At 32.2% G+C, this 57,671-nt stretch carries 54 protein-coding genes (2 of these 54 cut by a window edge); 22 read left to right on the top strand and 32 right to left on the bottom strand.

Annotation, left to right across the window (positions count from 1 at the left end; translation table 11 throughout):
- The 7 genes from R6X41_RS12685 to R6X41_RS12655 all read right to left on the bottom strand — a co-directional run.
- Positions 1 to 1,103: the 5' portion of a tetratricopeptide repeat-containing sensor histidine kinase gene (locus R6X41_RS12685; protein ID WP_318500713.1), read on the bottom strand. Its footprint begins 868 nt before the window's first position; only the first 1,103 of its 1,971 coding nucleotides appear in the window; the start codon lies at positions 1,101 to 1,103; its stop codon lies off the left edge, out of view.
- 180 nt (positions 1,104 to 1,283) lie between these two features.
- Entirely contained in the window at positions 1,284 to 2,345 is a 1,062-nt protein-coding gene (locus R6X41_RS12680) for an SMI1/KNR4 family protein (protein ID WP_318500712.1), read from the bottom strand.
- Positions 2,346 to 2,435: 90 nt separating this feature from the next.
- Entirely contained in the window at positions 2,436 to 2,846 is a 411-nt protein-coding gene (locus R6X41_RS12675) for a hypothetical protein (RefSeq protein WP_318500711.1), read from the bottom strand.
- Positions 2,839 to 3,129, bottom strand: a complete 291-nt coding sequence (locus R6X41_RS12670; RefSeq protein ID WP_318500710.1) for a hypothetical protein — start codon at positions 3,127 to 3,129, stop codon at positions 2,839 to 2,841. The genes R6X41_RS12675 and R6X41_RS12670 overlap by 8 nt, the downstream gene beginning before the upstream one ends.
- Before the next feature lie 54 nt (positions 3,130 to 3,183).
- Positions 3,184 to 4,317 (bottom strand): adenylosuccinate synthetase, encoded by a 1,134-nt coding sequence (locus R6X41_RS12665; RefSeq protein ID WP_318500709.1) that lies wholly within the window; start codon positions 4,315 to 4,317, stop codon positions 3,184 to 3,186.
- Positions 4,318 to 5,181 carry a hypothetical protein gene (locus tag R6X41_RS12660; RefSeq protein WP_318500708.1) on the bottom strand — a complete coding sequence of 288 codons (864 nt, stop codon included), beginning with the start codon at positions 5,179 to 5,181 and terminating at the stop codon, positions 4,318 to 4,320. It abuts the gene before it with no gap.
- 2 nt (positions 5,182 to 5,183) lie between these two features.
- A complete protein-coding gene (locus R6X41_RS12655; RefSeq protein ID WP_318500707.1) occupies positions 5,184 to 5,534 on the bottom strand; it encodes a hypothetical protein in 351 nt (116 codons plus the stop codon).
- A gap of 188 nt (positions 5,535 to 5,722) precedes the next feature.
- On the opposite strand from R6X41_RS12655, the gene R6X41_RS12650 reads away from it, so the two are divergent.
- The 7 genes from R6X41_RS12650 to R6X41_RS12620 all read left to right on the top strand — a co-directional run bounded on the left by R6X41_RS12650 (position 5,723) and on the right by R6X41_RS12620 (position 11,240).
- Positions 5,723 to 6,628 carry a DUF6892 domain-containing protein gene (locus R6X41_RS12650; RefSeq protein ID WP_318500706.1) on the top strand — a complete coding sequence of 302 codons (906 nt, stop codon included), beginning with the start codon at positions 5,723 to 5,725 and terminating at the stop codon, positions 6,626 to 6,628.
- 12 nt (positions 6,629 to 6,640) lie between these two features.
- Entirely contained in the window at positions 6,641 to 7,177 is a 537-nt protein-coding gene (locus tag R6X41_RS12645) for an HD domain-containing protein (RefSeq protein WP_318500705.1), read from the top strand.
- Positions 7,178 to 7,313: 136 nt separating this feature from the next.
- Positions 7,314 to 8,477: a hypothetical protein gene (locus tag R6X41_RS12640; protein WP_318500704.1), complete on the top strand. Its 1,164-nt coding sequence runs from the start codon at positions 7,314 to 7,316 to the stop codon at positions 8,475 to 8,477.
- A 114-nt stretch (positions 8,478 to 8,591) separates the two neighbouring features.
- Complete coding sequence (locus tag R6X41_RS12635) at positions 8,592 to 8,903, top strand: DUF2262 domain-containing protein (RefSeq protein WP_318500703.1); 312 nt, start codon at positions 8,592 to 8,594, stop codon at positions 8,901 to 8,903.
- A gap of 125 nt (positions 8,904 to 9,028) precedes the next feature.
- Positions 9,029 to 9,736, top strand: a complete 708-nt coding sequence (locus tag R6X41_RS12630) for a DUF1963 domain-containing protein (protein ID WP_318500702.1) — start codon at positions 9,029 to 9,031, stop codon at positions 9,734 to 9,736.
- A 574-nt stretch (positions 9,737 to 10,310) separates the two neighbouring features.
- Positions 10,311 to 10,526: a hypothetical protein gene (locus R6X41_RS12625; protein ID WP_318500701.1), complete on the top strand. Its 216-nt coding sequence runs from the start codon at positions 10,311 to 10,313 to the stop codon at positions 10,524 to 10,526.
- Between the two features lie 249 nt (positions 10,527 to 10,775).
- The gene (locus R6X41_RS12620) at positions 10,776 to 11,240 is read left to right on the top strand and encodes a hypothetical protein (protein ID WP_318500700.1); all 465 of its coding nucleotides are present in this window, start codon (positions 10,776 to 10,778) and stop codon (positions 11,238 to 11,240) included.
- A gap of 465 nt (positions 11,241 to 11,705) precedes the next feature.
- Here the strand turns inward: R6X41_RS12620 and R6X41_RS12615 are convergent, their stop codons facing one another.
- The 9 genes from R6X41_RS12615 to R6X41_RS12575 form a co-directional block, all read right to left on the bottom strand.
- A complete protein-coding gene (locus tag R6X41_RS12615; RefSeq protein WP_318500699.1) occupies positions 11,706 to 12,080 on the bottom strand; it encodes a hypothetical protein in 375 nt (124 codons plus the stop codon).
- Positions 12,081 to 12,172: 92 nt separating this feature from the next.
- Entirely contained in the window at positions 12,173 to 12,796 is a 624-nt protein-coding gene (locus R6X41_RS12610) for a hypothetical protein (RefSeq protein ID WP_318500698.1), read from the bottom strand.
- 732 nt (positions 12,797 to 13,528) lie between these two features.
- Positions 13,529 to 14,164, bottom strand: coding sequence for a DUF1444 family protein (locus tag R6X41_RS12605; protein ID WP_318500697.1), 636 nt, complete (start codon positions 14,162 to 14,164; stop codon positions 13,529 to 13,531).
- Positions 14,165 to 14,378: 214 nt separating this feature from the next.
- The gene (locus tag R6X41_RS12600) at positions 14,379 to 14,993 is read right to left on the bottom strand and encodes a DUF1444 family protein (protein WP_318500696.1); all 615 of its coding nucleotides are present in this window, start codon (positions 14,991 to 14,993) and stop codon (positions 14,379 to 14,381) included.
- A gap of 163 nt (positions 14,994 to 15,156) precedes the next feature.
- Complete coding sequence (locus R6X41_RS12595; RefSeq protein ID WP_318500695.1) at positions 15,157 to 15,672, bottom strand: GNAT family N-acetyltransferase; 516 nt, start codon at positions 15,670 to 15,672, stop codon at positions 15,157 to 15,159.
- Between the two features lie 120 nt (positions 15,673 to 15,792).
- Positions 15,793 to 16,524 (bottom strand): SIMPL domain-containing protein, encoded by a 732-nt coding sequence (locus R6X41_RS12590; protein WP_318500694.1) that lies wholly within the window; start codon positions 16,522 to 16,524, stop codon positions 15,793 to 15,795.
- Between the two features lie 391 nt (positions 16,525 to 16,915).
- Positions 16,916 to 17,329 carry a hypothetical protein gene (locus R6X41_RS12585; RefSeq protein WP_318500693.1) on the bottom strand — a complete coding sequence of 138 codons (414 nt, stop codon included), beginning with the start codon at positions 17,327 to 17,329 and terminating at the stop codon, positions 16,916 to 16,918.
- A 118-nt stretch (positions 17,330 to 17,447) separates the two neighbouring features.
- Positions 17,448 to 22,454 carry a DUF4132 domain-containing protein gene (locus R6X41_RS12580; RefSeq protein WP_318500692.1) on the bottom strand — a complete coding sequence of 1,669 codons (5,007 nt, stop codon included), beginning with the start codon at positions 22,452 to 22,454 and terminating at the stop codon, positions 17,448 to 17,450.
- Between the two features lie 445 nt (positions 22,455 to 22,899).
- Complete coding sequence (locus R6X41_RS12575; RefSeq protein ID WP_318500691.1) at positions 22,900 to 23,382, bottom strand: YciE/YciF ferroxidase family protein; 483 nt, start codon at positions 23,380 to 23,382, stop codon at positions 22,900 to 22,902.
- 598 nt (positions 23,383 to 23,980) lie between these two features.
- On the opposite strand from R6X41_RS12575, the gene R6X41_RS12570 reads away from it, so the two are divergent.
- Positions 23,981 to 24,415, top strand: coding sequence for a DUF421 domain-containing protein (locus R6X41_RS12570; protein ID WP_318500690.1), 435 nt, complete (start codon positions 23,981 to 23,983; stop codon positions 24,413 to 24,415).
- A 170-nt stretch (positions 24,416 to 24,585) separates the two neighbouring features.
- Here R6X41_RS12570 and R6X41_RS12565 read toward each other — a convergent pair whose 3' ends face one another.
- The 4 genes from R6X41_RS12565 to R6X41_RS12550 all read right to left on the bottom strand — a co-directional run bounded on the left by R6X41_RS12565 (position 24,586) and on the right by R6X41_RS12550 (position 29,767).
- The gene (locus R6X41_RS12565) at positions 24,586 to 26,937 is read right to left on the bottom strand and encodes a PEP/pyruvate-binding domain-containing protein (protein WP_318500689.1); all 2,352 of its coding nucleotides are present in this window, start codon (positions 26,935 to 26,937) and stop codon (positions 24,586 to 24,588) included.
- A complete protein-coding gene (locus R6X41_RS12560; RefSeq protein ID WP_318500688.1) occupies positions 26,927 to 27,913 on the bottom strand; it encodes a DUF7064 domain-containing protein in 987 nt (328 codons plus the stop codon). The genes R6X41_RS12565 and R6X41_RS12560 overlap by 11 nt, the downstream gene beginning before the upstream one ends.
- A gap of 25 nt (positions 27,914 to 27,938) precedes the next feature.
- Entirely contained in the window at positions 27,939 to 28,709 is a 771-nt protein-coding gene (locus R6X41_RS12555) for a tyrosine-protein phosphatase (RefSeq protein ID WP_318500687.1), read from the bottom strand.
- A gap of 161 nt (positions 28,710 to 28,870) precedes the next feature.
- The gene (locus R6X41_RS12550; protein ID WP_318500686.1) at positions 28,871 to 29,767 is read right to left on the bottom strand and encodes a 3-hydroxyacyl-CoA dehydrogenase; all 897 of its coding nucleotides are present in this window, start codon (positions 29,765 to 29,767) and stop codon (positions 28,871 to 28,873) included.
- 283 nt (positions 29,768 to 30,050) lie between these two features.
- Between R6X41_RS12550 and R6X41_RS12545 the strand changes: the two genes are divergently transcribed.
- From R6X41_RS12545 to R6X41_RS12530, 4 genes are all read left to right on the top strand, one after another.
- Positions 30,051 to 30,977 carry a DUF1295 domain-containing protein gene (locus tag R6X41_RS12545; RefSeq protein ID WP_318500685.1) on the top strand — a complete coding sequence of 309 codons (927 nt, stop codon included), beginning with the start codon at positions 30,051 to 30,053 and terminating at the stop codon, positions 30,975 to 30,977.
- A 165-nt stretch (positions 30,978 to 31,142) separates the two neighbouring features.
- Entirely contained in the window at positions 31,143 to 31,985 is an 843-nt protein-coding gene (locus R6X41_RS12540; protein WP_318500684.1) for a porin family protein, read from the top strand.
- A 93-nt stretch (positions 31,986 to 32,078) separates the two neighbouring features.
- Positions 32,079 to 33,227, top strand: a complete 1,149-nt coding sequence (locus tag R6X41_RS12535; RefSeq protein ID WP_318500683.1) for a sulfotransferase family protein — start codon at positions 32,079 to 32,081, stop codon at positions 33,225 to 33,227.
- On the top strand, positions 33,220 to 33,864 hold the full coding sequence (locus R6X41_RS12530) for an START domain-containing protein (protein WP_318500682.1): 645 nt from the start codon (positions 33,220 to 33,222) through the stop codon (positions 33,862 to 33,864). The genes R6X41_RS12535 and R6X41_RS12530 overlap by 8 nt, the downstream gene beginning before the upstream one ends.
- Before the next feature lie 233 nt (positions 33,865 to 34,097).
- On the opposite strand, the gene R6X41_RS12525 is transcribed toward R6X41_RS12530, so the two are convergent.
- The 4 genes from R6X41_RS12525 to R6X41_RS12510 form a co-directional block, all read right to left on the bottom strand.
- The gene (locus R6X41_RS12525) at positions 34,098 to 34,835 is read right to left on the bottom strand and encodes an outer membrane lipoprotein-sorting protein (protein WP_318500681.1); all 738 of its coding nucleotides are present in this window, start codon (positions 34,833 to 34,835) and stop codon (positions 34,098 to 34,100) included.
- Positions 34,836 to 34,847: 12 nt separating this feature from the next.
- Positions 34,848 to 37,097 (bottom strand): efflux RND transporter permease subunit, encoded by a 2,250-nt coding sequence (locus tag R6X41_RS12520; protein ID WP_318500680.1) that lies wholly within the window; start codon positions 37,095 to 37,097, stop codon positions 34,848 to 34,850.
- A gap of 74 nt (positions 37,098 to 37,171) precedes the next feature.
- The gene (locus R6X41_RS12515; protein ID WP_318500679.1) at positions 37,172 to 37,921 is read right to left on the bottom strand and encodes a DUF1295 domain-containing protein; all 750 of its coding nucleotides are present in this window, start codon (positions 37,919 to 37,921) and stop codon (positions 37,172 to 37,174) included.
- 3 nt (positions 37,922 to 37,924) lie between these two features.
- Positions 37,925 to 38,890, bottom strand: a complete 966-nt coding sequence (locus R6X41_RS12510; RefSeq protein WP_318500678.1) for an NAD-dependent epimerase/dehydratase family protein — start codon at positions 38,888 to 38,890, stop codon at positions 37,925 to 37,927.
- A 450-nt stretch (positions 38,891 to 39,340) separates the two neighbouring features.
- Here R6X41_RS12510 and R6X41_RS12505 point away from each other — a divergent pair, with 450 nt between their 5' ends.
- The 7 genes from R6X41_RS12505 (at position 39,341) to R6X41_RS12475 (ending at position 48,437) form a co-directional block, all read left to right on the top strand.
- Positions 39,341 to 39,787: a DUF134 domain-containing protein gene (locus R6X41_RS12505; RefSeq protein WP_318500677.1), complete on the top strand. Its 447-nt coding sequence runs from the start codon at positions 39,341 to 39,343 to the stop codon at positions 39,785 to 39,787.
- Between the two features lie 151 nt (positions 39,788 to 39,938).
- Positions 39,939 to 42,011 carry a hypothetical protein gene (locus R6X41_RS12500; protein ID WP_318500676.1) on the top strand — a complete coding sequence of 691 codons (2,073 nt, stop codon included), beginning with the start codon at positions 39,939 to 39,941 and terminating at the stop codon, positions 42,009 to 42,011.
- A 53-nt stretch (positions 42,012 to 42,064) separates the two neighbouring features.
- Positions 42,065 to 42,955 (top strand): polysaccharide lyase family 7 protein, encoded by an 891-nt coding sequence (locus R6X41_RS12495; RefSeq protein ID WP_318500675.1) that lies wholly within the window; start codon positions 42,065 to 42,067, stop codon positions 42,953 to 42,955.
- Positions 42,956 to 43,146: 191 nt separating this feature from the next.
- On the top strand, positions 43,147 to 43,830 hold the full coding sequence (locus tag R6X41_RS12490) for a LipL32 family surface lipoprotein (protein WP_318500674.1): 684 nt from the start codon (positions 43,147 to 43,149) through the stop codon (positions 43,828 to 43,830).
- A gap of 266 nt (positions 43,831 to 44,096) precedes the next feature.
- Positions 44,097 to 45,548 (top strand): FAD-dependent oxidoreductase, encoded by a 1,452-nt coding sequence (locus tag R6X41_RS12485; protein ID WP_318500673.1) that lies wholly within the window; start codon positions 44,097 to 44,099, stop codon positions 45,546 to 45,548.
- Between the two features lie 405 nt (positions 45,549 to 45,953).
- Positions 45,954 to 47,690, top strand: coding sequence for a thiamine pyrophosphate-dependent enzyme (locus R6X41_RS12480; protein ID WP_318500672.1), 1,737 nt, complete (start codon positions 45,954 to 45,956; stop codon positions 47,688 to 47,690).
- A gap of 207 nt (positions 47,691 to 47,897) precedes the next feature.
- A complete protein-coding gene (locus tag R6X41_RS12475; RefSeq protein WP_318500671.1) occupies positions 47,898 to 48,437 on the top strand; it encodes a GNAT family N-acetyltransferase in 540 nt (179 codons plus the stop codon).
- A gap of 69 nt (positions 48,438 to 48,506) precedes the next feature.
- Here the strand turns inward: R6X41_RS12475 and R6X41_RS12470 are convergent, their stop codons facing one another.
- The 7 genes from R6X41_RS12470 to R6X41_RS12440 all read right to left on the bottom strand — a co-directional run bounded on the left by R6X41_RS12470 (position 48,507) and on the right by R6X41_RS12440 (position 53,944).
- Entirely contained in the window at positions 48,507 to 49,757 is a 1,251-nt protein-coding gene (locus R6X41_RS12470) for an alginate lyase family protein (RefSeq protein WP_318500670.1), read from the bottom strand.
- A gap of 79 nt (positions 49,758 to 49,836) precedes the next feature.
- Entirely contained in the window at positions 49,837 to 51,072 is a 1,236-nt protein-coding gene (locus R6X41_RS12465; RefSeq protein ID WP_318500669.1) for an RNA polymerase sigma factor, read from the bottom strand.
- A gap of 4 nt (positions 51,073 to 51,076) precedes the next feature.
- The gene (locus R6X41_RS12460; RefSeq protein WP_318500668.1) at positions 51,077 to 51,535 is read right to left on the bottom strand and encodes a DUF1569 domain-containing protein; all 459 of its coding nucleotides are present in this window, start codon (positions 51,533 to 51,535) and stop codon (positions 51,077 to 51,079) included.
- 9 nt (positions 51,536 to 51,544) lie between these two features.
- The gene (locus R6X41_RS12455) at positions 51,545 to 51,886 is read right to left on the bottom strand and encodes a YciI family protein (protein WP_318500667.1); all 342 of its coding nucleotides are present in this window, start codon (positions 51,884 to 51,886) and stop codon (positions 51,545 to 51,547) included.
- A 73-nt stretch (positions 51,887 to 51,959) separates the two neighbouring features.
- Positions 51,960 to 52,364, bottom strand: a complete 405-nt coding sequence (locus R6X41_RS12450) for a hypothetical protein (protein WP_318500666.1) — start codon at positions 52,362 to 52,364, stop codon at positions 51,960 to 51,962.
- A 271-nt stretch (positions 52,365 to 52,635) separates the two neighbouring features.
- Positions 52,636 to 53,175, bottom strand: a complete 540-nt coding sequence (locus R6X41_RS12445) for a GNAT family N-acetyltransferase (RefSeq protein WP_318500665.1) — start codon at positions 53,173 to 53,175, stop codon at positions 52,636 to 52,638.
- 97 nt (positions 53,176 to 53,272) lie between these two features.
- Positions 53,273 to 53,944, bottom strand: a complete 672-nt coding sequence (locus tag R6X41_RS12440) for an HAD family hydrolase (protein ID WP_318500664.1) — start codon at positions 53,942 to 53,944, stop codon at positions 53,273 to 53,275.
- A gap of 210 nt (positions 53,945 to 54,154) precedes the next feature.
- Here R6X41_RS12440 and R6X41_RS12435 point away from each other — a divergent pair, with 210 nt between their 5' ends.
- From R6X41_RS12435 to R6X41_RS12425, 3 genes are all read left to right on the top strand, one after another.
- Positions 54,155 to 55,504 (top strand): dihydrolipoyl dehydrogenase family protein, encoded by a 1,350-nt coding sequence (locus R6X41_RS12435; protein WP_318500663.1) that lies wholly within the window; start codon positions 54,155 to 54,157, stop codon positions 55,502 to 55,504.
- A gap of 198 nt (positions 55,505 to 55,702) precedes the next feature.
- A complete protein-coding gene (locus R6X41_RS12430; RefSeq protein WP_318500662.1) occupies positions 55,703 to 56,203 on the top strand; it encodes a DUF4920 domain-containing protein in 501 nt (166 codons plus the stop codon).
- 443 nt (positions 56,204 to 56,646) lie between these two features.
- The gene (locus tag R6X41_RS12425) at positions 56,647 to 57,447 is read left to right on the top strand and encodes an aspartate dehydrogenase domain-containing protein (RefSeq protein ID WP_318500661.1); all 801 of its coding nucleotides are present in this window, start codon (positions 56,647 to 56,649) and stop codon (positions 57,445 to 57,447) included.
- Here R6X41_RS12425 and R6X41_RS12420 read toward each other — a convergent pair.
- On the bottom strand, positions 57,434 to 57,671 hold the end of the coding sequence (locus R6X41_RS12420) for an NAD(P)-dependent oxidoreductase (protein ID WP_318500660.1). It continues 677 nt past the right edge of the window; the window shows 238 of its 915 coding nt (coding positions 678-915); its start codon lies beyond the right edge, outside the window; the stop codon is at positions 57,434 to 57,436. The genes R6X41_RS12425 and R6X41_RS12420 overlap by 14 nt on opposite strands.

Genomic DNA, 57,671 nt, shown 5'->3' with positions numbered 1-57,671 from the left:
GCTTCTTTCAGTTGAGTTTCATAACGTTCCTGAATATTAGCGACGTATTTTTCTTTATCTAAGGAATTTTGATCTGCTACGGTGGTTACTCCTTTTTTATAAAATTCTAGTGCTTTTTTATAATTTCCATCGTCTTGATAAAGCTGTGCAAGATTTTTATAAACATCAGAATTGTATCTAATTAAAGATTGCTCTTCTCCTATGGATAAGGCTTGCTGAAAATAACGTATTGCCGATTTTGTATGTCCTAATTTGGATTCGCAAAGTCCTAAATCATTCAAGACAATAGTAATATCAGAATTAAAATGTAGTGCTTCTAAAAGGACTAAGGTTTTCTTTAATGCGGTTACAGCCTCTTCGCAACGTCCTTCTTCCACAAGCATTTGAGAAAGGTTAATATTTACATAAGCGACAACTGCTTTATTGCCTTCTTTCTCTCTATAGCCTAAAACCGTATTGTAATGTGTTCGTGCCTGATCAAATTTACCTTCCTCTTTTAAAATGTTAGCAAAATTAAATAAGGTGGTAAGTACGCCATCGTCGTCTCCTATTTCACGATACAAATTTGCAGCTCGATCTAGGTTTTCTGCCGCTTTTTTATATTCTTTCTGAAGCAGATATAATGTTGCTATATTTTGATATGCATTAGCTTCCTGTACTTGGTTATGCGTCTTTTTTGAATAACTTAAACATTGCATAAAATTATCAATGGCTTTAGGATACTCACCTAAGTTTTTATAAGCTAATGCCATTATATTGTAACACGCCGCTAAACCCTTTTCAATTTCAAGTTTATGAAGTAAAGCGATAGTCTGAGTCGTGTATTTAATCGTGTTTTTATAATCTCCTGTAGTATTACTCAAATTCCCCAAGGCGTAAAGGGCTCTAACTTCTTGAAGTTCTATATTCAATTTCCGACTCTCTTCGAGCCACATAATTGCAGCTTTTTTTGCAATCTGTGGATTTGAATATATGTTTTTTTGATATGCTGCAGACAGTGAATCTAAACGCGGTGTATTGTTCGCTGTCTGCGAAACAGCTGCATTTATTACTCCTAAGAATAATAATACTATTAAAATATGATGTCTTGTTATTAGCTTCATTTAATAAATAGGTAAACTTAATACCTTTAAGAGAAATAAGTGTTTCTTATACTAGATTTGATTTCTTTAAACGTTCCCAGTTCATTATTTTCAAATGGGTTCTAGTAAATTCTGTCGTAAAAATAAGTCGTCATTACAAGTTGAAATATTGTAATCTATTTTATTCTTTTTGAGATGATTCTATTCGATGTAAAACCATTCATTTTCTTCAATTTCTCCTTCGGTTCCCATTAAACTTTTCAAGAACGTATTTAAATCTTCATCTTCAATATATCCCGTTTCTAGATCGGCACCATAACGAATAATCTGACCAGCAGTTCCTTTTGTATTTGGTGCGAAATCGAAAGCTAAAAAATTACCATTTTGTAAATCGAAAAACGGAACCCAATAGGGTGTCGTGTACATTAATAACGCTTTTCCCTCGTTGATATAAAAAGTATTAAATAAGTCTTCTTGCGTCCAATCGTCATAACAGGTTTTCCAATCTTTCCATTCATTATAAATAGTTTCTGCATCCATTATGGCACATCTATCAATCCCATTATGTAGTGTTAAATAGTCTTTAATAATCTGTGGAAATGGAAAACCAGCTTCTTTTGCAAATGCATCATAAATGGCATCGTTGTTCTTTGGTGGATGTATTGTTAAATCTTTTTCAGCTATTAAAGCATTAAAAGATTGTTTTACTTCTTCTAAATTAATTTCAGCTTCTAAGTGAATAAAAGGGCTTAGGAAATCGGCTTTTTCTTTCGCTAATTTTTCTGCTATAAATTGATTAGGAATAAATTCATCAATAAAAGCACCTGTGTTTTCTTGAAAAGTGATGTTCTTTAAATTAGAAGCAGGTTGAGAGCTATAGCAACTCTTGCTAAAGTTATAAACAGATTTTATGAATTTTTCATCGTTGTCTTTACTTCTAAAGTAATTAATATTTATAAACCATTCTTCAAATAGTGGCGTATTTTCTATTTCAACCGTAAAAACAGTTTTATCTTCTAAATATCCAATTCCGTAGAATTTGGTACTAGACTTATAATCTGGTGTAATAAGTAAGAGTTTGAATACATTCTTTCCAGAGCGTGTTTCAATAGCTTCTAAAAGCGCATCTCTAAACGTAAAAGAATTCTTGTAATGTTCAGGATCTTCAAGAATTGGAAGTGTCTTTATTTGAATAGGTTCAAAATTGAAATCATCCCATTTTAATAATTTAAAGTCTTCTGAATAGGTTATACTATTATTCATGTTTTCTTCTGTTTTAATACTGCTAAGGTACTTTGGAAGACTAAAATTTTTATCACTGAAATTAGTGATTTTGAAAATGGAGACACGAGTTTAAACACTAATCTTACTTTTTAAAGTGTCTTCTAATAATGGAAATTGCGTAGGTTCAATTTGACTGACAGGAAGTCTGATCTTTTTTTCTTTTTCATTCGGATTCTGATATGTGATAACAATATTTTTTTTCACAACAGCATAAGATTTTAAAGTACTATAAGGGATGTTCTTTTTTCCTAAAATTCCGGTTTGAAACACAAAATGTTTCTCTAAAAATGTAAAAACTTTGAGGTTTTTATTAAGGAAATAAGTGCTAAAAAATAATATTGCCAGTCCCATGGGCATACCTGGTAGTGTTGAAGTAGCTGATAAAGCTATCATACTTATTGCCCCCATAAACAACCCAAAATACAAGGGTTTGTTTTTTGCTATAGAACTTAATTCAATTTCTGTTTCGATTTTATTCATAATGTGCTTTATAAAATTTTTCGTCTTCTATGTTTTGTACTGTTTTTCTAACACCTATAATGCCAACAAGACCAATAGGGACAAAGACCACACTACCAATACAAAATATGATACTACCAATTTTTGCTTGGTTAAATTGCATTACGATGAAGCCGATGTAGCAAATGACTAAAGCTATAATCATAATAGTATCTAAGCCTTTATAATCTTCTGTGAAATAAATAAATGCAGTAATTAGAGTATTAATTAGGATGCCAATACTAGTTAAACTATTTATTTTCATTTTTTTTGAATTCTATTTTTTGTGCCATTTGTATTGCCGTTTGATTTGAAAAAATCATTCTGAAATGGTCTCAATACATTCTCGTTTTGGTCCGTAGCTTCCATATACAGTGTGGAATGTTGTATCTAATTTTTTAAGTAAACTGTCGTGAGAAAAACGAGGCAATTGGTCAAGGCAAGTCAGCATTAAATGTTTCTCAATTTTTAAACCTTGATGATGAATCGCATCGCAACTTAAGGCGTAATTTAATAATTCCGGATCTAAAGCTTGTGTTCTAAATTCCCCTTGAAACTCGTTAGTGACGTTGGCTTCATTTTCATTATTCTGAAGTATTACAGGTTCTGTTTTAGACATGGGCCCGTTTCCATGTCGTGTTTGATAACAACGCGTCACATAATAAATATCTATTTCTGCTTCAGCTTTTAAATGATTTTTAATAAGCTGAACCGCATTTTTAGAAGTCGTATAACTCCACGTGGTATGTGGATGAAAGCCGTGTTGGGTATCGAGTAAAATCCCTTGACTACCTTCAAAAATAAAATGTTCGAAAGTTGTCGATAGATCTGAAAGTGAAGTGACATTATAAAACTTTTGAATCGCTAAACAACTGTCTATAAAATAGTCGTCGTTGTAATCTTTCAGTTCATTTTTGTAATAGTCTTGTACCGATTTTGGTTGACGTTCTAACTTTGTTTCATAGTAGGTTTTTATACTTTCTAAACGTTGTTTTAAAACCCATTGAAACTGTAAATCATTTGCATACAGATAAACTTCTTCTTTATTTCTTGCGATAGTTGTTCCAAAACCCAAGCCACAAGAACCGTGATTTTGTTGTTTTTCTAGCGCTCTATTATAAGCAATATCGTAAAATGTAGTAATCATTGCGAGCGGATGAAAATACAATTTAGGCTGATAGGTTTTTAAAAACTCACCTTCGTCTAAAATGGCAGGCGGAAATAGGGTAGTGTATTCCGAATAATAGGTGGGTAAGCCCAATAATGTTCCCGAACCAAAATTACTAAACGTATGCGTTAGCTTTTCCGTACTTACGGTATGTCCAATTTGGTGTCCACCAGAAAATCGTACCACAAGACTTTGTTCAGGATGTTGCGATGCCAGAAAATCGGTCGTTAACCCTTTTCCAGCATCACCAAATCCTAAATCTATAACAAGACTACACTTTGTCATTTATAGCATGTTCTCTACTTCTGTAGTATCAGAAGATGTTTTAGTTTTTGTTGTAGCATTATATGGTTTATGATTTTGAATCACCACATCTGCAATACGTTTTGCTACGGTTTTAAAATCAGGAATTTCTATAAAGTTTTCTCCCAAAAGTGCTTTCCAATTACCTTTACGGCTTTCTTGTTTTGCCCAATCGTTATGCTCTAAATGCATATGGAATACATTATATTTTTCTTGTGCTTCTTTAATGATGGATTCGGTAGTAACCGTTTCTGCTTCATCTGTACAGGTGTATCTTTTAATGATTTCAGCAGGAATAGTAGGAAAAACAGGTTCGTCACCAATAGTGAATAAATAGCCTTTTTGTTGTCTTTTTTCCCAACAATCAATAGCGGTATGACGAGCAGCAAATAAATGCGCCAAGTTATAACCTTCTTGATTGTTTCCGCCACCGCCGCCTTCTAAATATACGCGTGTTAACCAACGGTCTAACAATTCTGCAGACGATTCAAACTGTCCAACCTGTAAAGGAGCTCTGTCGTAAACAAAATCTCCTATCCCTAAAAATAAGACTTGCGGATCTTCAATTCCAGCTTCCATTAAAGAACCAATAAGGTCTGGTAAGGCTTCTTTTACAATATGTTCTGGTACAAAACCCATACTTCCAGTCACATCTAATGCTACAATAATAGACACTGTCTCAGGGTGTTCTTCAGAATCTCTCGACTCTCTCACTAGTGCTTTTGTAGGATCCATTTCTGGATCTATGTCTCGAGATGTAAATATTTCTTCTCTAGACTTGTTACTATAGTCTTTCGTTTTTCTTAGGCGTTTATAAGCGTCATTGCTAAATCTTCCTCCTCCCATAATTATAGTTCGTTTATGATTCCACCAAATAAATGCGTGTAACGCTTTTTGGCTAATTCTAATTTAATTTCTAAGTTTCTAATCTTTACAGACATGTCTAAGTCTTTTGCGACATAATCCTTCGCATCAAAATCTGAGGCCAAAACCAAACTATTGGCATCTGTAGGGCTCATATCTAGCATATTTTCTTGTTCGCGTTTTAAACGTTTTAAAGACAAGGCTAAATCTTCAGTTTCGCGTTTGTACATGAGTTGTGCGTCTTCTGCAATGGCACTAGCACGATCGTCTCTTATTTTTTCGTTGTTACGTTTTAATGATTCTAAAAACGCAGCACTTTTAACTTGATCTTCCATAAAAAAAATGTTTTTTACAAAGTTAGCATTAGTTTATAGGATTTGCATCCCTGAAAAGGGTGGATTTTAGTTTTGTGAAGAAATTAATTATATGTTCAGTATATCTGAAGTAGATTTAAAATATCACTGAAATCAGTCAGCAGGTATATTTACTTAGTTACTATCTTTGATATTCTTAAAACGTACCTATGACAACATTACATTTATCTTCAACAGGATTTAAAATCAACAACATTTCAATAGCGTTTCCAGTTGATGTAGACACTTTAAAAAATCATCTAAACACTAATTATAGAACATATAAAGCGAAAAATAACACCATTTTTACGTGGGACGAATTAGGGATTTTAGGATACTCGAGTAACGGTAAATCGATAGATTCTTTAACTTTAGAATTAGAACCTGATGCTTTCGATTTTAGTCCGAAAACCAAATTTTCTGGAACGTTTTATTTTAATGATGAAGAGATTACCAAGTATTATAAAACTCATAAAGCAGAACGCGTAGAACTTTTTGAAGGTGACGATTGTGGTGCTTTGGTACAGCATAATATTAGTGCTTGGTTCGATATTAATAATGACAACATTAGTGCTATTGAAATAAGTGCTTACGAATCTTATGAGCGTTGGCAAGGCATTCCCGAAGATAAATATATTATAAAACCAATTGATGAAGACCAAATTACGTTTGTCGATTTTGGATTTAAACTGTCTATTATAGAAGAATTGATGTATGTGAAAGGACTTTTAGAGCCTAAATTTGATCTCTATGAATTTGCAAGATGGTACAGAGGACGTGACATAAATATTGATGAAGAAGGTTACAAACCGATTGCAGAAGTGGTACAATATTTAAAAGATTTTCCAATTCCTAAACGTTTGGCCACAGAAATTACAGAAATTTATCAAGATGGAGGAAACGATATTTATATGAATCTTTCACCTTTTTGTGGAGGTGATGAAGAGAGTTGGGATATTAAATGTGGTGATGATGTAAAACAGTTTCCAAATTTAAAAAAGGCAACCTTATGTTATGCAAAATTACATGTGCGTGATGAGTTTATCGCACTAGGAATTGATGCTAAATGGTTATAAAAATTAAAACCCATGATTCAAGAACATTATCAAAAAGCAATACAATTTGCGGGAGAAAAACATCACAATCAGAAGGTGCCAGGAAGTCAAGCGAATTATGTTTTGCATCTTTCTAATGTCGCTATGGAGGTTTTAATGGCGCACAAAGCGTCTTCTGATTTCGACTTGACTTTTGCCATTCAATTAGCGCTTTTACATGATACGATTGAAGATACTGATACTACTTTTGAAGATTTAGAAATTACATTTGGAACGCGTATAGCCCGAGGTGTACAAGCATTAACTAAAGATAATAGCATACCTACTAAAAGCGAACGTATGCTTGATAGTTTAAATCGGATTTCTGTTTTAGAAAAGGAGGTCGGTTTGGTGAAATTAGCCGATCGGATTACCAATTTACAAGAACCGCCAAATACTTGGAATAAAGTTAAAATTATAGCGTATCGGGAGGAAGCGATTTTGCTTAATACCAAGCTTCAGAATAAAAATAAGTATCTTAATAATCGTTTGAATAATCAGATTGAAAACTATAAAAAGTACACGCTCTAAAGCGTGTTTTTTCATACTGTTTTTTACCGTTATAATAAAACTACCTGTATTCAGTATGTATCAATTTCACTATTTTCAGGGATAAAATCCAAAGGCATTACTTCTAATTTTGAATTGTAAAACAAATACATTCAACATGAAAAATACGCTACTTTATTTCGCACTTATATTAGTTTCATTTTCTTCTTGCAGCAAAAAAAGCTATACGGCATTGTATCGTGAAGATGCACTTTTGGGACAAAATGAAATCAAGTATAATTTATCTAAGAACCTATTGAAATTAGAGATTATATATACTTTAAATGAACCAAGAGTTTTTAAAAATGGAATAGATCAGGCGTTAACGTCACGTACAACTAAAATTACGATCGAAGATCCTTTAAAAATTTCGAAGTTATTAGTCGCAGATCAATCTAAAACTTTTGTCCTTAAAGGAAATCAGGTATCGGAAGATTATTTTTTAAATCCAGATGAATTTGTAAATACGGCAAATACAGAAACGGTTTCCGATGTTTTTGGAGAAAATATCAGTAAGACCACCTCGGTTTCAAAATCATCATATACAGATTCTCGTGAGCAGGCCGAAGCTTATGGCTCAGTAATAGAAATATTAGATAATTTATCTAGGATAAAGACTAAGGTTGATGCAGATTACACCTTGGATCTCGTATCATTTTACAAAAGTCAGATTACAATGTTAAATGAAGATTTTAAACCGTATATAAAAAAATCTAAAATTAAATACACAGTAATTATAGACCCATCTGTTATGGATTCGACGGAAGGAAAATGGTCTACAATACAAAACGAAAACATACTGCATACCATTTTTCCAAGTCACATTTTTAAAGATAACACCACATTAGTGGATACTGTTACGATGGTTACTCCAAATTTGGAAAACTATAAACTTTCATTTTTAGAACAAAAAGAAGCTGTAGAAGGACTTGTGTATCGCAGTCCGTCGTCTGAAACATTCGATGTTAAAGTGAATAATCATTTACTTCAAGGTGATGCTTTAGAATTGTCACAATTTGGAACGATGAAAGTCATTTCTGTAGACGAGTTAAAAGGAGATATTGGATATGATGTCATATTATTTAAATCTAAAGAAACCGAGCATGCCCTTGTTCAAAATGTAAATGTTTCTAGTCTTAATGACACGGTAGAGCTTTTAGATTTCGATTCTAATGAATCTATAGAATCCTCGCAAATAGCAATTAGAAATGAATACAAAGTTAAATTGGAAAAAATAGATCTATTAATAAATAAACTTAAAGCACGTAAAAATGAGCTTTAAAAGAGGGGTTTAGAGTTCAATATTACTGAAATCCGTTACTTAAAACCATAAGCAAAGGATCATCTTTGTGTATTGAGAAAAAAATATAATTAGATAACATACAAGAATCATCAAATGAACATCATAAAAGATATACTTAAAAAAGATCCAAATAGTGAAAGTGGTTATAAATTAACCCTTGCATTCGATGGATACAAAATTAAGATACATCTAGATTTAGGCGATGTTTGTTTAGACGATATGATTGTTTTAGCGAATATGGTTTTAGAAGATTTTGATACGTTCGAAAACAAAGCGAAAACAGCTATTGTAAGCAATTTTTTAGATAACTATAATGAGAATTGGGCAGATGAAGAAGAAGGTTATCCGCTATTAACCAAAGACGCCTTTAGAAATAAATTAGAGGTAACAGCCATTCATTTGTAATCAAAAGATTTAATTGATGTGTTTTATACAGAAGCTGGCATGTTCGGAAATCATTATTTAGTAGCGCATTCTCATGATGGCAAAAATTTTGATGATACCACAATGTTTGGATAAAAACGATTAAGATGACAGTAGAAGACCTAAAACATGAAATTGCTAAATCTGTTACTAAATTTAACACAGGCGGATTTAGACCTAAAAACACTATACACGAAAGTTGGATAGGAAAAGTGTTTGCTTATAATGAAGATGAAGAGATTCCGATAGATAAAAACGGAGACCAAATGTTTCCTTTGGCGCAATTTTATCTTCCTAATTTGCCATATGTTCATCCAAGTCTCAAAAACACAAAACTCATCACTGTTTTTGTTTCAGCAGAATTACCAGAATGTTTTGAAGACATGGGAGACCATTGGGTGCTAAGAGAATATGATAACCTAGAGAGTATTCAAATTAAGAATACTGAAAATTCAAACTCCTTTATAAATGCATTTCCTTTAGTTCCGGAACTAGATGAAAATGATTTCCCGTTATGGGATGGTGGCGGTTTGTCTATGGCAATGGAAACCGAAATTTTGAAATTAGAAAACGAAGGTGTAATTGAAGATTACTTTGATATCGCAGAACATGTTTACAATCATAAAATTGGTGGTTATCCTTCTTTTTGTCAATCTGGAATTGGCGATGCTGAAGGATTTGGAGAAGGGTTTCAATTTGTGTTTCAGATTTCATCAGATGAAAAGGCAAATTTCAACGTGATAGATAGCGGTAGCTTAATGTTTGCTAAAAATACGGATACTAACCAATGGAGCGTTTATTACGATTTTTATTAATCCATTTTAATCAGGATTACCTTGAAGTTTTGAAAACACCTAAATCTAATTCAGAAGCAAAACGATTGCTCTTGATTAGAGCAGTTAATAGACTAAAATTGTCACAAAGCCCAATTCCACATTAAATAATAAAGACAAAAACAGAACGTAAAAACACCCTATAGTTATGTCAGGTTCTGGTAGTTTTTTCTAAAAAATTAAAGATGAAGACATTGTTTTTATTGTAAACACATTTAGATGAAAAATTTATCACAATTTCAGAAGTTAATGATAACACTATTTACGATTTGATAAATTAAAATCAGAGAAATGATTATAGAGAATGGTAAACTTTTAAGTAGATGTTTAATACATACTAGATATGAATAAAAAAGTAATTCTTCTTATAGTAATTTTTGTTTCTTTAGTGATGTATAATCTATTTAATTACTTAAATCGAGAACAGTTTACAGAGGAAGAAAGTCATATTTCTCAGTCTTTATATGGCAGTTTAATCATATATATGGAGTAAGGAGCAAGGCATAACGATGCCTATTGTAAAATTTACCTTTTCGATACAACGGTTTATCCTAATTTGAAAGAAGAAGGTACGTTTCCTTCAAAATCACAGAAGAATAACCCGAAAGCATTATTCTTTATTCCTATAAGATTATATGCTCGAACTACAGATTTTGAATGGAATGAGAAAAGCAACAAAGTAAGGCTTATACAACGCGCTATTAATGAAGAAAGCGCTTTGAATTATGAAATTGATTTGAAGAATTTTAGCATTTATAAAATGCAGGAATAGACATTTTTATATTAGTAGTTTAAGTTTGCTTTTATATGGGTTTCCTATGAATAAAAAAGGAATAACTCTAACGTTATTATGACAAAAATAACCTGATAGTTAAGATCGCTAGGAGTAAAAAGATGTTTTTTTTCTTAAAGAAAATATAATTTTAGGAGATAGATTATAAAGTAAAGTTAAGACCCTGAATTTAATTGGTCACAAAAAATTTAACTTTTAAGTTTGATTTAAATCTTTAAAAAAACCATTATGTTGAAATCATTAAAAAATAGTAACTTAATCGTGTACATGTTTGTTTTGGGATCGATGACTTTACAAGCCCAAGAACAAAGTGTATCTGACAAAGAATTGGGTATGTTTGCTGATGCCTATATAGAGGCTCAAGTGCAAAATCAAAAATCTCAAGAAAAAATGATAGCCATCATAAAGGATGAAGGTTTGGAAATAGAGCGTTTTAATCAAATCCAGCAAGCTAAGATGGATCCTAGTCAAGAATCGAATGCGACTGAAACGGAGATAAAAAAGCATGAAAATGTGACTAATAAATTAAAGGAAATGCAACCTGAGCTAGAGAAAAGCACCATTGCTAGTATAGAATCTACAGGGATTTCTTTAGAAGAATATGAGTCTTTAATTGGGAAAATTCAGGCAGACCAAAGTCTTCAGGAACGGTTGCAGGCTATTTTAGTAAAGCGTCAAGGTAATCAGTCTTAATCATTTTAAAAGTCGCAGAAATTATTTGTAATTTTTGCTTAAATAAATGCCAGGTTTCTTTAAAAGATAAGAAACCTGGCATTTATATTTTCATGTAAGTCAGTACTAAATTAAATACATTTTGAGTTCGTGTTTTAATTCATTTTTACAGAACTAGAACATACTTGTTATTAAGTATTTGAATTTTTTAGTTTTCATATTAAAGCCTCTAAAACCGGAATGGTCGTATTTTAGTGCTTTCAGTTTCAGTTTTGTGAAGTTTTCTGATACTGGATATTAAAATTAAAGGGCGTTTTGAAAACCTGTATTTAAGGCACTTAATTATAATTGATTAAATCCGGTTTGATTTTCAAAAAGACTTAGGGGAGCAGTTGACTAAGGTGAAATATTCTATTTTAAATGCTGAAACGATGAATAAAATTTCTCTTTTTAGAAGTAAAAAAGATAGGTTCTTATAATACTGTTTTAGACAGCAATACGCCCAATGGCTTCCATACGATTTAAAATAATAGGTACAAATAATGCAAATTTCGCATTAAATTCTTCTTGTGTTTTTGCTGTATTTAAATTTTCACCCATATTTATCCAAGCAGTATATAAAGCATCTTCAAAGTTCGCTTCATCAGTATCTAGGTTTAAAGATTTAATTAGATTGAAATTTTCATCTTGACTGTAAAAACCGGTTGCTTTAACGATTTCAAAAACGAGCTCAAAGATACTTCTGGTTTCTAAAAGTTCGATAATTTTCACCTCTGGTTTATTAGAAGCACTTATCGATTCAAAGACATCTACCATTAAATTTTGTACTCTTCCGTTGATACTAAAGTCTAGATTTTTCAATTTTCGTGATTTTAAGTTTCTAAAAATCTTTATCGTTAGCTATTTATAACTAACGATAAAGACATGTATAAATGTTAATTCTGTTTATTAGATTATAAAGGGATATGTCCTACAATGTCACAGTTTTTTACTGAATACACTAGATCTGCAATACGTTCGTTAGGGGTCTCGGCATCATTCCAATTGTACTTATGTAGGTAAGCAAATTGATCTTTAGTGGCTTTATCTGCGTGTTGTGAAATAATCATAAGTTCACCATATTTGGATGTAGACACAAATAAATCTGCTGAGTCTAGCATGGCATGAGCTTTATTCATTTCGACCTTGCTAAAAACGCGTTCACTAGCAAAATATGTGTCAATAGAAATAAGTGCTTTATTGTCTAGTGCTTCAGCATATTCTAAAGTAGATTCTAAATTGTCTAAGTTTTGATACGCATCATCAAGCAGTTTAGTTCCGTCGTAAATATCTAAATCCGACATCGTTAAATACACAAAACCATCAGGTGTTTCTATTCCATAAATAGCAACTATTTTAGAGGGATCATTTTCAGTATCGCCTTTTATTGCAGTGGTTTGTAGAATTTCACCATCTAAACCTTCCCAAGTTCCTGCTTTTACAATAGGATAAACTTTGTATTCGCCTTGACTTGCTTTTTCTACAATGGCTTTAATTTCCTCTAAATTGTCTGTTCTATTAAGTGGATTGACCTTCATGTTATTTGTTTTATTATTTATGACAAATTTATGGTCTCAAGCACGGATTTTTATCACGGTATTCAGCCATTTGAGGATTTAGTGGTTTATGTATTTAAGCTAATCTCATTCAGTTTAATGTATAAAAAAAGGTGTTCACTATTTTGTAAACACCTTTTTTTATTGAAGATTGTTGGCCATTTGGTAAATGACTTTATTATGCTTTCGTAATAAATATTTCAACATTGAATTTTATTGTAGTCCAATCGTGTCCTAAAATAATATTATATGTTCATTTTTTTCATTGATAAAAAAACGAACCAAAAAAATCTAGGCTTACGAACTTTTATCTAAATTTTTTGTTCACTATCTAAATTTAAAGAACTCGCTACTAAAAATTAATAATATAGATACATTCGTTTAGCTCAAACAGCTTTAAATTTTACGATAGTTTCTCTTCAAATTTTACGATAAATTTTCGATAGGCCAACTTAAATAACAAAATTCAACTTATATAGAAAAAGCACCTACCTCAGTACAATTAATTCGATAAAGTCAACGCCGGTATATCTTTTTTGAAAAAGTGACTAATCGTTTAGGACGTTATTGATTGAAGTTCACTAGGGTTAATCCTTAAAATTTCCCATTCGAATGCATCGATATGATTAAATAACATAAAAAGAAAAACTATGGAGACGTATAGTAAAATAGAATACATAATTCTTCTTTTCATCTGTAGTACGGTATTCTGTTTTATTGGTCTTCAGACAAATTATCTAAGGCGATATGTCCAGTAATACGGCCTTCTTTCATTGTGAAAAGAATATTGGCTATAGGTGCATTACCATAACTTTCGTCTTCCCAAGCATCCTTGTGTAAGTTTAAAAACGCACCTAGAATTTCTTCGTCTGAGTCTCTCGAGACAACCATCATACAAGAACGTCTTGGAACAGAAACTAATAATTCGTCTGATTCTAACATGGCGTGTGCTTTTAACATATGTGCTTCAGAAAGAATACGTTCACTAGAGAAATCCTTCCCACTAGAGGTCAGAACTTTGTTTTGTAACACTTCAGAATATGTGAATTCCGTTTCGTAATGTTTTAAATTATTGAAAGCTTCGTTAGTAATTTGCTTACTATCCATGGTTTCTAAATGCTGTTGTGTAAGAAACACAAAATTGTCTGGCGTATCCATACCATAAGCAATAACGACCTTTGGACCAGCTTCTGTTTGTATTAAATTAGAATTTATTGCTCCAGCTCTTAAGCCTATCCAATTTCCTGGTTTTAAAATAGGATAAATTTTTTGGTCACTGTTTTTAGTCTGCTCAATTATTTTTTCTATTTCTTCTTGAGATTTTTCTTTTCCGTAAAGTGTACTGCTCATAATGTTGTGTGTTTATTGGTTATTACAAAATTAGAGTAACATATAACGATTTATATCACGGTATTCAGCGATTTCCAGATTTAGTAAATTATCTATAACGCTTAATTAAATAGAGTTAGAGCCAAAAAAAAAAGGCATTCTTAAAAATAAGAATGCCTTGAGTGATTTTAAATGGTTTAAAAACACCATTAATTATGTGGTTCTTTTAATTGAATTATAGTGGAATATGTCCTACAATATCACCACCTTTTACAATGAAAAGAGAATTAGTAATCGGTGCATTTCCAAAGCTATCATCCTCCCAAGTATAGTTGTGTAAGTAAGCAAATGTATTCATTGTTTCTTTATCTACATCTCTTGAAATAATGGTCATACAGGTTCTTCTAGGGATAGAAACCAATAATTCTTCAGCATCTAACATGGCATGTGCTTTTAGCATATGTGTTCTAGAAAGAATGGTTTCACTAGAAAAGTCGTTCCCGTTAGCACCAAGGGCTTTATTATCTAAGGACGCTACAAATTCTAATCCCGTATCGCAGTTTTCTAAATTTTGAAAAGCTTCTTGTGTAATTTGTTTAGGATCCATAGTTTCTAAGTGTTTTTTAGTTAAAAACACAAAGTTGTCTGGTGTATCCATACCATATGCAATTACCACTTCAGCGCCATTTTCTGCAGGTATTAAAGTAGCACTTAAAGCTCCTGCTTTTAATCCAACCCAATTACCTGGTTTTAAAATAGGATATATTTTTTGATCACTATTTTCTGTTTGTTCAATGATTTTTTCGATTTCTTCTTGAGATTTTTCTTTTCCTGAAACTGTACCGCTCATAATGTTTTTTGTTTTATTATTTATGTCAAAATTAGAGAAGCATCTCAGGTTCTTTATCACGGGATTCAGCTATTTCAGGATTTAATGGTTTATCTATACTTGATGTTTTTTTAATATAATTTATTAAAAAAATAGAGTGGTGTATGTTTAAAAAACAACAGTTTTAGTATTCTAAATACATAATATGATTTGGGTTGGTATGCGTTTCAGATATTTTAAAATCAAAAGCTCCTGCAATTTTAAAGCCCATTTTTTGATAAAAATTTATGGCCTTTTGGTTCTCTGTCCAAACAGCAAGCCAAATGCCTTTTTGTTTCTGTTTCTTTGACATTTCAACAATAAAATGGAATAATTGTATCCCTAGTTTCTTTCCATGGAAGGCTTGTAAAAGATATATTCTGTCTAATTTAGTAAGAGGTAAATTGCTTATATTTTTGTTACTGGTATTTAATTCGATTTTTGAAAAACCAGCAATAATTCCATCACTGTAGATAAGATGATAATGCACATTATTATTGTCAAACTCTTTAAATATCGTTTCTTTATTATAGGTTTTAGAAATATACTGATCTATATCTTTTTTAGAAGCACTATGTCCGTGCGATTCCAAAAATGCTTGTTTTCCTATCTCTACAATGATTTTAGAATGTGTTGCGTTTGCTTTTATAATTTCAACCATTTTAAATTGTTTTACTTTTCTTATCTATTTTGGATGTCCTTTTTGTTAAGTTATAATATATAAAGAAAGGCATTCTTATTGATTAGAATGCCTTTCTTTATATATAAATAGAGTAGAAGGTTAGTCAACCTTATAAACCAATTTCATAGTAATTGAAGCCGTTTTTTCTCTGTTTGCTGTATTAAACGTTCCTCCCCAAGAGTAATCTTCTCCTGAGTTTTGACCTGTAATTTGAAAAATTCCCATTTTAGCAGATTCTAAATCACTTAATTCTCCCCCAGAAAACTTAGCAATGTTTTCTGCACGTAATCTAGCATCTTCAGTAGCTTTAGAAATCATTTCAATTTTAAGATCAGCAAGTTTTGTATAATAATATCTTGGTGCTTGTGAATAAAACTGAACCCCTTGATTTAATAATTCGGTGATTTCTCTAGATACTTTTTCTATTTTATCAACGTCTTTAGATTCTATTTCTAGGGACTGTGTAAGTTCGTAACCCACAAATTCTTCACCAGTATAATCACCATTCACAGAATATAATTGTTTTGTTTTCTGATGTGTTGAAACTGCACTATAAACAATTTCTTCAGGTTTAATTCCTTTTTTCGTTAAGTAATCGTTTATGGTAGCTTTCTTTTGTTCTAAATAGTAGTAAGCATCTTTTAGATTGGTATTTACAGAGCCAAAGCTTCCTTCCCAAACAATTAAATCTGATGAGAAATCGGTTTTTCCTAAGCCTGTAACTTCAATTTCGCCGTCTACTTTATTTCTATCTGTATATGCTTTTCCCAAGAAAATTGAAGATGCAACGATTGCAATTCCGAAAATGATGGCACTAATGTAATTTTTCATAAGTAAGTTGTTTAATGTTTGTTTTTATTGAGTGTAAAGTTCTAAATTTTCATTTAGAGTTAAGGTTTTGATTTGAATTGATTTTTTGTTATGAGTAATTTGAAATGTCCCTGATCCAGAAATGTGTTTGGTAAAAAGACTATGATCGTCTTCATAAGAAACACCAGAATTGACATCAAATATAAACTTTGCATTTTTGAAAGCGAACGTATTTTTGATGCTATCTACAGAAATATCGGTTGGTTTTAAAGTAACATCCCAATAATTAGAAGCTTCATTACCAAAGTCTAGATTGGCTAGTAAATTTCCCCACGTTTTATTATGGTTAGCTATTTGTTCAGCTAACTGATTTTGTATGGTTTCGGTTGTCTTAAATTGATTAATTATAGATCTACCAATAAGTACCGACTAAAAACGTCATTCTTATAAATGCAATTACACTTTCGGAAGTCAGTTCTAAAGGTGCTTTTAAATCTGTTATTTCATCATCGTCTACAAAAACCACAAATAATCCGTCTTTAAAAGCGAGTAATACATTTTCGATTGCTTTTTCTAAATTCGCTAAACCGGTATTTGCTAACTCACCAAATTCTACTTTACCGCTTTGGGCCTTTTCTTGAATTTCTGCTGGACTTAAAAAACCAATGACATTAACTTCTGTTCGTTTTTTATTAAAGGCTTCGACTTGGTTCTTCACACAACCAATTAGTAAATCTTCCAAATTTTTAGGGGTTTCTTCTAAAGTAAAAGGCACTTTTTTAACCTTCTTCTTGCCTAGTCTTTTTAGTTGTAATGTAAGTTCCATTTGACTACGGATTTTTTTGCGTTAGGGATTGTCGTGGAAAGCCCACAGTGCGATAGCACGCGGACTTGCAACAGAAAGCCAGACCTCGCCTAAGCGAGGTAACGCCCTAATGATTGTATTAACTATTTATCTGTGCTAAAATTGTTGGATCTTGAATTTTATTGTCTTCTGAAAGTAATTTCATTTTAGAAATAATTTCAGCCGATTTTGGATCGTCGTCTACGAATGGCAAGAACATACGCCCTCTGTGCTGACTATGCACCGGAATGATGGATAATGCTAGTCCATTTTTGCTGACTTGACCACTTCCTAAATGGATACTGTACTCGCCAAAAGTTCCTTTTATAAACACAAAACGCTCTTTAACGGTAATGTTTTTAAGTTTGAATAACCGTGCAGATTCTTCGGCCAAGGCAGCACGCATTTGCATGGTACTATGACTTGCTTCTGGATCGACGCCACCAACGTGAGCAACACTTACCACAAGATCTACGTCTCGCATAATTTCGCTAAAAACTACGGATGAAATCTCTGTAAGCGGAATTTTTTGATACGTATCTATAGAATGAAAACAAACATCTTCTAGTGTTGGCGCTTCGGCTTCAGACGGCGAATACCAATCTGCCATGGCGTACATTGTTGCTATAAAACCGCGTTTGTGATATACTTTTTGCAAGCCTTCTTCCATGCTTACCGTCCAACCGCGACCTCTTAAAAGTGCTACGGTTTTTTTAGGCTGAATTTGGTGTCCTTGGTAACGTTCGGAACGTGTGCTGTGTTCGCGTTCATCATCGGTAATTAAGTACAACTCTCTAAAGACTTGTTTAAACGGCTGTACTAAACGTTCTGCGAATAAGTATTTCTGATACATATCCCATTCTACAGCTTTGTATAAATGTGAAGCATGGGCGATAAGCAACACATCTTCTTCTGCTAATTGATGTGTTTTTCCTGCTGCATCTGTTAAAATCCCTTCGTTATAAAACCCTGAAATCTCTTTTTCGGGTACGTACATCACTAACTTGCTTAACATCACTTTAACGATAGGATGTTGCATCATATTATGAATTTCTTGTGCTGTAAATTCATCTTCGTTTACCATCGCGTTTTCTAACGATAAACGTGTTCTGCTGTATTGTCTAGACAAGTAGGTTTTGTTTTCCTTTAAGGCAATAACTTGTTTGTCTTTATTTAATTTAGCAGGAATATTTTTCAATGATTTGCCTGCTTTAGTAACTTTAAATTCTGTTTTACCAAGGTCGTTAATCACTAATTCTATAACCGTTTCTTCTATATTAATTACGGCATTTTTCATAATGGTTTGCGTGGCTTTTGCTTCCATAGCCCAACTAAAACGCACACGGTCTTGGTAACCTGCATTTCTTGATAAGTTGTCTAAACCTATTTCTACAGCGGTGGCTTCACTTTCTTGACGTTGCGCCCCAAATTGTTTGCTTTCTTTTAAGAAATCTTGCAAGAGGTTGTAACGTTTTAATAAATCTTTTTCAGGTATGGTTTTACTTAACGGAATTAAACCTAAAGCACGCACGTAATCTTTATCGCGTTTGTCTTTAATTTTCTTCAACGTTTCGGTGATTTTTACTTCACCGAGCATCACACTAGAATAGAGTTTGACTTGTCGGTGTCCGTTTCCGTCTGTAATATATTTGGCGGCATCGTGTAGTAATTTCCAATTGGTTTTTCCGATGGTTTGATAAACTCTATTAAACCAATCGACGTCTATCGCACCAAGTGCAAAATCACTTTTTGGAATGTTAGAATAACGCGAAATAATGGTTTCTTTTTCGGAATTCATATAATCTGAAGCGTGTGCTTGAAACCACCAAACGGCATCCTCAAGTTTTTCTAAACCTAAATATTCACCAATTACACCTGTCCATTGTGTGGCATAACACGCTAATTCTATTAATCTTTTTTTAGTCACTTTAGACCCATCTGCACGTGCTGCAAAATCGGGATAACTTTCGGTGTCTTTTAAAAGCGATTTTTTTAGAAGGGCACTAAAAATTGTTTTTTTACTATCGCCATAATAACTATAACCACGTTCAAAATTATCTTTTCCTAAGCGTTCTAAAATTCGAAATACATAATCTACACCTTCTACGCTGTGAATACCATTCATGTATCCTGTGGCAGTGGTTTCTAAATCGCCACGTTCTAATTCTGTTTCTAATAAATTGGCTTTTAAGGCTAAAAAAACATGTTTAGGTACGCTGTCTTTTTCTATCCATTTATAATTTATTCTAGAATTATAACCACCGTCCATAATCACCATTAACTCTCGAGAATTTAAGGCTTGAAAAAGGATGTCATCATCATTAATTAAGCCTTTTTTGTAAAGTCTTAATGTAACAGCAATACTAGGATATGGCACAATACCTGGTCTACTGAATTGTTTAGTAATTACTTTTACATCTGTAGTTGTATTAGGATATTCAATATCTTGTGCAACTAAATACATATAAAGTCCCCAATATTTTTGAAGTTGTGCTTCTGTTAGAAGCTCTAAATTATTAATACTTAAACTGGGAACGAGTGGTAATATAACATTTGCCCAGTTAAACGTTTTTTTATTATAACGATAATTAGAGGTTTGATACTGTATTGCCTTGAGGTTTTTAGGAAAATTAGCAATCATATCTTCCATAACATCTAGCTTAAAATTAGCTAGAATTCTTTCTTCTGCATAGACTTTAAATAGACGTATTAAAATTTTATTATAGTCATCAGCTTTTGAATTGTAACGGTCTTCCTTATCCAATTTTAAACCACTTAAATCTGGATAATACTGTCTTGCGAAAGGCTCAAAATCTTTATAGGCTCCAAATGGATTGTTATGATGCTTAATGTAACGAATTGCAGCATACATTTCAAAATCATTAAGCTTACTTTGCTCGTGCCAAGCGATCCAAACGTTTGCTAAAGGAATGTTATGTAAAAGTTCTTCAGGTGTTGCATCATCTCCTAATTTTTTAATATCACGAATGCCTTTGTCTATATAAGTCGTTGCTATTTCTCCTTGATATATTTCTGTTTGATATTCGTGATTTCTGTTTTTAGTAACACTGTCAATTAACGTATTAACTTCCTTTACAATTTTATTCGCATCTATAAACGCTTTGAATTTAAATCCCGAAGATTCTGAAGTGGTGATTCCTAACTTATCAAAGAAACTCGTCTTTTTTTCGAAACGCGTTTGTGGTATATATAACGGTGTTAAGTTGTTATAATCAATAGCTCCGAAACCATTACTAAAATCGAATTCTTCGGCATTATCTGTAAACTTATCTAAATAAACTTGTTCGTTTTTGGTGATTTTAGGACGTTCGTTATAGAGGCGAATTTGGTCTTCTACAAAATTAGACTGTTTATTTTCGTCGTGTAAAAGTGTCAACATCTCTAAACCTGCTATACGCTGATCTAAACTTTTTGCTGTTACTAAATTTGTAGCACTCGTTCTTAAACGGTCGGCTGGTAATTCGACTAATAATTTAATTAGTGAGGTACGTAAGTTTTTATGTTTTCGTCTTAATAAATCTTCAGCAATTTCTAAATCTGTGTCATACAGGTGCATTCTACTAAATAAGTTGAGTCCAGTGGCCATTAATAACTCATTTCTGTTATAAATGGCTTTTCTAGCTAAACCTCTTTTCCAAGAATTTTCATCGTAATCTAAACGTTCCTTTTTCTTTGCATCCTGTTCGTAATTGTAAAAAGAATAGCTGTAATCTTTAGGAAACACTTTACGGATGTAACTTTCTCTAAATTCTGTTGGAAGGATGTCTAAATCATTCGCGATTAATTCTAATTGTTCTTCATTCGCGCCACTGATTAAAAACTGATAGAAATAATAAGATGAAGGCGTGAAACTCCACCAAGAAAATATTTTACTCTCAAAGGTTTTTCCTTTGTCTTCTGCTGTTTTTGCGACTTCAAATAATTTTTCAAAAGATTCATTATTTAATGACATATTTGATGGTAAGTTTACCGCCATCCAATGGTCTAGTGCATAATCTTTTCCTAAGTTGTTTTTGAAATATTCAACTAAAGCATCATTCGTTCTATCTGTCTTACTGATAAAGTATAACGCTAGAATTTTTTTGTTCCGATCTTCAGATTCAAAAACAATATCTAAGGCTTTTCTATTCGCAGTGTCTACATCTAAAATACCAATAGACCACAAACCAACTAATACTTCTAAATTATCTTTACTTTTTAAGTACGTATCTACTTCTTTTACATTTAAAATTAAAGATTGTGCCAATTCTAGCACACGATTAATAACCGATTTTTTAGGTGTTTCCCAATTTAAACCAAACCAGGTGCTTACGGCTCTGGTAACACTAGAAAACCGCGTAAGGTCATTTTCTAAAACAACATGAATGATATATTTTAAAGCACCAAGACCAGACTCGTCTAAAGATTCTAAAATGGTTTGTCTTAAACCTTCTTGACGTTGGGCAGCGAGTAATAACTTGGCTACCATTTCCCAATGTTTCTCTTCTTCGGAAAGTAATAAGGCTTTAATAATATCTGCACTTACGCCTCCAATTTCATCTTCAGCTTGAAGAATATCGTCTAACAATTCATCAAACATTCCATTTCCATTATGGAGTAAAGTAGCTAAAAAGTAGCTGTTTCCATGAGGGAAATAGGTGCTATATTGAAAATGTTCATGTAGTGTTAATCCGCCAAATCCTTTTCTGCTTAAACTTAAAAAATGTGTAAAAACTTGTAATTTATTATGTAATGTATCTTCAGTTTTTACAGATCTAAATGCCTTTCTATCATAACCTCTTTGGTAAGGAAGTGTATCCATAAAGTCCCACATATCGGCTAAATATGGCACTTGGATAATACCAAATAACTGCATTCCTAGACGCATACCTTCTTGGGTTCGCCAAGGATTGGTATGAATAGCATCTTCAGAAACTGCAATGTAATCGGTGACACTATAATAGCTTCTTCTATTTTCTTTATCAATACGTCCTAAAATTTTAGCTAACACGCGATAAGGCTCAGAAAATGCACGAAATTCAAACCGATCTATATCTTGCTTTTTATTTTTCTCAATATATTTAGTTGCTTCTTCAATTGGAATCATATCTTGTAATGCTTAATATCTTGTTATAAATATAAAATATTCACCTTTAAAAGGAGGTGATAATTGGTTGCAAGATAAAAGTAAGATATCGTTTTTTACTCACGGTATTTGGGGATATTTTTATTGAAGTTTTAATGTTTCATCGTTATTATATAAAAACATCTGTTTTGAATATAAGTGCATAAAAATGGAAGTAGGAGTGGGGAAGCGGGGTTGTATTAGATTTGAAATTTAAATAGTGTCTTTAGCAATATTGAATGTGTTTGGATTAACGTTTTTATTGATTAGGTGAATAGCTTATAAAAAAAATAAGATCTCTGATTATATATTAATCAGAGATCTTACAAAAATGCAGTTTATGCATTGTTAATATTTTCATATTGTCTAAAATGATCTATTTTTCGAGACCATTTTTCATGAAATATATTCTTAAATCTGTTTTAAATTATTTAGCTTTTTTATTTAATCTCCCTTCAGCTAACTTGTCCAGTTTATTGTCTGCGTTATATTCTTCATCTAAAGTCTTTTGTAATTCTGATGCAATATCATCATGACCTAATTCTTTGGCGAAACGAACGGCTGTCCCATAACCAGAAATTTCATAATGCTCTACACGTTGTGCTTCGGCAATTAAGCCAGCATCCATCACCTCATTACCTTCAGCTTCTTTCATAAAACCTTCGGCTTCTTTAATAAGACCTTCCATCGCCTTACACTTTTCTCCGCTTGGCTTAATTTCAAGAGTTTTGCAGATATCTTCTAATCTTGATTTCTGATTTTTTGTTTCATCTAAATGATCTTCAAAAGCTTTCTTTAATTTTGAATCTGTTGCTTTCTTTGCCATTTTTGGAAGCGCATCAACTAACTGACTTTCTGCGCTATATAAATCCTTTAATTGGTGTTCGAATAATTCCTTTAAGTTTTTCATGATTTTAAGTTTTTTATTACTGCAATAAAATTAGATAATAAGTTCCTGATCGATTACTCTAAAAAAAACGAATATTAACTCTATTCATTTAGGTAATTGTGGTCTTAAAAATGATAGTTACTTATAAGTTTTTAGATTCTACGATATATTGAAAAGTCTTAATGAATTCACTATTTCTGCTTTCTGCAGAACATGATGTTTTACACACTAACATATTCATTTGTACCTCAAATTGAATATAGTCTCCAGTCTTCGACGTTGTTGACAGAACAGGGGTTTTTACATTTTCGTTAAATAGGACCTTCATAAAAACATTAAATCCCGTTGGAATGTTTTCAATTAAAACTCAGTCTGCTTTGCTCCATCAGTTCTAAGTTTGTATCATATAATATTGTGAATATTTGAGTTAAAAACGATATAAGCACGTTTTTTATTCGAAAGGATTAAACATGTTTTTATTTTTTAAATAAATTTAAGTACTCTATTATTTTAACTTATGACTTTACATGAATCTATTTGGTTAGTATTATCCGTATTAGGCGTTTTTTCGATAATAATTATAATCACGAGAATATTTGGACTCAGGACATTTGCTAAAATGTCGAGTATTGATTTTGCTTCAACGATAGCAGTTGGTTCGGTACTAGCATCTATTATTTTGAACAAAGATTATTCTCTATTAAAAGGAGGAATCGTGCTCGTGAGTATTATTGGTTTACAAACGGTATTTTCGCTGCTGGTACGTAAGAATGATTTTTTCAAAAAAATATTCACCAACAAACCTCAAATAATAATGTGGAATGGAAAAATACTGCACGAAAGACTGAAACGTTGTAATGTTGGCGAAGACGATCTTATTGCGAAGTTAAGAGAAGCCAACGTTCATGAATTTTCTGAAGTTAAAGCTGTGATTTTTGAAAGCACAGGAGATATATCAGTAATTCATAATGATCAAGAAAAAGGTGTAGAACCACGAATGTTTAAAGATGTGAATATGCAAAGTCTAGAAATCGAACATTCTAAAAAACAATAAAAACGCTATTTTAATTGAATTGTTGGAGGCGATATTTTCTTTACCATAAAGCACATACCGAATCAGATTTAATTAGGATAGATGATTTTAATAGAAGAAACTGTAGTAATTATTCCCCTTTTAAAATCATCCTATTTTTTTGATACTATACATTAATGTCTAATCAGAACTTAAATCTTCTTAATAAATTCCTCTAAATCTGTATTGATTTCTACGGTTTCATTATCTGCAAATTTATCCATAGCGCCATGCATATTTACAATGGCAGGAATACCATATTCTCTTGCTACTACGGCGCCATGACTTAAAGGCGAACCTATTTCTGTAATAATTCCACCTATAATCGCAAAATAGGGAGACCATCCAATATCTGTGTATTGGCAGACCATAATATCTCCTTTTTCAAGCTTGTCGGCTTCTGCTAAACTGCGAACGACCTTTATATTACCTGTAACTTGGCCTTGACTTACAACAGTTCCATTACTAGTACTGCCTTCTGAAGATTGATTATTAGTCGGGTAGGGATGTCCGTAATACACTTCGTTAAAACTCATTTTAGAGAATACCGCAGTTAGTTTTTTACGATCTTTTATTAATTGATGCGTATTTAGGAGCTTTCCATGTATTGCAGATCCGATTTCTTTATGGGTTAAATAAAACAAATCCGATTCGTCTTCAATACTATGTTGTTCTTTTAATTTTTGAGCTAACTCGATATATGCAAATTTTAGTTTCTGTTGAAATTTGATTGCTGCAGATTTACTCATTTCCCGCATGGCAACAGCTTCTCTAGTTGTATTTGCTAATTTTTTAATGATCAATTTGTTGACGCTACTCATCTTTGGAAGTTTTGATAACGCATCTTGCATATCAAATGCTTTTGTAAAGGCATCAAACTGACCTGTTTTTACAATGTTTCGTAACACAGGAATAAGCTTCATCGGATCTTGAGACCAGTCTTTTTCTGCCATTTCAGCCTCGCGAACACAACGATGTCCATGCTCCGCGATGAATCTATTATATGTTTCTCCAAGAAGACCTTGATCTGTTTGGATACGTTTTAATAAGCTAGCGTCGTCTAAGTCATTGCTGTTTGGAATAGTTTTAGAAATTTCTTTGGCAAGGTTTTTAAGTTGTTGAATAGAATCTGCCCCCACAATACCATCAATATTGCTTAAAAAATGAGAGGCGTACGTATTACTTTCTGGGCTTGGTTTTGGGCCGCCGCTAATAACACTTATTAGTGCAGAATATTGACTTCCAGATTTACCAGACGTACAATAATGATAGCTATAAGCAAGATTTAAATTATGTAATTGGCCGTCAATCCATTGGTGTAAATCTTCGGTGTTTAGATGTTCTGGTTGATGTATGGTGTCACACATCAGCTGTAACTTTTTTAATCGCTTTTTAGCCTTTCCAAAATATCTAAACTGCTTGACTTGATTTTTAATTTGAGTAAAGGTGTCTTTCGGAATTCCAGGAGATTTTTTATCTAATTCACGACCAAGAATACTATATTCTATATATTCATTTTTTGGTAAAAGGATATAGTCAGAAATAGCATAAAGTCCGCTGAGACTAATAAATCCGTGATTGTAAAAATATTTGATGTTTAAATGTTTATCGACAATTTCCTTTTGTACACCACATTGCATATAAAAGTCCTGAATACCGTATTCAATGGCTTTCCCAAACGTAGATAGAGAAAGTGGTGTTAAATGACCTGGCATCATTTCGCCAATATTAGCTCGTGTTAGAATTTCTTCGTCATGTGCTAATTTTGAATCTAATGCGTTAGGATGCACATCCGATAGTGTCGTGATTGGTCTAACTTGTAACCAATATAGAATGTCGTTTTGATCGACTGCCCATTCCACATCCACTTCATGACCTAATGCTGTTTTAAGCTTTATTAATCCTTCATTTAGTTCACGAAGAATAGCAACTGAAGCTAATTTCGATTCAGTTGTAATGTCATTTTTTTCGTGCTTATTAATTTCAATCTGCTCAGGTTCTGCTTTTCCGTCAACCAATTTATCTCCTAATCCTTCAACGATATTGATAACCGAAATATCCCGTCTTCCAGTAACAGGATCTGCAGAAAAGGCAACTCCGGCGTATTTAGCATCAACCATGTCTTGGATAATAACGGCGACATTATTTTCGCTTTGGGCATCAGTATCATATGTCTTTACCCGATCGGTTTCTCCAGAAGCAATACAGTCTTTTACCGCCTGAACAATAGCTTCTAAATTATTCAGATTCAGATAAGATTCAAATTGACCTGCAAAAGATTGCTGCTCGCCATCTTCTCGCATCCCACTAGATCTTACTGCTTTATTAGCATCGGACATCCATGAATAATGCCCTTCAGGATTATCGAAAAAAGTATCGTGACCTTCTGGTGTAATGACTAAAAATTCTGGAATTTTAAATCCGTTTTGATGTAATATACTTAAGCCTTTGGCCTTTCCTCCAACGGGAAGATCGCCTAATGTTTCATTATATTTATATATCATAATGAGACGGATTAAATCCAAATTCTGTGACTAATCTTATAGGTATACCATTAACGGTTCCAAAAGAAACACCTTCATTTATCTGGTATTCATTATCCATATTATAAGGGACGAATGATTTGCGTTCGCAAATAAGATGATAGGATTTACCATCGGAATATTTTAATTTAAGGTCTAATTTGTCAGGAAAAATAGGGTCTTTAGCAAAATCTTCTATTGTTGGAAATTCTCGTAAGTAATGAATTTGTTCTCCTTCTGTGACGAATCCTGCAGATAATTGTCCCATATAATCGTACTGAACCATGGAGAAATTAAAACATTGTTTGTTTTCCATCATCCCACAAATCCAAACGTGGCGTTTCCAACCGCCCCATTTACGAATGCCCCAACTGTGATCGCGCATAGAATAAAAATCTACAGGCCTTTTATCTCCATCAATTTCTATAGTTCCTGTAAGTCGACCACCTTGTTCGAAATGTTGTTTTTTAGAATCTTTTAATTTTTCAAAAAACGATCTGGACCATTTTGCTTTGGCAATGGCATTAGCTGTAGCATCTACAATCATTGCATTTTGAAAATCTATGATAGGCGTTTCTGCTTCGAATTTTAAATCTATATTGACTTTTTTTGAAGTGCCTTTTAAATCCATGTCACCTTGAAAAGTAACGTTCCATTCTTTTCCTAATTCAACGGCATCGAAACGTAAATTTCCTTGTAGAAAGCCTTCACCTTCTTCGCCAGGATGTTGTTTTAAGCGTAATAAACCTAAATCTGGGAAGAAGACTTCTAACCAATATTCATTACCTCTTGTGGTTCTAAAACTTTGTCTTACAAAAAAGAAAGAACCATCGTCTGAAATCCCATTAAAATAAGAAGAGTCGTTAAATAAGTTTTGAGAAGGGTCTTTATGTTTTTGTTCAATTTCTTCTAAAGGCGTAAGTTCAATGTCTCGCTTTAAAAGTTGCTTTTTTATCATTTTATATTTTAAACGCTCTAACATCTTACTCTAAATATTTTGATTTTAATAATTCAAGTTCCACTTCACTTAAGTTTAATTCGGTTTTAAAGTAGGTGTTTACAGAACCATAAGTGGTGTCTAAATACTCGAAAACACCTTTTAAAATGTCTTCATGCACATAGAAAAGGGATTGTACTGGCGCAAATTCTTCATCGGAAACTTCTCTATGGAATTGTTTGCTAAAATTTTCCTTAATCATTTGGAGGTGGTATGTATTCTGCTTTTTTAGAAATTCGTTAGATAGTAAATAATCTTTATAAATATAAGCTCTATCGACGTCAAAGAAATCTAAAAGGAGGGCGCTAATTATTCCAGTTCTATCTTTACCGTGACTACAATGGTATATAATGCCTTGGTCTGCATCTATAATTTCACGAAATATAGCAGCCAGTTCTGTTTTGAAAGTTGTGATTAATTCAAAGTAAATTTTATTCAATAGATTAGGTTCTATTAAACTAAATTCCCCTTTTTCGAATATCGGAATCAAAGACTTTGAAATGTTTCCTGCATTTAAAGGAATATTCTTGTAGACTATACTTTTAGGATATTCTCCTTTTCCAATGAGGTTAATCTCTTCGGTTGTTCGTAAATCTAAAATCTCCCCTATGTGTAATTCGGTTAAAATAGATAAATCATTTTCATCCATTTCTCCTAAAAAACCCGATCGAAAAATGCTATTAGGCTTCACCTTTTTGCCGGATTTTGTTAGTATACCACCTAAATCACGAAAATTAGGTTGGCTTTTTAATGTCATTTTCATTTAATATTTAATAAGTTTAAATATAAAAAAATTGTAATACATCGCTGCATTACAATTTTTTTTAATTTTTGAGTTCATGAAAATAGACACTGAATAAAAATCTAAAGTGTTTAATTCAGTCTCAATATTTCATGCTTAATTTACAATATGTTGTATTAACTTAAAAAATCTGAATCCATAAATTTGGGATTAGGATACGTATAAAAACCTTGACCTGATTTTACACCTAAGTGCCCTTTATCGACATATTGGGTTTTTATAAAATCTGCTAACAGGCTTAAGTCTTTATGTTTAGGTTGTTCCCCTAAACCTTTTAGAATATTATATAGGGTTTCTAAACCTACCATATCCATAATAGCAAAAGGTCCTAATTTTACACCTGTGCTAATCATCCATGTTTTATCAATGCTATAAGGATCAGAAACATCATTGGCTAATAAGGCAGTTGCAGCCGTGAGCAAAGGAATTAATAAAGAGTTTAAGACATATCCAGGTTGTTCTTTCTTAAGAATAATAGGAACCATATCTATAGCTTTTGCAAATGCTACAACTTGATTAAATATCACTTCATCGGTTTCTGGAGTTCCCATAATTTCGGCAACATTTGCATCCCAAATACCATTTGCAAAATGCATCGCTAAAAATTGTTTAGGTCTACCGGTTGCTTTTACAAACATGCTCGGTACCATAGAAGATGAATTGGTAGTGAAGATTGTTTTTTTAGGAGCCACTTTATTTAGTTCCTTGTAAAAACTGTTTTTTATTTCAATGTTTTCAGGAACAGATTCACTTATCAAATCAGCATCTTTTACAGCTTCTGCTAAATTTGTTGTGTAGGATATTCTATTTAAAGCTTGCTCAATTTCTTGAATGGTTGCACCTCTTTCTGCTATAAATAATTCTGAAAATTGTTTGTGAAAGGATTGACTTGCTGCGATACCTTTATCAAAAGCATCATAAATGATAACGTTAAATCCTTTAAATGCCGACTGCCAAGCGATTTGAGAACCTAATGTTCCTCCGCCAGCAACTGTAATGTTTTTTATAGTCATAATTATAAGTTTTATATTTCGTGCTACTCTAAAATAATTCTGTTTAGGTTAAAAATGTTTTATAAATACCAGTTTAGTTTTATTTGTTTTACTAGGGGCTTAGTCTTAAAGGTGTTAAAGATAAAGATAGTAGTATTCTTAATTTTTATAGAAATAATTTACATTTTTTATAATATTTTTCGTTTTCATTAAGTTTCTAATGATTCTAACCAGTTATACGCTGTAATTTAAGATTTGAGTTCCACATTTTTATTACTTTTGGCTAAACTAAATAACCGTTTTTATGAATATTATTAAAACAGCCTCACTTTTAATAGCTACCTTACTTGTGGTTCCTATTATTAGTTATTTTTTTGGAACGCCATTAAGTGATAGTGATTTTATGGCTCTTAAAACCGTAATGTATATTAATTTAGGAGTTATTATATATTGTTTCGCAATAGGGGAGTTAACCGATAATAAAAGTCAGGTTGATAAACTTTGGAGTTTAATACCTATTGTTTATGCCTGGGTTATAGCAGATTTCGGGAATTATTCACCCCGTTTATTACTCATGTTAATTTTAGTTGCCATTTGGGGAATCCGACTTACCTATAACTTTTCTAGACACGGTGCATTTACAATTAAATTTTGGGAAGGCACAGAAGATTATAGATGGCAAGTTTTAAGAAGTAAACCAGAATTTCAGGCGCGATGGAAATGGACACTTCTAAATTTATTTTTTATTTCTGGCTATCAAAATATTTTAATTTTACTATTTACACTTCCAACTTTGGTCGCTTTACAATTTAATGAAACGCCTTTAGGAGTTTTAGATTATATAGCGGCAGCTTTAATGTTGTTTTTTGTGGGTTATGAAACCGTTGCAGATGAACAACAATGGCGTTTTCAGAGTAAAAAGCATGCCTTAATTAAGACTAATAAGTCTCTTATAGCACCTTATAATAAAGGGTTTTTAGATTCTGGTTTATGGGCATTTTCAAGACATCCCAACTATTTTGCAGAACAAAGTGTTTGGGTTTCTTTTTATTTGTTTAGTGTTTCTGCCTCTGGACAGTGGATTAATTGGAGTATTGCAGGCTGCTTGCTATTAATTGTATTATTCCAGGGGAGTTCCGATTTTTCAGAAGAAATTAGTAATAGTAAATATCCTGAGTATAAAGAGTATCAAAAAAGAGTGTCTCGTTTTTTTCCATTTAAACAGAAATAACGATAAGGTTTTCGTTTTTATTTCTATTGGTTTAACATCGTGTATTTCAATTAATATTTGATTAATTTAACCTTTTCATGTAACCGTTAAATGTAAAATATCTTAAAATCTGTTAAAAAATTATTATTACATTTGCCGCTTGTTAACCACAAATTATAATAATAAATGAAACATTTTTACAAACTTTTTGCAGTAGCTTTTATCTTCATTTCTTCTGGTGTTTTTGCACAAGAAACAAAAGTAGGAGTTAGACTAGGAGTAGGATTGCCAAATCTTCAAAATAAAGACAACAATGTTTATAGTAAAGACTATTCTACAGTTGCTGGTTTTGATGGCGGTATATTTATGGACTTTGGCCTAACTGAAAATTTCTCTATTAAAACAGAATTATACTATGCAAGTAAAGGGGGAGAGCGTAATGGAATGCAGCCAATACCTCCAACACAATTACCTCCAGAATTCGGAGCACTTGTTGGTGATAATCCTATTTTTGCTGATTTTGATAACAGAGCTGTTTTTAATTATATCGGGATTCCTGTTTTAGCGAAATACGAATGGAATTTAGGTAAAAATTGGGGCGTGTATGCAAATGCTGGTCTTTATGTTGAATTTATTGTAGATCCTAAGCAAGAAACTTCTGGGACAAGCCAAATGTTTTTTGATGAAGCTGGGACCATGCCAATTCAAGTGCCTCATAATGTAGGTACAGACACAGATCCAGTTTATATTTTAGTAGATCTTCCTCCAATGGATTTAACAGCAACTACCGATGTTAACAGTGAAGTCGCTAATATGGATTTTGGTGCCATGTTAGGTGGTGGAGTTAGTTACCAAGTTGGTGAAGCTGGCGAAATTATTTTTGATGTTCGTGGATCTTATGGTTTTATTCCTTTACAAAATGATACAGATACTTATGGTACTGTACACATGGGAAGCCTTACGTTTTCTCTAGGATATGCATATGCTTTTAAAACAAAAAAGAAACAAAATATAATTCCTGTTAACTAAACGATTATAAGGAGTTAAATGTATTAAAATCTTGAAGGAATATTTTTCTTCAAGATTTTTTTTTAGATGATCAGTTTATAATAATTCAATTGTATGTCTCAAGTTGAAAAAAAGAGTAAAAAGGGTGTTTTATTGCCTCCCGCAGTAGGGTACTCGTTCCAAATAGTTTTAGGGTTAATATGGAATAATAAAATTGATTTTCGGTATTACTTCAGATTATTTATTATCATCGTAGTGAATCTAATAAACTACCCGTTTCGGACTTACGAACGTCTTTTTATTAATCCGAAATATAAAAAGCAAGACATTAAAAATCAACCTATTTTTATACTAGGCCATTGGAGAAGTGGGACCACGCATTTACATAATTTACTTTGTCAGGACGAGCAAATGGGATATACTACGACTTACCAAAGTGTCTTTCCAGATACCACTTTTAATATTTTAGGAAATGCATTATTTCAAGGCTTTGCTAAGGCCTTAATGCCAGGGAAAAGAGCAGGAGATAATGTGGCTTTAGGTACAGCATTACCACAAGAAGAAGAGTTTGCTTTAGGTGATAAAACACCAATAAGTTTTTATTATTTCTGGATGTTCCCTTTTAGAATTAAAGACTATTATAAACGTTTTATATTGTTTAAAGGTATTGATTCTGATCAAGCAGAGGAATGGAAATCGAATTATAAATTGCTAATTAAAAAGGCTTTAAAAAACACGAATAAAGAGGTGTATCTTTCTAAAAATCCACCGAATACGGCACGAATTAAAGTTTTGTTGGAAATGTTTCCGGATGCAAAATTTATTCATATTCATAGAAATCCTGTAGAAGTGTTTTTATCGACGCATAATTTCTTTTTAAAGATGTTACCTCATTTGCAATTGCAAAATATGCCACAAGACACCATGGATATGGTGGTCATGGATTTGTATAAAAATTTAATGGCTGATTATTTTGAGCAACGTGAATTAATACCAAAAGGAAATTTGATCGAAGTGTCTTTCGATGCGCTTCAAAAAGAACCATTACATGTTATTAGTAGTATATATAAGGAACTAAGTTTAACAGGATTTCAAGTTTCTGAAACGCGATTTAAATCGTATATAGAGAGTAAAAAAAGCTATAAAAAGAATACACATAAAATTACGAAATCCCATTTAGCCGCATTAAAAGAGACGTGTGGATTTATCTTTGAAGAATATAATTATAACATGCCAGAAAATATAGAGATTTTAAATGATTAAAGATAGTATTAAATACGGCTGCCTGCTTCTTATTTTGATGTTTCAAAATGGATTAGCGCAAGAAAATTGGAAAATGGAGAAAGAAGAAGACGGGATTAAAGTCTATACGAAACCAGTAAGCACTTCAGATTTTAAAGCCTTTAAAGCCACAATGACAATTGACCAAAGTGTACAATCCTTTCTTGCTGTAATTTACGATATTGATGGACTGGCAACTTGGGGATATAAATTAAAAGATGCGTCGTTACTTGAAAAATCAGGAGACTCACTTCAAATTTATTATGCCGAGGCTAAAGTGCCATTCCCGTATAAAAACAGAGATGGTGTATATTCAAATAGTATTAAATGGGATACTAATACAAAAACGCTATTTGTAGATATTAAACTCCTGGAAAATTATATGGCTGCAAAAGAAGATCTTGTTAGACTAACAGGAAAAGGATTTTGGAAAGCTAAAGTATTGGATTCTGGAAAGCTCGAAATTATCTTCGAAATGCAAGTAGATCCAGGCGGAGGTATACCTGCGTGGATGTCTAATATGTTTGCAGACGACACTCCATATTATACGATGTTAGCCCTTAAAAACGTGATTAAGAAAAGTAAATATCAGAACAAGACCTTTAATATTATTAATTAAAGGTTAGTTATAAATAGTAGAATTTAAAATCTCAAATTGTTTGATTTGAGATTTTTTTATGGATAAATTTTAACCACTTATAAATTTAGTAGATTAATAAGTTATTTGATTTGTAGTGATCTAAATACGTTTCGGCACCAATTTGATTTATAGTGATATAAAAAACCACAGGATTAAATTATTTATAATTTAATCCTGTGGTTTTGAACTTATACGTTATAGGATAGTGTTTTTTAATCTATCTTAAGTTTATCAACATCAAACTCTTCATCAGTAAGACCTTGATCAAATTTTATGTCTTTCATGATAATTTGTGTGGAATGATTTTTTTGTAAATCAGTCATTTCAACTTCTTTTGCATACCAATAATTATCTTTTTTAGCATACGTATAAGTAGCTAGTTTTTCATAGATATTATCTTTATCAAAAAAGGCCATTTTTATAGGGTAATAATTTTTTTTGTCTATAGAAATTATAATCTTTGAATAGGTGGTTTTGTCTTCTCTAGGTGTTAACTGTAACATATAGTACTCTTCGGAATCAGACTTAACAAGCGTTGGTATATATCTGTCGTTATACGGAATTCCACTCATGTCTTCATAAGAAAAATCAGTTCCAGTAAACGCCTGACTTTTACTTAAAAGTGAGATTTTTATAGGTTTCCCGAAAGAAGGCATATAAACCCACATGATACCTCCAGGAAGACTTAATGTTGCTATTCCTGCCTTTTTTTCTGGTTTTGTATAGCGGTACATTTTTCTATCAGTCCCTTTTTGTTTATAAGCGGCTTCACGTACTTTTTCGTCTTCACGTTTATTAGTTGTGGTCATTACTATAGTCGCGACCCTATCTTTAGGAGCAGACATTAAGTTGTCCATGTTTTGTAAAATGGTTTCAGCATTTTGTGCTTCTGAAGTAGAAGAGAAGGCTAAAAAAATAAAAGTAAATAGATATAAAATGTTAAGCTTCATTGGTATTAGTTTTTAATGTTTTTTGTTATTGACAAGAATTAAAATAGCAGGAAGTAACGTGATTGCTCCAAGCCCAGAGCTTACCATGCTTATTGCAATTAGTAAGCCGAAATATTGTAAAGGCACCATATCTGAGAAAACCAACATTAAAAAACCAGCAGAAACGGCAACGACATTAATTATAATGGCATTTCCACTTATGATAATAGATTGTTGAATGGCAGTTTTAAAGTTCTGTGTGTCTTTTAAGACATGATTAAAATGCGAAATAATATGAATGGAATAATCTATACCTATTCCTAAAGCGACACTCGCTACTAAAACGGTTGCAATGTTTAATGAAATACCAGATAAACCCATCACTCCAAATAGAATAATTATGGCGGCTATTATTGGAATAGTTGCATAAAGTCCACTTTTAAATGATCGTAAAATAAGTCCAACAATAAAGATGACAAATATGATAGCTATGGAAATACTTCCCATTTGACTGTTAATTAAACTTTGATCCATAGTAATGTCTACAAAAGGCATTCCTGTTATTTCTATCTGACAATCATCGGTTGAATTTTCTTCTATAAAGGTATTCATATAGTCTGCAAAAACCTTTTTAGATTGATTGTCTGGCGACTTAAATTTTGAAATGATAATACCTTCATCTAAATCCTCACTTACAAAACGTTCTAACACTTCATTACCATCTAAGAAAAACCAAAGTTGTGCAATTTGTTCCGGATCTTCAGGAACGTCTCGTTGCCCGGTTATTGCAAAATTTAGTTCAGATATTAAATTAACAATAGACATGGAGGTGTAAATATCAGGACTTTGCTCCATGTATTTCGCTGTCTTTTGCATGGTTTTTAAAACCTCAGGATTTTGCATGTCTCCCTTAAATAAAACAAATACAGGTTTGGTACCTCCAAATTTGTCAACCATTATTTTTTCGGCTAATCGGGTTGGATTATCTTTTTTAAAGTATTCTTGAATATCTACACTGCGTTCTATTGAAAATAAACCAACAACACTAATTGCTATAAGTAAAATCCAAATTAGTAAAATGCGTTTTGGGTATTTAAATAATACGCTATTTAAAGGCTCTAAAAAGTGTTTAGTTAAAAAGGAAGTCTTAGGGTTTAGTATTTCAGAAGTGACTTTTTTAGATTTGTTAAACGACATGATTGCTGGAACAAAAAAGATGGATAGCAAGCAAGCAAATAAAGTTCCTAAAGCAGTGAAAACACCAAAATCTACTATCATCTCTAAATATGCTCCAAAGATGAAAGATACAAAACCAATCACGGTAGTTGTTGCTGCTAAAATAACAGGAACCAATACATAAGCAAGTGCTGTTTGAACCGTATTTGGCCTATTTTCTGCACGAAGTTGGTTTATCCTATTTATAACATGAATGGCATAAGCGCTTCCAATGGCTAATAAAATGATAGGGATATTATTAGAAATCATAGACATGCTGTAACCTAATAAGCCCATTAGTCCTAAACTCCAAATAATTGAAATCACAGCAGTTAAAAGTGGTAAAACAACTCCAGAAATAGTTCTAAAACTTAAGAATAATATTAAAGCGATAACTAAAAAAGCCAGGGGTAGTAACTTGGTTAAATCACTTTTCATTAATTCCGAAATATAAGTTACAAGCATTGGAGAGCCCGTATAATAAAGTGTTTCGGGTAAATGAAGTGCTTCAGTTTTTTTTAATACATTTTGAGCAACGACATTAACAATAGCTTCGTCTTCAAGATTAAATATGATAAGCGTCGACGTTTCATCATCAGATACAATTGTACCTTTGTACATGTCGTTAGAGAGGATGTTATTTCTAAGTGTTTTAAAGGCTTCGGGTGTTGTTGGTAGCTCCGATTCATCAACCAATTGGCCAACTTCAATACCATAATCACTTCCTTTAATGTTTATAATATTTGTTAAACTTGAAACGGAAGCGATACCCTCTATTTTTTCAAGAGTATCTGTTAGCGTTCTTACATGTTCTAAAACATCTGTTTGATAGATATTATCTGTTTCTAGAATAATAACGCCCATATTATTACCACCAAAATTTTTGCTGATATGTTTTAGAAGTTTTGCATGTTTATCATCATCAGGTAAGGATTTGATGATATCTGCATCAATTGTCAACTTCGATAATTGATATCCAAAAAACAAGGTGCTTAGGACGACGAAAACAATCGTAGCCCATCTTAAAGAGACTATTTTTTCGGAAATTTTATTACTATTAAATGCCATATCAGTGAAAATCTTATGCTTTAAAAAAGGACTTTAAATATCGTGATTTTTATTTTAGATATAAAACAAAATGTTTACCATATTTTTGGAATAATAGCTTTTCTGTTTTTAGGATAATTGTTAAAATTTTCGCGATACCAGCTGTGGTGTTTTAGAGCTCTTGGTAGTAAGTTTGCAATAGTCCAAATTAAGAAACACGTTGCGGGTAAGTTCCATGCCATGATGGCAAAACCCGTCCATTGTACAATTTCGCTTAGGTGGTTTGGACAAGAAATATATTTAAATAAATAACCATGTGGAATTTTGTAACCGACTTCATTTGGTGTTCTTAAATTAATTAGGATATGGTCACTAATTTGATTTGAAATAAAACCAAAAACAAAAAAGGTTAGTCCTAGATAAAACATCCAACTTTGAAAAGCTAAGGTGCTATAATTTTCAAAATGAGCTAAGAAGTAACCGTTTAGTCCTGCATTTATAACATTGAAAAATATGGCAGAAATAACAATGGTTAGAGGCATTTTTTTGTATTTAGTACGAATCCTAAAAGGAAAAATAAAGGTTCTGTTGAAATAATGAAACAACCACAAAAGACTAAGAAATTGTGCGTAAAAACTCTGATTGTAATTTAAATAGAAATATAAAATTATAGCAAAGGAGGGAAGTTCCATTAAAATCCAACCTAATTTATTGGATATTTCTGGCCCCCAGCCTTTCTTTAGATGTCTACCATAAGGAGCAGTTACAAATTGTAATAAAATAAATGTTGCAATACCTATAATTGCCCAAATAACACAGATTTTATTAAACAGTTCTATATTCATATTTTATGCTTTAAACCATGTAATTAAGTCATGGATTGTACTTTTAGTAGATCTTACTTTATGATTTAAGTTTTTAATCGCTTTAGATGAATCCATGTTTTTTGGTGCTTTTTTTAAAATAATCAAACTTTCTCTAGTTACTGGCCATCTCATTTTAAAAAGGAAATTGAATATATAAAAAAGGGGACTCAATAAAATAAGAATATCTAATGGAATTACCATTAATTTTTTATCAGGATTAGCCATTTTAGCTATTTCCTTTAAACTATAATAGTGTCCTCCCAAAAGATAAATCTCACCATTTTTTCCTTTTGTAAAGCTGTTAATAATGGTTTGTGAAAGATCCCTTATATCAACCAAATTATAGCCTCCTGTTGTAAGCGCAGGAATATTTCCTTTATACATATCAAGAATAGTTTGTCCAAAATGCGATGGATTATAATCCGGAGGACCAATTATAGAAGTTGGTCTAAGTATTAAAGCTTCTAAATTTTTAGTGCGGACTGCGTTTAAAATATGTTGTTCAGAAAGTGCCTTTGTATACCCGTAAAGAAAATCGTTTTTTGTTTTGTAAGGTCTGTTTTCATCAAAAGAAACATCATTTTTTGTCTCTTCTACAGCGTTCGATGAGCTTATATAAATCATTCGAATATTAGTATTCAAACAGGCTTCAATAGCAATTTCAGTGCCTATAACATTTGTTTGGTATACTAAATCTCGGTTTTTGTCACCAATAGAAATTATACTCGCAGCATGAACTAATAGAGATGTGTCATTAATCAACCTTTCAATACAATGCTTGTCCGTTACATCTCCTTTTATCCATGATAAATTAGGATGTTTAATTTGGGGTAAGTTGTTTTTATATAATGCTTTTACATTAAAATCCTGTTTTAAAAGGAGCTCTATTAAACAAATTCCTAAATGACCACTTCCTCCAGTAATACTTATGTTTTGAACGTTTGTCATTTAATTATGTAATTATGGATATCTGTATTAACTCAAAAGGGTTATTATTGTCAGTTTGAGCGGAGTCGAAAACGATTACATACAATCTCGATTCCATTCGATAGGGCACTAAATTAATTATAATACTACGTTATTACACATAGCGGACATTCAAAATATAACTTGTTTTCCTATAAAAGGCATTTATTTATTCTAAATTATTACGACAATTATTCTCCGTTGTATATTTTAGTTTTAATGCTCTGTTTTGAAAATTTACATGAATTTAAGTTCAGTTTTGCATCAAGGATTCAAGTTAAAATAGGTGCTTATTTCTAACCTTAAAGTTAAAATAAATATAATAATTAAACATGTAAATTGGATTGTTATAGAATATTGTTTTGTTTGTGAACATTTTTAATGAGCCATGGTCTCGTGTTTTTAATGAAATTCATATTAAAATTTTTTATTATGAACGCAAGGTCATTATATTTGTGCAAAGTTCAAGAAATGTCACGTCCAATAAAGAAGAGAAAAGTTAATGCTCCGCCGCAAATGGTTGGATTTAAGCCTTTTGGAATTGCGTTTTGTGAAGCAGAACAAGTTGCGATGCAATATGAGGAATATGAGACAATAAAATTAGTAATTTATGATGATTTATCGCAAGAAATTGCAGCAGATAAAATGGAGATTTCTAGGCCTACGCTTACCCGAATTTATAATAGTGCCTTAAAAAAAATAGGACAAGCTTTTGTAGAAGGAAAGTCAATTATTATTGAAGGAGGAGATTTTGAATTTGATAAAGATTGGTACAAATGTAAGCGGTGTTTTAAATTAATTACTGGTGATAAAAATTGTATAAAATGTGGAGATTGTCCTTCTTCTAATGAAGATGAATTAATAAATTTGAATAAATGAATGATGCACGCCAAACCGAATATAATACACTATAATAAAATTCTTTTTTAAATCAAATTAAAAAAACACTAAAAATGTACTGATTGGTAGATCAGTAAAGGATTCTCGTTAGAGAATTTCGTTCTAAAGAACGTTTTTAATTAAAGCACTTATGATGAATAACACACCTATTGAAGATCAATATAAAAGAACAAGTTTGTTTGAAAAAGAAAATGTGAATTATCTGGTTCACGTTTTAAAAAGATTTAATACAGTACCTAAAATAAATAACATAAATATTATTACCTCTAATACAGAGCCTAGTATATTTAAAATTATACCAAACAAATCAATTATAATTGGTGCGTTATATTTAAGAAAACCTGTCCTTGCTTTAGTCTATTTAAGATATGGTATTGAATGGCAACTGTGGTATAAAGCATTAAATAATAAAGAAGAAGACACTATTTTATGTGATATTGCTGCCTTTGAGGTTACTCGAATATTTTACCAATTATTACCTAAAGAGGATAAAGAAAAGTTAGCATCTCTTAATTATATTTTAATAGATTTAATTAAAAAAGATGAAGATTTAATACCTGAATTTTTATTAGAAAATAAAGAGTTACAAGCATTTCATGGGTTAGATAATACGAATAAAATCTTTAAAGAATCATGGAAACCTATAGTTAAAAATTTAGCAAAACCAACAGAATATTTATTAATGTCTGGTGGAGATCTTAGGTTAAATATTGATGAAATTGATTTACTAAATAAATATGGTTGCCGACCATTCCCAAGACCAGACGCCTTTACATTTGCATCATCTACAGCAACTAGTGTGTCTAATTTTGCTTTCGATAAAGCAGGAAAGGTAAGAAGTATCTTAATTAAAGATAGCTTAAGAAATGGTTTTAAAGATACCACTATGGCGTATTCTGAATCTTTAAAAAACAACCTAAAAAACATATTTGAACTAAATGAAGAATGTCAAATAATCTTTTCTCCATCAGGAACAGATTCGTCTCTTCAAGTTGCAGCTATAACTCAGATCATAACCGATAAGGATATTACGCATATTTTAATGGCTTCCGATGAAACAGGAAGTGGCGTAGCATCAGCATTACAAGGATGTCATTTTGAAAATTCAACGGCTCTAAATTTCCCAATAACTAAGGGCGATAAAATGGAAGATTTTCGAGATGTCGAATTGATTAAAATTCCTTTTAGAGATGAAAACGGTAAACTAAAATCATCAGATCAATTAGATGAGGAAGCGTTAGCTGCCATTTTAGAAACTCATAAATCAGGAAGACAAATTGTGTTACATGTTATGGATCATTCAAAATTAGGTTATCAATCTCCTAGTTTAAAAATGATGGAAAACTTGAACGCGCTTAAGGATCTATCTTTACAAGTTATTGTAGATGCCGCACAACTTAGGTTGGATCCCTTAGACATACAAAATTATTTAAAGAACGGGTATATTGTTTCTATAACAGGAAGTAAATACTTTACAGGTCCTCCATATTCTGGGGCTCTAATTCTACCTGAAAGTGTAAGTAAATTAATTAAATCTGTAAAAACTTCATTACCGCAAAGTTTAAACAAATACTATAATCATTCCGATTGGCCAGCATCTTGGTTTTGTTCAAAAGATTTATCCGACGGATTTAATTACGGATCTTATATGCGTTGGAATGCCGCTATAGTTGAAATGGATAGATACTATAAAACACCCATTCTATATAGAAATTTAGGTATTGAGATGTTTTGCAATTTTGTTGAAGATTCCATAAACGATGCTACTTTTTTAGAACCGCTTTATAGTGATTTAACAAAAACCGACAATTATAATAGTAATGAATTCGGAATACGAAATATACGTACAATCTTTCCTTTTTTCATCCTTAAAGATAACGAAGCTTTAACTGTAGATAAAGTGAAAAAGCTTTATATGTTGTTAAATTCTGATTTGTCTGATAAATTCGATGGTTTTCCATTAAAAACGATTAGGCTTGCAGCACAAAAATGTCATATCGGACAAGCGGTGAATGTAAAATATGGTAACGATTTGCAAAGTGCTGTTTTAAGAATTAGTTTGGGAGCAAGAATTATTTCTGAAAGCTGGGTGAACCGAGATATTAGTATTTATTTTAGAAATATTGAAGCACAAATGAATCAGATTACTATAATTATTAAAAAAATTGATCTGATCCTTAATAACCCCGAATTACTAGATTAATTGTATTACAAAAAAACACCAAATGATTTAGATTTAAAATGTATTGTTTTTATATGATAATAAAGCGGATTTTAAATAATATGCTTCTCGTTTTTCTAACGATTATGCTTTTTTCAGCTTGTGGTTCCGACAGTGATATTAATGAAGAAAGCAAACCTGATGATATAGAAGAGCCTGAAGCAGAAATACCTGAAGTCGAGGAGGAACCTATAACTTGGAAAAACTGGTACCTTTCTGTACCTATAGATAGAGGCAATGGAAATGCTACATCTATAGGATATTTAGATATTGTAAATGATAAATTAACAACTGCAGAGTCAGAGTACTTCTATAAGAACGATGATGGCTCTTATACATTTTGGACTAAATTTACGGGCTTTACAACGTCTGGTTTGTCCCAATTAGGTGATAAATATTGCCGTACAGAACTTAGAGAATATTGGAAAGGAAACCAAAGCACTAAAGATAATTGGTCAATGGCTACAGGAGTTCACGTGCTTGAATCTACTATACATGTAGATTATGTTGAAGGGAATGGCCGTACAATTGTTGCACAAATACACGGTATAGAATCTGAAGGTATTACAGGAAGTCCAGCAACTGTAAAAATTAGATGGAATAGTGGAATGATACAAATCGATCATTATACAAAACCTGAAAATGATGATCCCTGGACAAGTAAGTACGATGAAAAAGTTGATTTTGGAAGAGTAGATAACGAAATTTTCACGTTTAAGATTAAAATTGAAAACGGTAAGTTATATTGTGCACTTGTTTGTGAAGCTAAAGATTTAGATATTGAATACACCGAAATCTATGACTATGTAGGAAATGGTTATATGCATGAAAATTACTTTAAAACAGGTAATTATTTTGGTTGGCATGATGACTATGAGAAATCTGCTAAAGTCGTACTTCATACAGTCGTAACGGAGCATAAATAGCTTCAAGAATCAACTTATTAATCTAAATTACAGTTATATAGTTAATAATTGTGATTATTAGTTACTATTAAAAAGGGCCACCACATTTAAATTTTAGGAATATTAATTCAAAAATTAATATTATTATTCTTACAAAACATTGTGATTTCTTTAAGAAAATATTAGTTTCACCGGATATTAAAAAACCAATCATGATGAAATCAATTAAAAATGTAAGTGTATTATTAGTCTTTTTATTCGCTATTAGTACGATTAATGCTCAAAAATTAAGCGCATTCGGAAGCTCAATTGAAAAGAAAGTAGGACCAGTAACAAAAAGAGTTCCTTATTTAGATGTTGTTAGTTATTTAGGATTTGCTGCTCCTGGAACAGAAGATGAAGTAAAAGATGGAAAGAAATTTTACTACATCTATTTATGGATTCCTGCTGTAGCTCCTGAATTAGGACTAAGAATGATATCTCCAGTTGGAAAAACAAAAGTTAAAGATGCAATTATTGGTACTGGATATGAAGCGAACAAAGATTCTAAAGAATTCTTCGATCCGTATATCACTTTAGAAAGATCTAATGTGTTTACAAAAGATGGTATCGCAGGTTCTGCTAGTGCAACTTGGACTACTCTTGCTAAAAATGATGATAGTAGTGAAATGCCTAAGCAACCTAGCGGAAGTCAATACAACTCACTTTTACGTTACGAAAGTAATGTAGGAGATCCTTTAAAAGCATTAACTGCTGGATTATACAGAATTGGATTTACAACTTACAAAACAGGAGAAGTAAATGGTACGTTCTTAGCTGAAGTAGGTTCTCCAATAAAATTACCTGGTGTTGTAATGTCTAACACAATTGATGGTTTATTAGAGTTAATGAAATAATTTACTCCAATACATAAAAAAAAATCCAAGTTTAATACACTTGGATTTTTTTGTTTCCAAGTGTTTCTTAAATTATAAAAAGCTAGAAATTGAATGCATTTTAACTACTCCTTTTAGCCTCATTTAATACAGAATTAAATCTTCTTATATTTAGAAAAACAATAAGTTTATGTGATCATAATTCGAATAATCACCACAATTAAACGCCACAATTTTTTATTTAAGTAACTTTATTAAATATTACGAATCAGCTTTTAAAAATTTAAGTGATAAAAGAGGAAAACGAAAATAAATACTGGACTATTTGCCCGGAATGTCAAGGCAGTGGTAAAAAAAGAAGGAGGCTTCGTAAGAAAGTAAAAATCGCCTACCAGAAATCATTGGATACTTTTGAAAGAACTAAAGCTCAAGGATTGTCTCCAATTCGTCCTAAAGGCACTTTATATTCATGTTTAAACTGTAAAGGATCTGGCTTGATTCCTTCCAAATTCCATCCTATAGCAGATAACGAACAGTACCCACATGTTGCTATTATTGGAGGTGGTATAGGTGGAGTTGCTTTGGCTGTGGGGTGTTTACATCGCGGAATTCCTTTTACTCTTTATGAACGTGATCGTGGTTTTAAAGCGCGATCTCAGGGCTATGGTCTCACGTTACAACAAGCGAGTAAAGCGATTGAGGGATTTGGAATTTTATCGTTAGATGAAGGCGTAATTTCTACACGACATGTGGTACATACTACAGATGGAAAAGTGATTGGAGAATGGGGGATGAGAAAGTGGTTACAGACCGAAACAAAAAGTTCCAATAAGCGTACAAATGTACATATTGCACGGCAGTCTTTACGCTTGGCTTTGTTGGAGCAACTTGGCGATCATGATGTCGTACAATGGGATCACCAATTGGTCAATTTTAAAGAGTCCGAAGGTGAAGGTGTACTTCTAAATTTTAAATTAAACGGAGAACTAAAGAGCGCTAAAGCAGATCTTGTTGTGGGTGCCGATGGTATTCGTAGTGCTGTACGGAAGCTGCTAATAGGTGAAGACGTTACACCTTTACGTTACTTAGGTTGCATTGTAATATTAGGAATTTGTCCGTTGGAAAATCTACAAGATGTTGACAGTGATTTACTAGATTCGGCTACAGTGTTTCAAACAGCTAATGGAAATGAGCGTATCTATATGATGCCTTATGCGTCAGACTCAGTAATGTGGCAACTTAGCTTCCCGATGCCAGAAAATGAGGCGATTGCTCTAAGTGATCAAGGGGTTAAAGCACTTAAGATAGAGGCTTGTCGTAGAACCCAGTGGCATGATCCTATTCCTCAAATTTTGGCAGCAACATCAGAAGTTCAGATTTCTGGATATCCCGTGTATGATCGAGAACTATTGAAGTCAGATGTATTGAAAAAAGGAAATCAAGTAACACTTATCGGAGATGCGGCTCACCCGATGAGTCCCTTTAAAGGACAAGGAGCAAATCAAGCGTTGTTAGATGCTTTGGCACTTGCACGTGGAATCTCGAAAGGGTGCAGACCATTATCGCAATGGAGAGAAGCAGGAATTAGGGAAAGTGTATTATCAATGTTTGAAGCAGAAATGTTAGAACGTAGCGCTTCAAAAGTAAAAGATTCTGCAGCAGCTGCACAGTTCTTACATTCGGAAATAGTGCTTCATGAAGGTGATGAGCCCAGAGGAAAGTGTTTAAAGAAAAAATAGATTTAGCTATGGCATTATCGAATATAGTTTGCAATTTTACTAAATCGGATTTCTATGATTAAAATTCCTTCATTTAAATTCATTGTAAAACAGAGCTAAAACAGCATGTTATTAAACGAATACTTATCCGATTATTGAAACTTGAAAAAGAATTATTAATCACCTAGACTAGTCAAGTAAGAAAATGTATAAGAGCACAATATTAGTAATCAGATTAAAAAATTGGCTATATCAGATTAGTATTAAAAAATAAATTAAAGCAGATTTTATAAAGCGTATATGTAGATGTACCGCTAATAATCCACCTTATTTTTTTAACGGATTTATTTTTGATAGCGATGCCTTTTATAAATTAGAATTAATTCACGAATGTTTATAAAACATTTCAACGTAATAGAAACAATCATGGGAAAAAAAGTAGCAGACCAAATCGTAGAAATGTTGGTCAGTAATAATGTAAAAAGAATATATGCCGTTACGGGCGATAGTCTGAACGAATTGAATGATGCTGTAAGACGTAGCGGAAAAATTAAATGGATTCACGTTCGTCACGAAGAAGTAGGTGCATATGCAGCTGCCGCTGAAGCAGAATTGGATGGCTTAGCATGTTGTGCTGGAAGTAGCGGTCCTGGTCATGTGCATTTAATAAATGGTTTATATGATGCCAATCGTTCTGGAGTTCCAATTATCGCTATTGCATCTACAATTAATACGCCTGAATTTGGTGTCGATTATTTTCAAGCTACAAATACCTATAAATTATTCGATGATTGTAGTGTGTATAATGAACTGGCTAGTACTCCAAAACAAGTACCACGGATGTTGCAAGCGGCCATTCAAAATGCTGTTCATAAAAAAGGAGTTGCCGTATTTGGTTTGCCTGGAGATGTATCTGCTATGCCTGCCGAAGAAAGTGCAACATCAATGTATAATTACCAAAGCGAAACCATTATACGCCCGTCGGATAATGAGATGCAAAAATTTGCAGATCTGCTGAACAAACATCCAAAAGTTTCTATTTTCTGTGGAATTGGAGCGCGGGAAGCTCATGACGATATTATAAAATTGGCTAGATTATTAAAGGCACCCATCGGTTATTCTTTCCGCGGAAAAATGGGAATGCAACACAATAATCCTTATGAAGTTGGTATGACGGGCTTACTCGGAGTTCCATCTGCTTTTCATGCCATGCACGAATCGGATGTTGTAATATTATTAGGCACAGATTTTCCTTACGAACATTTTATGCCGGTAAAAAATAAAATTATTCAAGTCGACATAAAACCAGAACGATTAGGCCGACGAGCAAAATTAGAAATGGGATTAACAGGTAAAATAACAGATACCATTGCTGCATTATTACCATTAATTAAAGAAAAAGAAGATGAGAGTTTCTTAAATGCTCAATTAGAGATTTACGAAAAAGTAAAAGAAAACCTTAATGTTTATGTGAAAGATTCTGGTTTTGAAAATCACATTAGCCCAGAGTTTGTAGCATCTACAATTAATGAGATGGCTAATGACGATACTGTTTTTACAGTAGATACTGGTATGTGTTGTGTTTGGGGAGCGAGATACATTCATGGTACTGGTAAACGAATTATGTTAGGATCCTTCAATCATGGATCTATGGCCAATGCTATGCCTATGGCTATTGGGGCACAATTAGCTTATCCAGAACGACAAGTTGTAGCATTTTGTGGAGACGGAGGACTCTCTATGCTATTGGGAGATTTGGCAACTATTAAACAATACAATCTTCCTATTAAATTGGTAGTTTTTAACAACCGTTCTTTGGGTATGGTACAATTGGAAATGCAAGTTGAAGGCTTACCAAATAACGAAACCGATATGGTGAACCCGGATTTTGCGATGGTTGCAACAGCAATGGGTTTTAAAGGAATTTCGGTTACAGAAGCTGCAGATGTGAAACCTGCATTAAAAGAGGCCTTTGCTCACGATGGTCCAGTTTTAGTAAGCGTATTTACAAACCCAGAAGCGTTAGCTATGCCACCAAAAATGGAATTCGATCAAATGAAAGGCTATGCTTTATCTATAAGTAAAATGATTTTAGGAGGAAGAATGGATGAAGTTTTAGATATGGTTAAAACAAATTATAAACACTTGAAAGAGGTCTTATAATGGTTTTTTTCTGAAGAATAAATAAAAAAAACATACATAATATAGAAATTAAAGTAAAAGAAATATGGGTGTGTTTCACTCCGTGAATTAGAAAAAATGCAAGCACAGATAGATAATTACTGTTTTAGAATTTGTCTAATACTCGGGAATTGTTCTATTACTAGCTCGTAACATAAAACCAATTATAATAATTTAAATTTTACAAATTTGATAGAAATAAAACAAGCTAGCGAACACGATGTTGAAGTTCTAGCTCTTCTAGGAAGAGTAACTTGGATAGAAACATTTGGTGCGTTATTTCATAATTGGGAAGATGTTCAGGATTATGCAAATGAAACATTTTCTATTAAAACTCTTAGGTCGTTTATAGAGAATCCTAAAGGTAAAATATGGGTAGCTTATTATAATGGCATTCCAATAGGATATTCTAAAATAGAGTTAGGTGCTGAATCAGATCAGGTTAAAGGGAATAATATATGTAAACTTGTAAATATTTATGTTTTACATGATTTTCATTCAAAGAAAATTGGAAGTTTACTTTTGTCAAAAGTTTTGGACGAGGTTGTTGGTTTGCAGTGCGATAAACTTTGGTTGTCTGTATTGCATACCAACACCAAAGCCATTAATTTATATAAGAAAAATAATTTTTATACTGCTGGAACTTTCGATTATATTATTGGAGCTAACAGTTTTATAATGAATACTATGGTGAGGGATTTTAATGTTGACGAATTAAATTCAATATAAACAGTCAGTAGCTTAAATAAAATAATTCTTAATCAGTTCTGTAAAATGTATTTAAAATTATAACTGAAATTAGATATTTAAATAACCAGTTAAGATTAACTCTTCAAGAACTTGATTTTTAATACCAGTAGATTTTTCTTTTTCAATAAGAATAGTGGTTGTTTTAGAAAGTAAGTCTATATATTCTTTTGATTCCGAATGTTTAGACATGCGAACAAGTGTGGGAAGCAATCCAGATAAATCTACGCCATGAATATCGGTATAAGGCCATGCTTTTCCATTAATCACTGGTGATAAATAATTAACAGCAAGCCCTAAACTCTTATCGTCTTTAGTATTATAATTCCACATATCCATACCAACTTGGTCACCAATAATAGCAATACTTGTCAATGCATTTAAATTGTAGCAACTATAAAAAAACGATCTTGTACGTGCTAATTCATGAATTTGTTTGCCTTCAAAATCTAACTGTGTCTCAAGACTTTGTTGAGCTAAGCTAACGGTTTCTTTCGTTAAAGTTTCGTTTCCTAAATACAATGCTAAAGTAGAAACTTGGAATTTATACCAAGAACCATGATTGTTTTTTTGATTGTTCTCAATGTGTCCCAATTCACTTTCTGTTAACCAAGTTAAATAATCAGTTAACCATTTGTTTATTTTTTCAGTATCATTTTTAGTCCAAAATGGCGAGTTAGAAAGTATAGCAATGGCTTCTGGAACTATTGTTGGTATAGATTTTCCATCTAAAACACCTGATGGCTTACCATTAGAAATTCCAGGAACACCTTGTGCAAATTCTAAATTTGGATGCATTAGCGTCTCTTCATCAAGAAACCACGTTTTTAACATACTAACTGCTTTTTCAGCATAACGCTCATCATCCGAAAAATAGTAGGCTAAGCTTAAGTTTTTCACACCTTTGGTCATAGCGCCTAAACGTTGTCTGTCCACTGCATCAGTTTGTGTTTCTGGATTCGTTTCTCCATCTTTTCGTATCCATGGTAATCCGTCAGGAGTTTCTGGATTAGGCCACCAATATCTACTTAGGCTTAAATAATCATGTTTATTTCCTGTAGGCGGTAAAATGGTTTTATTGATTACCGTAGGATTCTTAGTTATAAGCCATTTGTCTGCTTTTTTAAGCAATGCTTTATAGGCATTAATAGTACGTTCTGAAGCCGTGCCATCATAGATGTTTTGTTTAACTATTGCTAAACGTGTAGTATCTATTTGTATGGGTGAGAAAGCAAAGCTCTTTGTACTTAGTAACATAAATAAAGCTAAAACATATGTGAATTTTCTAACAGTGTCCATCATTATAATTACTTAAAATATTCCTAGTGAATTTTGTCTTATAGTTCGAAGATATTATTTTTTCATGAATTACCTTCACGTATTAGCCATTGGCTGCATCGCGTTTGTTCCTTAATAAAATTCTATTATTTTCATTTTTTGTCAGTTTCATGGCTAATTCTAAATGCGCAATCTGTTTTTGTGTGTTAATTCCTTTATATAACTCAGCTAGAAGAGAATGGTATAGGTAATTTTGGTTTAAGTCTATCTTTAAAGCTTCTGTCAATGCTATTTTTTTGTTTTCGGCCATTGCTAAAGCGTAGGTTCTGTTTAAGGCAGCAATGGGAGAATATTCAAGTTGTAAAAGCCGATTGTATAATTGAAGAATATTGTTCCATTTTGTTTTTACGTCAATTTCCTTTCTGCTATGCCAAAACGCAATGCTTGCTTCCAAATGATATTTTGATATGTGTTCACCTTTTGCCGATTGGTTAAGATAGATTTCACCTTTCTTTATCAGATTTTCGTCCCATATGGTTTTGTCTTGGTCATCATACATAATCTGTTGTCTTTTTTTGTCAAATCTGGCATCGAATCTTGAAGCATGAAAACAGAATAATGCCATTAACGCATTGGTTTTTGGAGTATTTGTTTGGTCGTTTTCTAATAGTATGTAAAGTAGGCGCATGGCTTCAATACATAATTCCTTACTTATTGTATCCGAATAAGTTGAAGAGTAATAGCCTTCGTTAAATAGCAGATAGACTATTGAAAGTACATTGTCCATTCTTTTCTCCAAATCTATATTTGAAGGAAAAGATAAATCAACACTGTTTTTTCTTAATGTTGATTTTGCCCTATAAAGCCTTTTATTGATTGTTTCTTTTGTACTTAAAAGTGCATTTGAAATTTCATCGATACCAAAGCCACAGAGAATTCTTAAGGCAAGAGCAATCTGAGATTCATTGCTGTTTATAGGGTTACAAACGGTAAATAACATTTGCAATTGACTGTCTTTTATGTTGTCTTCAGAAAGATCTAGTTCTTGTATGTTGGAAAGCGGTTCGGTTTTTTTAAGCGCTATCACAACTTTTTCATTATAGATTTTTGTACGCTTAAAATAATCTTTGGTTTTATTTTTGGCGACAGTATAAAGCCAGGCGGTAGGGTTTTCGGGTACGCCCTTTAAACCCCAAGTTTCTGAAGCTAATAGAAATGTATCGTTTGCAATATCTTCTGCAACTTCAATATTTACGATGCCAAAGAATTTACAGAGTACAGAAATAATTTTCCTGTACTCTGTTTTAAATAAATGAGGAATGAGTTCCTGTTCTTGCATAAAATTACACCCCAAATTGATTTAAGTGGTGATCCAAGTGTTTGTAAAACATATTATTCCATTCGGTAATACTTAATTTTCCGAATGAATGAGATACTTTATTGTCGAAATTACTTTTACCTAATTTTTGCGTTTTATTGATGTATTCAACCAATCTAGATTTCTCTGTTTCAAAATGTCTTGAATCTTTAATTTTAAATGCAGGAGCAGTTTGCCCATTGTGTTTAAAAGGGGTTTCACCTGTTACTATTTTTTTTATAAAAGCAATCATTATCACTTTCATTAAAAAATTTGGTTTCGGATGTTTGTCTTCATAGACCATTTCGTAAGTAACGTTGCAGTGTGCTAACATTTCTGAAACAGTCATCTTTCCCCAACGCGGTTGGACTTCTGGTTTCAAATTATTAATGCGTTGTATTATGTGTTCTGAAACGTCTGTATTAAATATATTGGGTAGAGCCATTTTTGTTTGTTATTTAATTACCATGACATCTCTAACTTCTACTTTGCCACCCATTAAAAGGGTTGGGCAACCTTCAGAAAGTTTTACGGCATCAGCAAGATGGTCTGCTTTTACAATAATATAACCTCCAATAATTTCTTTAATTTCTGCATAAGGTCCATCGCTTACCACACCATTTGAGTTTACTGTTTGCCCATCGAACCCTAATGCGTTGGTGCTAACAAATTTTCCTTGGGCTGCGATTCCACCAATCCAATCTTGCCACTGTTTAATCATGGCTTGCATTTGTTCTGGTGGTGGTTTTGGTTGGTCGCTTTGTTCGTTTCTGAAAATCATCATAAATTCTTTCATAATCTCTTAATTTTAAGGTTTATACCCTTATAACGATTGCATGTTTTAAAATAGGACATGATTAATACTTTTTTTAATTTTTTCTTACTGTATGAATTTGTTTTAAAGTCAGTTTAGTTTTAGAAACATTTACTATTTGCAAAGTATCTTTAGTTAAGCCACTCCAATTTTTGTATTCTATTTCGAGTATGGAGTCTGAAATGTTTTTCCAAGTTCCAGAAATAGTTTTATATGTAATAGGAGGTGTGCCGCAACTGCCAGAATTCTGTTTTAGAGATAACGTACCGTTATTTTTAAATTCAATTCCAGCTTTGTCTTCTGTAAAATCCAATTGACTTTCATAAAGCAGGTTTCCATTTTGATAACCTTCGTAAACCCATTTTTGAAATAACAAATCAGACGTTTTCAAGCTCGTAATTTGAAATGATGAAAAGATTACAATCAAAGAAAAAATGGCTATGTAGTTTATAATTTTCATGTTTACAACATTTTGCAACGATTATTATAGTGCAATATAGGTGTTGTTTAAGCAACTAATTTAGCAAATAAAAACCGAATAAAATGTCTATTTGTAACGTCTATAAACATAAAAATATGTTGGACAAACACTTTCTGTAAAGTGGTTTAGCTTTTTTAGAGTAAGAGTACGGTGCCGAAAGTGTTTAACAATTAATAGAAAATTTGTAAATCTTTAAATCAAATATTCGAATGAGTACTGTGGAGTGAAATTATATTTTAGGTATCTGTTTCTATTTTAAATTGTCAAATTCTACTTTGTCAATTTTATACCAATTATGTTTATCACCATCGTAGTTAAACGTTTCAATACATGTGAGACCTACTTTTTTTAATATACGATTTGAACCTATATGTTCACAATCTGCTATGGCATAAACGTGATTAGTTTTAAGTGTATTAAATGCATATTCTAAAGATGCAAAAGCAGTTTCGGTTGCAATACCTTGTCCCCAGTATTTTTTAATCAATCTATAGCCTAGATCGTAATAGTTTTGGTGATTATTAGTAAGTTCTGTTATATATTTCAATCCTGTCCAACCTATAAATGCATTAGTTTCTTTGTTAATAATAGCCCATCTGCCAATGCCATGATCGGAATATTGTTGCCTAATAAACTTTATAACATCAATAATTTGGTCCTTATTCGTTACAGGGTTATTTCCTAAAAATTTATGAACTTCAGGATCGGAGTCCAGTTCATACATACCGTCAATATCTGATGGAAGTATTTCTCTTAAAATAAACCGTTCTGTCTCTGCGAATATGTTCATGTATTTTGCTTTTAAGTATTCAATAATGTTCTTGATAAAAGGGATAATGATCTATAAGGGGATAATCTTGTCTTTATTTAACACGCGAACTCCTGGTTTATTTTGATAGGAGATGTTCTTCAAAGGATATAAAATCTAGTAAATTTTCATAAACAATTTTAGCTCCATTTTCAATGAGTTCAGTTTTATTTGCTAATCCGATACCGATAAATTCTAGCCCTAAATTATTTGCGGTTATCAAATCCCACAGTCCATCTCCAACAGAAATAATCCTATCGAATTTTTCAATGTTATAATACTCGGTTGCATTATCAATTGCTTTTCGAACAATTTTCTCTCTTTCGTAAATATCATCTGAAGCTACTAATTGTTTTCTGTCAAATGTAATTCCGATGGATTCTAATTTATATTCTGCTGCTCTTCTAAGAGATCCAGTAGCATAACAAATGCCAAAATTCGGATTATGCTTTAGTAATTCAATTAGCTTTTTAGCTCCGTTAATCTCATGTATGCTTTCGTACTTTATTTTCTGAGTCAAGCCATTTTCAAATTGAATGACTTTAGCTTCTGAAAATAGTTCCTTTTGATCGTTTTCGTAAATTACTTTTGCGATATACGAATCCGTATGATGCTTAAATGTTTTAAATTCAGAATTTATAGACAGTACACCAACATCAAATAATATTTCAGTAAATATTTTTTGATGTTGTTTAACGCTATCCGTTAAGGTTCCATCAATGTCAAAAACGATAAGAATTTTCTCTTCCAATTTTTTTTTCAAATTAAGATTAACTTTTTTGAGAGTGTAAATAATATCTCCTTAAAACAAACCCATTTATCTGTAAAAATACAAAATTAAGTTACGGATTAAAGTTGTTATTAAACTTGAGAAGTAGAGAAATGTCATGTACAATAATTTCAAGTCAATTTTAATAGCATTCAAGTCAATCCATAGTATTCTAAAAGCATAATTTTAATTATGGAATATAAAGAATATGATGTTTTTGTAATTGGTAGTGGCGTTGCTGGCCGCTCTGTCGCGAGAACCTGTGCGAAAGCAGGTTTAACCGTTGCTATAGCAGATAATCGTGAATTTGGTGGAACTTGTGCAAACAGAGGTTGCGATCCTAAAAAAATAGTTTTGGGACCAACAGAAGTTTTAGATCTTGCAGTTAATCTTAACGGAAAAGGTATTTCAACATTACCCCAATTAAATTGGAATGATAACCAGAAATTCAAAAAGAAATTTACAGACAAAGTGCCCGCGGGAACAGAAAATAATTTAGTAGAACTAGGTGTTTCTTTATATCATCAATCTCCTAAATTTCTGGATAAAAACACACTTTCTGTTGAAGGAAAAACCATTATCGCCAAAAAAATAGTTATTGCAACTGGATTAATCCCTAGAACATTAACCTTAGAAGGTGCTAATTTTATAAAAACGAGTGATGATTTTCTGAAACTAAAAACACTTCCAAAAAGCATTATATTAATTGGTGCTGGATACATAGGTATGGAATTCGCTCATATGGCCGCGAGGTATGGATCTCAAGTCACAGTTATAGAACAGGGTAGTAGTGCTTTAAATGCATTTGACTCTGATCTAAGTTCAGAATTGGTTACTATTTCTAAGAAACTAGGCATCAGATTTATTTTCGATTCTGAAATTTTAAAGATAGAAGATCTCAGTAAAAACTATCGCGTCCATTATAAAAATGAAGATGAAAGTCTATCTATAAAAGCGCGAATGGTTTTTAACACTGCTGGGAGAGTTCCCGCTATTAGTGAGCTTAATCTAGAAAATGGCCAAGTTGCTTACTCAAATAAAGGTGTTACTGTGAATGCTTATTTGCAAAATACTACAAATAAAGATGTATACGCTTGTGGCGATGTTTCAGATCATAGTATACCGCTTACCCCGTTATCTGGTATAGAAGCTAAAGTGGTTTCGGAAAATATTATTAATGGAAATCGAAAAGAGATCGAGATTCCTAATGTGCCTTCTGTGGTATTCACTTTGCCAAATTTAGCTTCTGTTGGATTGTCTGAATCAGATGCTAAAAAAAGATATAATAACATTATAGTTAAGCATGAATTTGTTCCCGATTGGTATAATGCCAAACGTAGTAATGAGAAAACATATGGATACAAAATTTTAATTAATGAACGTACCAATCAAATTGTTGGTGCTCATATTTTAGGTCCTTATGCAGCAGAAACTATAAACTTATTTACGATGGCAATAAATCTTAAATTGACTGCCGAAGCTGTTAAAAATATGATATTCACATACCCGTCTTGGGCTAACGATATTAAATCGATGTTGTAAATTAGTCTGATTTAAAATGCATAACTGGTAAAATGAATATAATTTTAGTTTACTAAAAACAAACGCATCGGGATATTTAAGAACTATTCCATTAATATGTTTTAAAACTTGAAGTTCCTAAAGACATCTCGCCTTTATGTATTTCAGGTTTAAATTGTCTAAGTTTGTGATACGATAACAATTCAAAACCTATAAATAATGAAAAGAATCATTTTACTTTTAGCAATTAGCTTAACTATTTTATCTTGTAAAAACGAATCTAAGACCTCAGAAATTGTGGTTGAAGACGTTAAACCAGAGATAGCTTATGCATCTTTTGGAAAAGAAATAAATGATTCAGATGTTTTAACTTCTGAAGATATAATGGAGCAGTATAAAAACTTAAAAGTTGGTGATACTGTTAATTCTAAAATGACTGGAAAAATTATTGAAGTGTGTTCTAAAAAAGGATGTTGGATGACTTTAAACGTAGATGGAGAAAATGAAGTAATGGTTAAATTTAAAGATTACGGTTTTTTTATGCCTTTAAACGCTGAAGGAGATGTTATAATTAACGGAAAAGCGTTTGTGACTGAAACGTCTGTTGATGAACTTAGACACTACGCAGAAGATGCCGGTAAATCTGAGGACCAAATTGCAGCAATTACAGATCCTAAATTTGAATACCGTTTTGAAGCTGATGGTGTTTTACTTAATTAATAAACTTCTTAATTCTTATTTCTTTCATTTTTAGAACTATCTGTCTGTAAAAATGAAAGAAATAAAATCGATCTAAACCGATTTTTTAAAGATTCAAAGATCATTATTTTACTTATCCTTCTTGGTTAAATGAAACACGATACCCTTGTTCTAGTTTTTTTATAGTCAAACCTAAACTTTTAGATGTTTCTGTGATAAACCATACTTTTTTGTACGCATTATTTTTTAGTTTTAAATATTGATACAAAGATGAATAAGAAATAAAACCATCTGCTATTTCAAATCTACTAGTGTACAGAATTACAAGTTTAAAATGAAATTACTTCACATGATTAGAGTTTAATTCTATCGATTTTTATTTATAAAATCACTTTAAATAAAGAGAATATTTAGAAAGGTGAAATCATTGGCTTTTCATTTAAAAAAGCTATATGTTTGCTTTTATGAGAACACAAACTTTGGCTATTGTAGGTTGCGGGAAACTTGCAAGTATTGTCGTAGAAGCCTTAAATAAGGGGCTATTACCCGATTATAAAATTATTGGTACGTATTCAAGAACTTTTGAAAACGCTCAGCGTTTAGCAAACCAAATTCAAAATTTAAAAAAAGATGATAGTTGTAAACCATGTCATTCGTTAGAAGAATTACTTGGCTTAAAACCAGATTACATTGTAGAAACAGCCTCACCAGATTCTTTAAGAGAATTAGCACTTCCAGCCTTAAAAAACGGATCATCTATAGTTACACTTTCTATAGGTGCACTTGCTGATGCTGATTTTTATGAATTAGTTAAAAAAACAGCTTCAGAAAATGGTACAAGGGTACATCTTGCATCTGGGGCTATTGGAGGGTTTGATGTGTTAAGAACAGTATCTCTAATGGAAGAGAGCACAGTAACTTTTAAGACTACAAAAGGTCCGAGACCTCTAAGAAATACATCCGTTTATAATGAGGATTTAGAAACCGAAGAACGTAAAGTTTTTGAAGGAAATGCTATTGAAGCCATCGCACTTTTTCCTAGACAGGTAAACGTTTCTGTCGCGGCTGCATTGGCATCTACAGGTCCTGAAAATGTAAAGGTTTCAATTAACTCAATCCCCGATTATGTTGGAGATGATCATCGTATCGAGATAAAAAGCAAGCAAATTCATGCCGTTATTGACGTTTATAGTAAAACGGCACAAATTGCTGGCTGGAGTGTTGTTAACACCTTAAGAAATATTACTTCGCCTATTGCATTTTAGTGTAAGCGGTTAAATTATCTAAGACTTTTTCACTTAATCTGCGAAATGCCTGACGGGTTCTACCTGTAGATATTTGTAAGCAATTAACATTAGGATTATTTAGTAGTGCTTCATCACCTAAAGCGCTAAGTGTATCACAATACACAAGATTATCGCCTGCTTTTAGCCACTTTTTAAAAGGTTCGGCATCCCAAGCAGGGGATAATCCTGTATTGAATAGTATC

This window comes from Formosa sejongensis, assembly GCF_033447105.1.
Lineage (GTDB): Bacteria > Bacteroidota > Bacteroidia > Flavobacteriales > Flavobacteriaceae > Formosa.
The sequence above is the reverse complement of the archived record's forward strand: the minus strand, read 5'-3'. Positions and strand labels throughout refer to the sequence as shown.

Excerpts from the sequence above, each read along its gene's own strand:
- R6X41_RS12565 (WP_318500689.1), bottom strand. The coding sequence starts at position 26,937 with ATGATATATAAATATAATGAAACATTAGGCGATCTTCCCGTTGGAGGA.
- R6X41_RS12660 (WP_318500708.1), bottom strand. The coding sequence starts at position 5,181 with ATGGGAGGAGGAAGATTTAGCAATGACGCTTATAAACGCCTAAGAAAA.
- R6X41_RS12650 (WP_318500706.1), top strand. The coding sequence starts at position 5,723 with ATGACAACATTACATTTATCTTCAACAGGATTTAAAATCAACAACATT.
- R6X41_RS12460 (WP_318500668.1), bottom strand. The coding sequence starts at position 51,535 with ATGGCTCTACCCAATATATTTAATACAGACGTTTCAGAACACATAATA.
- R6X41_RS12635 (WP_318500703.1), top strand. The coding sequence starts at position 8,592 with ATGAACATCATAAAAGATATACTTAAAAAAGATCCAAATAGTGAAAGT.
- R6X41_RS12555 (WP_318500687.1), bottom strand. The coding sequence starts at position 28,709 with ATGACATTAAAAAGCCAACCTAATTTTCGTGATTTAGGTGGTATACTA.
- R6X41_RS12575 (WP_318500691.1), bottom strand. The coding sequence starts at position 23,382 with ATGAAAAACTTAAAGGAATTATTCGAACACCAATTAAAGGATTTATAT.
- R6X41_RS12530 (WP_318500682.1), top strand. The coding sequence starts at position 33,220 with ATGATTAAAGATAGTATTAAATACGGCTGCCTGCTTCTTATTTTGATG.
- R6X41_RS12665 (WP_318500709.1), bottom strand. The coding sequence starts at position 4,317 with ATGACAAAGTGTAGTCTTGTTATAGATTTAGGATTTGGTGATGCTGGA.
- R6X41_RS12435 (WP_318500663.1), top strand. The coding sequence starts at position 54,155 with ATGGAATATAAAGAATATGATGTTTTTGTAATTGGTAGTGGCGTTGCT.
- R6X41_RS12515 (WP_318500679.1), bottom strand. The coding sequence starts at position 37,921 with ATGAATATAGAACTGTTTAATAAAATCTGTGTTATTTGGGCAATTATA.
- R6X41_RS12560 (WP_318500688.1), bottom strand. The coding sequence starts at position 27,913 with ATGATAAAAAAGCAACTTTTAAAGCGAGACATTGAACTTACGCCTTTA.
- R6X41_RS12545 (WP_318500685.1), top strand. The coding sequence starts at position 30,051 with ATGAATATTATTAAAACAGCCTCACTTTTAATAGCTACCTTACTTGTG.
- R6X41_RS12570 (WP_318500690.1), top strand. The coding sequence starts at position 23,981 with ATGTCGAGTATTGATTTTGCTTCAACGATAGCAGTTGGTTCGGTACTA.
- R6X41_RS12655 (WP_318500707.1), bottom strand. The coding sequence starts at position 5,534 with ATGGAAGATCAAGTTAAAAGTGCTGCGTTTTTAGAATCATTAAAACGT.
- R6X41_RS12580 (WP_318500692.1), bottom strand. The coding sequence starts at position 22,454 with ATGATTCCAATTGAAGAAGCAACTAAATATATTGAGAAAAATAAAAAG.
- R6X41_RS12495 (WP_318500675.1), top strand. The coding sequence starts at position 42,065 with ATGATAATAAAGCGGATTTTAAATAATATGCTTCTCGTTTTTCTAACG.
- R6X41_RS12675 (WP_318500711.1), bottom strand. The coding sequence starts at position 2,846 with ATGAATAAAATCGAAACAGAAATTGAATTAAGTTCTATAGCAAAAAAC.
- R6X41_RS12540 (WP_318500684.1), top strand. The coding sequence starts at position 31,143 with ATGAAACATTTTTACAAACTTTTTGCAGTAGCTTTTATCTTCATTTCT.
- R6X41_RS12630 (WP_318500702.1), top strand. The coding sequence starts at position 9,029 with ATGACAGTAGAAGACCTAAAACATGAAATTGCTAAATCTGTTACTAAA.
- R6X41_RS12510 (WP_318500678.1), bottom strand. The coding sequence starts at position 38,890 with ATGACAAACGTTCAAAACATAAGTATTACTGGAGGAAGTGGTCATTTA.
- R6X41_RS12550 (WP_318500686.1), bottom strand. The coding sequence starts at position 29,767 with ATGACTATAAAAAACATTACAGTTGCTGGCGGAGGAACATTAGGTTCT.
- R6X41_RS12520 (WP_318500680.1), bottom strand. The coding sequence starts at position 37,097 with ATGGCATTTAATAGTAATAAAATTTCCGAAAAAATAGTCTCTTTAAGA.
- R6X41_RS12535 (WP_318500683.1), top strand. The coding sequence starts at position 32,079 with ATGTCTCAAGTTGAAAAAAAGAGTAAAAAGGGTGTTTTATTGCCTCCC.
- R6X41_RS12645 (WP_318500705.1), top strand. The coding sequence starts at position 6,641 with ATGATTCAAGAACATTATCAAAAAGCAATACAATTTGCGGGAGAAAAA.
- R6X41_RS12500 (WP_318500676.1), top strand. The coding sequence starts at position 39,939 with ATGATGAATAACACACCTATTGAAGATCAATATAAAAGAACAAGTTTG.
- R6X41_RS12525 (WP_318500681.1), bottom strand. The coding sequence starts at position 34,835 with ATGAAGCTTAACATTTTATATCTATTTACTTTTATTTTTTTAGCCTTC.
- R6X41_RS12480 (WP_318500672.1), top strand. The coding sequence starts at position 45,954 with ATGGGAAAAAAAGTAGCAGACCAAATCGTAGAAATGTTGGTCAGTAAT.
- R6X41_RS12670 (WP_318500710.1), bottom strand. The coding sequence starts at position 3,129 with ATGAAAATAAATAGTTTAACTAGTATTGGCATCCTAATTAATACTCTA.
- R6X41_RS12680 (WP_318500712.1), bottom strand. The coding sequence starts at position 2,345 with ATGAATAATAGTATAACCTATTCAGAAGACTTTAAATTATTAAAATGG.
- R6X41_RS12455 (WP_318500667.1), bottom strand. The coding sequence starts at position 51,886 with ATGAAAGAATTTATGATGATTTTCAGAAACGAACAAAGCGACCAACCA.
- R6X41_RS12505 (WP_318500677.1), top strand. The coding sequence starts at position 39,341 with ATGAACGCAAGGTCATTATATTTGTGCAAAGTTCAAGAAATGTCACGT.
- R6X41_RS12450 (WP_318500666.1), bottom strand. The coding sequence starts at position 52,364 with ATGAAAATTATAAACTACATAGCCATTTTTTCTTTGATTGTAATCTTT.
- R6X41_RS12445 (WP_318500665.1), bottom strand. The coding sequence starts at position 53,175 with ATGAACATATTCGCAGAGACAGAACGGTTTATTTTAAGAGAAATACTT.
- R6X41_RS12590 (WP_318500694.1), bottom strand. The coding sequence starts at position 16,524 with ATGAAAAATTACATTAGTGCCATCATTTTCGGAATTGCAATCGTTGCA.
- R6X41_RS12490 (WP_318500674.1), top strand. The coding sequence starts at position 43,147 with ATGATGAAATCAATTAAAAATGTAAGTGTATTATTAGTCTTTTTATTC.
- R6X41_RS12585 (WP_318500693.1), bottom strand. The coding sequence starts at position 17,329 with ATGGAACTTACATTACAACTAAAAAGACTAGGCAAGAAGAAGGTTAAA.
- R6X41_RS12465 (WP_318500669.1), bottom strand. The coding sequence starts at position 51,072 with ATGCAAGAACAGGAACTCATTCCTCATTTATTTAAAACAGAGTACAGG.
- R6X41_RS12620 (WP_318500700.1), top strand. The coding sequence starts at position 10,776 with ATGTTGAAATCATTAAAAAATAGTAACTTAATCGTGTACATGTTTGTT.
- R6X41_RS12610 (WP_318500698.1), bottom strand. The coding sequence starts at position 12,796 with ATGAAGGTCAATCCACTTAATAGAACAGACAATTTAGAGGAAATTAAA.
- R6X41_RS12600 (WP_318500696.1), bottom strand. The coding sequence starts at position 14,993 with ATGAGCGGTACAGTTTCAGGAAAAGAAAAATCTCAAGAAGAAATCGAA.
- R6X41_RS12640 (WP_318500704.1), top strand. The coding sequence starts at position 7,314 with ATGAAAAATACGCTACTTTATTTCGCACTTATATTAGTTTCATTTTCT.
- R6X41_RS12470 (WP_318500670.1), bottom strand. The coding sequence starts at position 49,757 with ATGATGGACACTGTTAGAAAATTCACATATGTTTTAGCTTTATTTATG.
- R6X41_RS12425 (WP_318500661.1), top strand. The coding sequence starts at position 56,647 with ATGAGAACACAAACTTTGGCTATTGTAGGTTGCGGGAAACTTGCAAGT.
- R6X41_RS12605 (WP_318500697.1), bottom strand. The coding sequence starts at position 14,164 with ATGAGCAGTACACTTTACGGAAAAGAAAAATCTCAAGAAGAAATAGAA.
- R6X41_RS12595 (WP_318500695.1), bottom strand. The coding sequence starts at position 15,672 with ATGGTTGAAATTATAAAAGCAAACGCAACACATTCTAAAATCATTGTA.
- R6X41_RS12430 (WP_318500662.1), top strand. The coding sequence starts at position 55,703 with ATGAAAAGAATCATTTTACTTTTAGCAATTAGCTTAACTATTTTATCT.